The organism is Amycolatopsis sp. WAC 01375, from assembly GCF_003947325.1.
GTDB lineage: Bacteria > Actinomycetota > Actinomycetes > Mycobacteriales > Pseudonocardiaceae > Amycolatopsis.
Window position 1 is genome coordinate 1 of the sequence record NZ_QHHW01000059.1, and the last position, 56,142, is coordinate 56,142.

The 56,142-nt window shown below is 68.6% G+C and carries 57 protein-coding genes, 1 tRNA gene and 2 pseudogenes (1 of these 60 only partly in view); 25 read left to right on the forward strand and 35 right to left on the reverse strand.

Annotation, left to right across the window (positions count from 1 at the left end; all coding sequences use genetic code 11):
• Window positions 1-1,070 (forward strand): HNH endonuclease signature motif containing protein (locus DL991_RS39515; protein ID WP_148106378.1); only part of this gene is annotated, 1,070 nt, incomplete at its 5' end.
• Here the strand turns inward: DL991_RS39515 and DL991_RS39520 are convergent.
• The gene (locus DL991_RS39520) at window positions 1,000-1,374 is read right to left on the reverse strand and encodes a LuxR C-terminal-related transcriptional regulator (protein WP_233599288.1); all 375 of its coding nucleotides are present in this window, start codon (window positions 1,372-1,374) and stop codon (window positions 1,000-1,002) included. The genes DL991_RS39515 and DL991_RS39520 overlap by 71 nt on opposite strands.
• Between DL991_RS39520 and DL991_RS43665 the strand changes: the two genes are divergently transcribed.
• On the forward strand, window positions 1,315-1,485 hold the full coding sequence (locus DL991_RS43665; RefSeq protein ID WP_233599291.1) for a hypothetical protein: 171 nt from the start codon (window positions 1,315-1,317) through the stop codon (window positions 1,483-1,485). The two genes, DL991_RS39520 and DL991_RS43665, sit on opposite strands and share 60 nt — an antisense overlap.
• Window positions 1,486-1,489: 4 nt before the next feature.
• Here DL991_RS43665 and DL991_RS39525 read toward each other — a convergent pair whose 3' ends face one another.
• Window positions 1,490-2,686 carry an LCP family protein gene (locus tag DL991_RS39525; protein ID WP_125789462.1) on the reverse strand — a complete coding sequence of 399 codons (1,197 nt, stop codon included), beginning with the start codon at window positions 2,684-2,686 and terminating at the stop codon, window positions 1,490-1,492.
• Window positions 2,687-2,861: 175 nt separating this feature from the next.
• Window positions 2,862-3,605 carry an SDR family NAD(P)-dependent oxidoreductase gene (locus DL991_RS39530; RefSeq protein ID WP_125789463.1) on the reverse strand — a complete coding sequence of 248 codons (744 nt, stop codon included), beginning with the start codon at window positions 3,603-3,605 and terminating at the stop codon, window positions 2,862-2,864.
• 100 nt (window positions 3,606-3,705) lie between these two features.
• Between DL991_RS39530 and DL991_RS39535 the strand changes: the two genes are divergently transcribed.
• Together DL991_RS39535 and DL991_RS39540 are read left to right on the forward strand one after the other, a co-directional pair.
• Window positions 3,706-4,332: a TetR/AcrR family transcriptional regulator gene (locus DL991_RS39535; protein ID WP_125789464.1), complete on the forward strand. Its 627-nt coding sequence runs from the start codon at window positions 3,706-3,708 to the stop codon at window positions 4,330-4,332.
• 88 nt (window positions 4,333-4,420) lie between these two features.
• Window positions 4,421-5,932: an MDR family MFS transporter gene (locus DL991_RS39540; protein ID WP_125789590.1), complete on the forward strand. Its 1,512-nt coding sequence runs from the start codon at window positions 4,421-4,423 to the stop codon at window positions 5,930-5,932.
• 93 nt (window positions 5,933-6,025) lie between these two features.
• Here the strand turns inward: DL991_RS39540 and DL991_RS39545 are convergent, their stop codons facing one another.
• Window positions 6,026-6,277, reverse strand: a complete 252-nt coding sequence (locus DL991_RS39545; protein WP_125789465.1) for a WhiB family transcriptional regulator — start codon at window positions 6,275-6,277, stop codon at window positions 6,026-6,028.
• A 481-nt stretch (window positions 6,278-6,758) separates the two neighbouring features.
• Between DL991_RS39545 and DL991_RS44140 the strand changes: the two are divergent.
• Window positions 6,759-6,887 (forward strand): annotated as a pseudogene (locus DL991_RS44140) (sigma factor-like helix-turn-helix DNA-binding protein); the annotation flags it as partial.
• 129 nt (window positions 6,888-7,016) lie between these two features.
• Window positions 7,017-7,637, forward strand: coding sequence for a sigma-70 family RNA polymerase sigma factor (locus DL991_RS44145; RefSeq protein WP_370309373.1), 621 nt, complete (start codon window positions 7,017-7,019; stop codon window positions 7,635-7,637).
• 45 nt (window positions 7,638-7,682) lie between these two features.
• On the opposite strand, the gene DL991_RS39555 is transcribed toward DL991_RS44145, so the two are convergent.
• Window positions 7,683-8,264 carry a hypothetical protein gene (locus DL991_RS39555; protein ID WP_125789466.1) on the reverse strand — a complete coding sequence of 194 codons (582 nt, stop codon included), beginning with the start codon at window positions 8,262-8,264 and terminating at the stop codon, window positions 7,683-7,685.
• 221 nt (window positions 8,265-8,485) lie between these two features.
• On the opposite strand from DL991_RS39555, the gene DL991_RS39560 reads away from it, so the two are divergent.
• Window positions 8,486-8,764 (forward strand): DUF3892 domain-containing protein, encoded by a 279-nt coding sequence (locus tag DL991_RS39560; protein ID WP_125789467.1) that lies wholly within the window; start codon window positions 8,486-8,488, stop codon window positions 8,762-8,764.
• Between the two features lie 959 nt (window positions 8,765-9,723).
• On the opposite strand, the pseudogene DL991_RS39565 reads toward DL991_RS39560, so the two are convergent.
• From DL991_RS39565 to DL991_RS39595, 7 genes and pseudogenes are all read right to left on the reverse strand, one after another.
• Window positions 9,724-9,807, reverse strand: a pseudogene (locus DL991_RS39565) (cold shock domain-containing protein); the annotation flags it as partial.
• Window positions 9,808-9,931: 124 nt separating this feature from the next.
• A complete protein-coding gene (locus tag DL991_RS39570; protein WP_125789592.1) occupies window positions 9,932-11,038 on the reverse strand; it encodes a cytochrome P450 in 1,107 nt (368 codons plus the stop codon).
• Window positions 11,020-12,399, reverse strand: a complete 1,380-nt coding sequence (locus DL991_RS39575; protein ID WP_125789468.1) for a cytochrome P450 — start codon at window positions 12,397-12,399, stop codon at window positions 11,020-11,022. Before DL991_RS39575 ends, DL991_RS39570 begins: the two co-directional genes overlap by 19 nt.
• Complete coding sequence (locus DL991_RS39580; protein WP_125789469.1) at window positions 12,396-12,992, reverse strand: ATP/GTP-binding protein; 597 nt, start codon at window positions 12,990-12,992, stop codon at window positions 12,396-12,398. Before DL991_RS39580 ends, DL991_RS39575 begins: the two co-directional genes overlap by 4 nt.
• Window positions 12,970-13,323, reverse strand: coding sequence for a DUF742 domain-containing protein (locus DL991_RS39585; protein WP_125789470.1), 354 nt, complete (start codon window positions 13,321-13,323; stop codon window positions 12,970-12,972). The genes DL991_RS39580 and DL991_RS39585 overlap by 23 nt, the downstream gene beginning before the upstream one ends.
• Window positions 13,320-13,748, reverse strand: a complete 429-nt coding sequence (locus DL991_RS39590; protein WP_005153253.1) for a roadblock/LC7 domain-containing protein — start codon at window positions 13,746-13,748, stop codon at window positions 13,320-13,322. Before DL991_RS39590 ends, DL991_RS39585 begins: the two co-directional genes overlap by 4 nt.
• Entirely contained in the window at window positions 13,745-15,091 is a 1,347-nt protein-coding gene (locus DL991_RS39595) for an ATP-binding protein (RefSeq protein ID WP_125789471.1), read from the reverse strand. The genes DL991_RS39590 and DL991_RS39595 overlap by 4 nt, the downstream gene beginning before the upstream one ends.
• Window positions 15,092-15,777: 686 nt before the next feature.
• Here DL991_RS39595 and DL991_RS39605 point away from each other — a divergent pair.
• A complete protein-coding gene (locus DL991_RS39605; RefSeq protein WP_125789472.1) occupies window positions 15,778-15,999 on the forward strand; it encodes a hypothetical protein in 222 nt (73 codons plus the stop codon).
• A gap of 339 nt (window positions 16,000-16,338) precedes the next feature.
• Here the strand turns inward: DL991_RS39605 and DL991_RS39610 are convergent, their stop codons facing one another.
• From DL991_RS39610 to DL991_RS39640, 6 genes are all read right to left on the reverse strand, one after another.
• Window positions 16,339-16,707: a DUF3817 domain-containing protein gene (locus DL991_RS39610; protein ID WP_233599263.1), complete on the reverse strand. Its 369-nt coding sequence runs from the start codon at window positions 16,705-16,707 to the stop codon at window positions 16,339-16,341.
• A 409-nt stretch (window positions 16,708-17,116) separates the two neighbouring features.
• Entirely contained in the window at window positions 17,117-17,464 is a 348-nt protein-coding gene (locus DL991_RS39615; protein WP_199754263.1) for a hypothetical protein, read from the reverse strand.
• Between the two features lie 1,343 nt (window positions 17,465-18,807).
• Window positions 18,808-19,746: a ribokinase gene (locus DL991_RS39625; RefSeq protein ID WP_233599265.1), complete on the reverse strand. Its 939-nt coding sequence runs from the start codon at window positions 19,744-19,746 to the stop codon at window positions 18,808-18,810.
• Window positions 19,743-20,777, reverse strand: a complete 1,035-nt coding sequence (locus DL991_RS39630) for a phosphotriesterase (RefSeq protein ID WP_125789475.1) — start codon at window positions 20,775-20,777, stop codon at window positions 19,743-19,745. Before DL991_RS39630 ends, DL991_RS39625 begins: the two co-directional genes overlap by 4 nt.
• Complete coding sequence (locus DL991_RS39635) at window positions 20,770-21,765, reverse strand: DMT family transporter (RefSeq protein WP_125789476.1); 996 nt, start codon at window positions 21,763-21,765, stop codon at window positions 20,770-20,772. Before DL991_RS39635 ends, DL991_RS39630 begins: the two co-directional genes overlap by 8 nt.
• 31 nt (window positions 21,766-21,796) lie before the next feature.
• Window positions 21,797-22,549 (reverse strand): glutamine amidotransferase, encoded by a 753-nt coding sequence (locus tag DL991_RS39640; protein ID WP_125789477.1) that lies wholly within the window; start codon window positions 22,547-22,549, stop codon window positions 21,797-21,799.
• A gap of 111 nt (window positions 22,550-22,660) precedes the next feature.
• Here DL991_RS39640 and DL991_RS39645 point away from each other — a divergent pair, with 111 nt between their 5' ends.
• A complete protein-coding gene (locus DL991_RS39645; protein ID WP_125789478.1) occupies window positions 22,661-23,650 on the forward strand; it encodes a LacI family DNA-binding transcriptional regulator in 990 nt (329 codons plus the stop codon).
• The gene (locus DL991_RS39650) at window positions 23,647-24,705 is read left to right on the forward strand and encodes a M20 family metallopeptidase (RefSeq protein ID WP_125789479.1); all 1,059 of its coding nucleotides are present in this window, start codon (window positions 23,647-23,649) and stop codon (window positions 24,703-24,705) included. Before DL991_RS39645 ends, DL991_RS39650 begins: the two co-directional genes overlap by 4 nt.
• A 1,198-nt stretch (window positions 24,706-25,903) precedes the next feature.
• Here the strand turns inward: DL991_RS39650 and DL991_RS39655 are convergent.
• Window positions 25,904-25,980: transfer RNA gene (locus DL991_RS39655), tRNA-Ile, on the reverse strand.
• Between the two features lie 501 nt (window positions 25,981-26,481).
• Here DL991_RS39655 and DL991_RS43145 point away from each other — a divergent pair.
• Window positions 26,482-26,634 (forward strand): hypothetical protein, encoded by a 153-nt coding sequence (locus DL991_RS43145; RefSeq protein WP_199746531.1) that lies wholly within the window; start codon window positions 26,482-26,484, stop codon window positions 26,632-26,634.
• A 25-nt stretch (window positions 26,635-26,659) separates the two neighbouring features.
• On the opposite strand, the gene DL991_RS39660 is transcribed toward DL991_RS43145, so the two are convergent.
• The 7 genes from DL991_RS39660 to DL991_RS39690 form a co-directional block, all read right to left on the reverse strand.
• Window positions 26,660-27,178: a hypothetical protein gene (locus DL991_RS39660; protein WP_125789480.1), complete on the reverse strand. Its 519-nt coding sequence runs from the start codon at window positions 27,176-27,178 to the stop codon at window positions 26,660-26,662.
• A 55-nt stretch (window positions 27,179-27,233) separates the two neighbouring features.
• On the reverse strand, window positions 27,234-27,998 hold the full coding sequence (locus DL991_RS39665; RefSeq protein ID WP_125789481.1) for a polyphosphate polymerase domain-containing protein: 765 nt from the start codon (window positions 27,996-27,998) through the stop codon (window positions 27,234-27,236).
• On the reverse strand, window positions 27,995-28,579 hold the full coding sequence (locus tag DL991_RS39670) for a DUF4956 domain-containing protein (protein ID WP_034321767.1): 585 nt from the start codon (window positions 28,577-28,579) through the stop codon (window positions 27,995-27,997). Before DL991_RS39670 ends, DL991_RS39665 begins: the two co-directional genes overlap by 4 nt.
• 60 nt (window positions 28,580-28,639) lie before the next feature.
• The gene (locus DL991_RS39675) at window positions 28,640-29,302 is read right to left on the reverse strand and encodes a response regulator transcription factor (protein ID WP_125789482.1); all 663 of its coding nucleotides are present in this window, start codon (window positions 29,300-29,302) and stop codon (window positions 28,640-28,642) included.
• Window positions 29,299-30,690: a cell wall metabolism sensor histidine kinase WalK gene (locus DL991_RS39680; protein ID WP_125789483.1), complete on the reverse strand. Its 1,392-nt coding sequence runs from the start codon at window positions 30,688-30,690 to the stop codon at window positions 29,299-29,301. The genes DL991_RS39675 and DL991_RS39680 overlap by 4 nt, the downstream gene beginning before the upstream one ends.
• Window positions 30,691-30,699: 9 nt before the next feature.
• Window positions 30,700-30,975, reverse strand: coding sequence for a hypothetical protein (locus DL991_RS39685; protein WP_125789484.1), 276 nt, complete (start codon window positions 30,973-30,975; stop codon window positions 30,700-30,702).
• A gap of 72 nt (window positions 30,976-31,047) precedes the next feature.
• Complete coding sequence (locus DL991_RS39690) at window positions 31,048-32,196, reverse strand: N(5)-(carboxyethyl)ornithine synthase (RefSeq protein WP_125789485.1); 1,149 nt, start codon at window positions 32,194-32,196, stop codon at window positions 31,048-31,050.
• Between the two features lie 199 nt (window positions 32,197-32,395).
• Here DL991_RS39690 and DL991_RS39695 point away from each other — a divergent pair, with 199 nt between their 5' ends.
• Window positions 32,396-33,331, forward strand: coding sequence for a hypothetical protein (locus DL991_RS39695; RefSeq protein WP_125789486.1), 936 nt, complete (start codon window positions 32,396-32,398; stop codon window positions 33,329-33,331).
• Here DL991_RS39695 and DL991_RS39700 read toward each other — a convergent pair whose 3' ends face one another.
• On the reverse strand, window positions 33,332-34,150 hold the full coding sequence (locus tag DL991_RS39700; RefSeq protein WP_125789487.1) for an NAD(P)H-binding protein: 819 nt from the start codon (window positions 34,148-34,150) through the stop codon (window positions 33,332-33,334). It lies immediately after the preceding gene.
• Between the two features lie 401 nt (window positions 34,151-34,551).
• On the opposite strand from DL991_RS39700, the gene DL991_RS39705 reads away from it, so the two are divergent.
• The 7 genes from DL991_RS39705 (at window position 34,552) to DL991_RS39740 (ending at window position 39,210) form a co-directional block, all read left to right on the forward strand.
• Entirely contained in the window at window positions 34,552-35,697 is a 1,146-nt protein-coding gene (locus DL991_RS39705; protein ID WP_125789488.1) for a CaiB/BaiF CoA-transferase family protein, read from the forward strand.
• A 58-nt stretch (window positions 35,698-35,755) separates the two neighbouring features.
• Entirely contained in the window at window positions 35,756-36,946 is a 1,191-nt protein-coding gene (locus DL991_RS39710; protein WP_125789489.1) for an FAD-dependent monooxygenase, read from the forward strand.
• 102 nt (window positions 36,947-37,048) lie between these two features.
• On the forward strand, window positions 37,049-37,240 hold the full coding sequence (locus tag DL991_RS39720) for a hypothetical protein (RefSeq protein WP_199754264.1): 192 nt from the start codon (window positions 37,049-37,051) through the stop codon (window positions 37,238-37,240).
• 144 nt (window positions 37,241-37,384) lie between these two features.
• Window positions 37,385-37,966, forward strand: a complete 582-nt coding sequence (locus DL991_RS39725; protein WP_125789490.1) for an RNA polymerase sigma factor — start codon at window positions 37,385-37,387, stop codon at window positions 37,964-37,966.
• Window positions 37,957-38,523: an anti-sigma factor gene (locus DL991_RS39730; protein WP_125789491.1), complete on the forward strand. Its 567-nt coding sequence runs from the start codon at window positions 37,957-37,959 to the stop codon at window positions 38,521-38,523. Before DL991_RS39725 ends, DL991_RS39730 begins: the two co-directional genes overlap by 10 nt.
• Window positions 38,513-38,908: an Asp23/Gls24 family envelope stress response protein gene (locus tag DL991_RS39735; RefSeq protein WP_125789492.1), complete on the forward strand. Its 396-nt coding sequence runs from the start codon at window positions 38,513-38,515 to the stop codon at window positions 38,906-38,908. The genes DL991_RS39730 and DL991_RS39735 overlap by 11 nt, the downstream gene beginning before the upstream one ends.
• Window positions 38,905-39,210, forward strand: coding sequence for a hypothetical protein (locus tag DL991_RS39740; RefSeq protein WP_125789493.1), 306 nt, complete (start codon window positions 38,905-38,907; stop codon window positions 39,208-39,210). The genes DL991_RS39735 and DL991_RS39740 overlap by 4 nt, the downstream gene beginning before the upstream one ends.
• Window positions 39,211-39,271: 61 nt before the next feature.
• Here the strand turns inward: DL991_RS39740 and DL991_RS39745 are convergent, their stop codons facing one another.
• Both DL991_RS39745 and DL991_RS39750 read right to left on the reverse strand, forming a co-directional pair.
• Window positions 39,272-39,949, reverse strand: a complete 678-nt coding sequence (locus tag DL991_RS39745; protein WP_125789494.1) for a fasciclin domain-containing protein — start codon at window positions 39,947-39,949, stop codon at window positions 39,272-39,274.
• Window positions 39,950-40,037: 88 nt separating this feature from the next.
• Window positions 40,038-41,600: a molybdopterin-dependent oxidoreductase gene (locus DL991_RS39750; RefSeq protein ID WP_199754265.1), complete on the reverse strand. Its 1,563-nt coding sequence runs from the start codon at window positions 41,598-41,600 to the stop codon at window positions 40,038-40,040.
• A 399-nt stretch (window positions 41,601-41,999) separates the two neighbouring features.
• On the opposite strand from DL991_RS39750, the gene argG reads away from it, so the two are divergent.
• Complete coding sequence (argG, locus tag DL991_RS39755) at window positions 42,000-43,448, forward strand: argininosuccinate synthase (RefSeq protein WP_125789495.1); 1,449 nt, start codon at window positions 42,000-42,002, stop codon at window positions 43,446-43,448.
• Window positions 43,449-43,533: 85 nt separating this feature from the next.
• Here the strand turns inward: argG and DL991_RS39760 are convergent, their stop codons facing one another.
• Window positions 43,534-44,811, reverse strand: a complete 1,278-nt coding sequence (locus DL991_RS39760; RefSeq protein WP_233599267.1) for an SON protein — start codon at window positions 44,809-44,811, stop codon at window positions 43,534-43,536.
• Window positions 44,812-44,932: 121 nt separating this feature from the next.
• Window positions 44,933-46,117: a sorbosone dehydrogenase family protein gene (locus DL991_RS39765; RefSeq protein ID WP_125789497.1), complete on the reverse strand. Its 1,185-nt coding sequence runs from the start codon at window positions 46,115-46,117 to the stop codon at window positions 44,933-44,935.
• A 326-nt stretch (window positions 46,118-46,443) separates the two neighbouring features.
• Between DL991_RS39765 and DL991_RS39770 the strand changes: the two genes are divergently transcribed.
• Complete coding sequence (locus tag DL991_RS39770) at window positions 46,444-47,598, forward strand: thioester domain-containing protein (protein ID WP_125789498.1); 1,155 nt, start codon at window positions 46,444-46,446, stop codon at window positions 47,596-47,598.
• Between the two features lie 209 nt (window positions 47,599-47,807).
• On the opposite strand, the gene DL991_RS39775 is transcribed toward DL991_RS39770, so the two are convergent.
• On the reverse strand, window positions 47,808-48,569 hold the full coding sequence (locus DL991_RS39775; protein ID WP_125789499.1) for a helix-turn-helix transcriptional regulator: 762 nt from the start codon (window positions 48,567-48,569) through the stop codon (window positions 47,808-47,810).
• A gap of 54 nt (window positions 48,570-48,623) precedes the next feature.
• Here DL991_RS39775 and DL991_RS39780 point away from each other — a divergent pair, with 54 nt between their 5' ends.
• The 3 genes from DL991_RS39780 (at window position 48,624) to DL991_RS39790 (ending at window position 51,954) form a co-directional block, all read left to right on the forward strand.
• On the forward strand, window positions 48,624-49,808 hold the full coding sequence (locus tag DL991_RS39780) for an MFS transporter (protein ID WP_125789500.1): 1,185 nt from the start codon (window positions 48,624-48,626) through the stop codon (window positions 49,806-49,808).
• 89 nt (window positions 49,809-49,897) lie between these two features.
• Window positions 49,898-51,208 (forward strand): lipase family protein, encoded by a 1,311-nt coding sequence (locus DL991_RS39785; protein WP_125789501.1) that lies wholly within the window; start codon window positions 49,898-49,900, stop codon window positions 51,206-51,208.
• 101 nt (window positions 51,209-51,309) lie between these two features.
• Window positions 51,310-51,954: a TetR/AcrR family transcriptional regulator gene (locus tag DL991_RS39790; protein WP_233599269.1), complete on the forward strand. Its 645-nt coding sequence runs from the start codon at window positions 51,310-51,312 to the stop codon at window positions 51,952-51,954.
• On the opposite strand, the gene DL991_RS39795 is transcribed toward DL991_RS39790, so the two are convergent.
• Genes DL991_RS39795 through DL991_RS39805 form a run of 3 tightly spaced genes read right to left on the reverse strand, consistent with a single transcriptional unit; the run spans window position 51,951 to window position 55,182 of the window.
• A complete protein-coding gene (locus tag DL991_RS39795) occupies window positions 51,951-52,796 on the reverse strand; it encodes an SDR family oxidoreductase (RefSeq protein ID WP_125789503.1) in 846 nt (281 codons plus the stop codon). The two genes, DL991_RS39790 and DL991_RS39795, sit on opposite strands and share 4 nt — an antisense overlap.
• On the reverse strand, window positions 52,793-53,692 hold the full coding sequence (locus DL991_RS39800) for an alpha/beta fold hydrolase (RefSeq protein WP_125789504.1): 900 nt from the start codon (window positions 53,690-53,692) through the stop codon (window positions 52,793-52,795). Before DL991_RS39800 ends, DL991_RS39795 begins: the two co-directional genes overlap by 4 nt.
• The gene (locus DL991_RS39805) at window positions 53,689-55,182 is read right to left on the reverse strand and encodes an NAD(P)/FAD-dependent oxidoreductase (protein ID WP_125789505.1); all 1,494 of its coding nucleotides are present in this window, start codon (window positions 55,180-55,182) and stop codon (window positions 53,689-53,691) included. The genes DL991_RS39800 and DL991_RS39805 overlap by 4 nt, the downstream gene beginning before the upstream one ends.
• A gap of 89 nt (window positions 55,183-55,271) precedes the next feature.
• On the opposite strand from DL991_RS39805, the gene DL991_RS39810 reads away from it, so the two are divergent.
• Window positions 55,272-56,142 carry the 5' portion of a CdaR family transcriptional regulator gene (locus DL991_RS39810; RefSeq protein ID WP_125789506.1) on the forward strand. The gene runs 374 nt beyond the window's last position, so only the first 871 of its 1,245 coding nucleotides appear in the window; the start codon lies at window positions 55,272-55,274; its stop codon lies beyond the right edge, outside the window.

The following is a 56,142-nucleotide window of genomic DNA, read 5'->3' on the forward strand; positions in this document are numbered from 1 at the left end:
TCGCTGATGTGGCGGGGTTGTCGGTGGGTGAGGCGCGTGCGGTGGTGAATCGCGCGATCGCGTTGAACCCGACCCGCGCTTTGGACGGGACCGAAGTTCCTGCTGTCGCGCCCGCTACCGCCGCGGTCGCCGCCGAGGGGCTGGTCGGGGGCGAGCGGATCGATCAGATCCTGGAGATCTTGAAAAAGCTCCCGGCCGACACCTCGATCGAGGATCGGGCTAGTGCGGAGAAGATCCTCGCCACCCTCGCCCGCGACGCCGGACCCCGCCAACTGATGGACGCCGAAGCGAACCTCCTGGCGTGGCTGGATCCCGACGGCAACGAGCCGAAGGATCCCGAACCCGCTCCGCCGCGCCGGGAAATCACCCTGGAGCGCCGCAAGGACGGTTACTGGAAGCTGACCGGTCTCCTCGATGACGAGACGGGTGCCCGCACCGCTGCGGCTTTGGAGGCGTATGCGCAACCACGGCCGGTCGACGAGTTCGGCCAAGCCGATCTGCGGATGAAATGCGAACGCATGGGTGATGCGTGGGTCGACATCCTGGACTTGGCGATCGCCTGCCCCGACCAGCCCGGGACCAGCGGCTATCGCACTCTGCTGCATGTCACGATCGGACTCGACGAGTTGAAGTCCGGTCTCGGGACCGCCTGCTTGGACTTCGTCGGGGCGATGACCGCTCGCGAGGCACGCCTCGCGGCCTGCGACTGCCTGATGCTGCCGGTTGTCATGAGTGCGGCCGGGGAACCCCTCGATGTGGGACGGCTGCGACGGTTCGTCACCCCCGGCCAGCGGCGTGCGTTGAACATCCGGGATGGCGGTTGTGCGTTCCCCGGGTGTCATCGGCGGCCCAAGAACTGCCATGCCCACCATATTCATCACTGGGCAGACGGAGGCCCGACGGATCTCCGGAATCTTGTGCTGCTGTGCGGATTCCATCACCGGCTGATCCACCACGGCGACTGGCAAGCCCGGATGGCGGGCGACGGGATACCGGAGTTCATCCCACCCCAATACCTGGACCCGTTACGAAGATCCCGGCGCAACACCCTCCACCACGCCCACGTCTGACCCGAGGAGCCCGCCAGCCACACCGGCGACGGGCCCCTCGCCATGCCCGCAGCTCGGACAAGCTCTCGACGGCGACCTGTCGTCGCGCCCAGGCGGTCCCTGACGGCAGGGGCGGTCCACCTAAATCACGAAGCCCATCGAACCGACTTACCGGACACGGGCTAGTCGAGCTGGGCTGCCCGGTGGGCGAGTACAGCGACCTGAACGCATTGGTACACCCGAGTTTGGCGAGGACACGGCCGACGTGGGTCTTCACCGTGGCTTCGCCGAGGTGGAACTCGGCGGCGATGTCCAGGTCGGACAGGCCACGGGCGACCGCGACGACGTGCTGCCGCACCATGAACGAGACCGCACCGATGCGATCTACCCCTACGTCTCGCGGGCCCGAGGCGACAAGATCGTGCTCGACGTCTGACCGCTCAGTTCACACAGCCGGCCATCTCGGGCGGCGCGGAAGACTTCGACGAAGACGGAGCGGCGACCGAAGACGTGGCCGCCACCGGCTTGATCCCGATCCCGCCGGTCGGCTCCCCCACCGCGGCGGCGCTCGTCGACGTCAGCGCGGTTTTCACGAACGCCTTCACCTCGGCCGGGTCGACCTTGACCGCGTCGCCGTCGGACGGCGTCGGCAGGGAAAGGCTCTGGACCGGGATGGTCTGGAACTTCAGCGCCCCCGAGCTCATCCCCCGCAGCTGTTGCGCGAAGCCGACCACATCCCAGCCGCGGTCGAGCACGACCGAACCCTGGATCGCGCCGACCAGTGCGCTCAGCCTGGTGGGATCGGTGAACGTCCCGGCGTCGAGGACGGTCTTGGCCATACTCGAAAGGAACGCCTGCTGCCGCGCGATACGGTCCAGGTCGCTGGGCAGCCCGTGCCGCTGCCGGACGAAAGCGAGCGCCTGCGGTCCGGAAAGCAACTGTTTGCCCGCCGGGAACGAAGCCCCGGAGAATTTGTCCTGCACCGGTGCGTTGAGACAGACCTCGACACCGCCGACGGCTTCGCTCAGCGCGGAGAAACCGGCCAGGTTGACCGCCGCGTAGTGGTTGATCGAAAGCCCGGTGAACTGCTCGATCGTCTGGATCGTGAGTTTGGCGCCCGCTTCGTTGGCCTTGACCTCGAGCTGCGGACCGCTCAAACCCTGAGCGCGCAGTGTGTTCATCGCGGCGTTCTTGCCGCGGCTGTACGCCGAGTTGATCTTGTGCTTGCCGAATCCGCCCTCGATGTCCACATAGGAATCGCGCGGGATGGAGATGGCTGTCGCGCCCGCTCCGCCCGCCGGGATGTGGACCACGATCATCGTGTCGGTGGTGTCGCCGCCGTCGTCGTCGCTTCCGGCGTGCAACGCGTCGAGGACGTTCTGCGGCAACGGATTCCCGTTGGAGTCGGTCCGCGAGTCGATTCCGACGAGCAGGATGTTCTGCGCCACCTTCAGCGGCTCGCCCGCCGGGCCGTCGGGCACCTGCGCGGAGGGCGCGATCACGTCGGCCGTGACGATCGCGTCGTCCAAACGGCTCAACTGCGTCCACGCGAAACCCGTGACCCCCAGAACGGCCGTCGACACCAGGCCCAGTGCGACACGGCCGCCGATCCGCCGTCCTCGCGACGTGAGCAGCACGACCTTCTCCCCGCTTCCGTGAATGATCCCCCGCGATCGAGGATCACCGCGTTAGCTGGGAATTACCTGAGAAACGTGTCATAAGCAGGTCTTAAAGCCCGTTCGGACCAGCCGAAGTGATCAAGCAGACAACCGGTCGCGACACCGAGTGCCGGACCGACCGCGCAGCGCTTCCCTAGCGGGGCATCCGGCGCCAGATCGCGCGCGGCACCACGCGCATCACCGCGAACACCAGCCTCAGCAGTCCCGGCACCCACACCGTATCCCGGCGCTTCCGGAGCGCGGCGACCGTCGCGTCGGCGACCTGATCGGGGGTGCTCGAGAACGGCGCGGGAGACATGCCCTCGGTCATCCGGCCGATGACGAACCCGGGCCGCACGAGGAGAAGGTGCACGCCGGTGCCGTGCAGGGCGTCGGCCAGCCCGCTCGCGAAACCGTCGAGGCCCGCTTTCGCCGATCCGTAGACGTAGTTCGCCCGCCGGACCCGCACCCCGGCGACCGACGAGAACACCACGAGGCTTCCGTTTCCTTGCTCACGAAGCACATTGGCCACATGAGTCAGCACACTCACGTGAGCCACATAGTCGGTGTGCACGATCGCGACGGCGTGGCCGGCGTCGGCTTCGGCGAGCGCCTGGTCGCCGAGGATCCCGAAGGCGGTGACGACGACATCGAGCGGTCCGTGCTCGGCGACGACCTTCTTGACGAACGGGCCGTGGCCGTCGAGGTCGTCGGCGTCGAACTCGGCGACGTCGACGGTCTCCGCTCCCGCGGCCAGCAGCCGCTCGGACTCCGCACCGAGGTCCCCGCTCCGGCGCGCGGCCAGCACGATCCGGCGCGCCCCGCCCTTGGCGAGCCGCTCCGCGACCGCGAGGCCGATCTCGCTGCGTCCGCCCAGTACCAGCACCGTTCCGCTCACGCGCCGTAGTCTGCCAGGCTGCCCGTCGCCTCCCGGCAGTGGCACGGTTCACGGACTGCAATTTTGCAGTCTCTGCATCTTTAGGCGTATCGTGGTGCCCATGCCCGAACCCGTCAAAGGTCTCCGCGAGCGCAAGCGGCTGGAAACCCACCGCGCGCTGGCGACCACCGCCGTCCGGCTCGTCGCCGAACGTGGTCTGGACCAGGTGACGGTGGAGGACATCAGCGCGGCGGCGGGGGTCTCGCCGCGTACGTTCTTCAACTACTTCGCGTCCAAAGAGGACGCTGTGGTGATCGCCTACGCCGACCACGTCGAACGGTCACAACGCACCATCGAGCGATTCCTCGCCGCACCGAAGGAAGTCCGCACTCCACGCGCCTTCATCGACGCGATCAAAGAGGACTTCACCCTCGTGGAGGAGGACCGCGAAGAATGGCTCGGCCGGATGCGGGCGATCCACGAGAATCCCACGCTGCATTCCCGCGTGGTGGCGATGAACCACCAGACGATCGCGCCGACGATCGAAGCGATCGCGCGCCGCACCGGCACCGATCCCGAGGCCGACCTCTATCCGACACTGCTGCTGACCACGCTCGGCGCCGCGGTCAACGCGACACTGATGCTTTGGTACCAGCGCGACGGGAAGGTCTCCGCGCTCGATCTGCTGGACGAAGCCGTCGAAACACTTCTCGCCGGGCTCCCGGAGCCCGGCGGCCGCGCGCGCTGACGCGCCCGGCACCACAGGAACACGAAGGGGGACCACCATGTCCGTATCCATGACCGAACCGCGAGAACCGGACGCGCCGCCGGGCTCGATGGGCCGAAAACAGGTCCTCGAAGCCATGTCGGGGCTGATGATGGGCATGTTCGTCGCCATCCTCGCCTCGACGGTGGTCGCGAACGCGTTGCCGCGAATCGTTTCCGAGCTCGGCGGCTCGCAGTCCTCCTACACCTGGGTGGTCACCACCGAGCTGCTCGCGATGACCGCGACGGTTCCGCTCTGGGGCAAACTTTCCGACCTGTACAACAAGAAACTGCTGATCCAGCTCTCACTCGGGCTGTTCGTGGTCGGTTCGCTCGTCGCCGGTTTCGCGGGCAACATCGAGCTCCTGATCGGCAGCCGGGTCGCGCAGGGCATCGGCGCGGGCGGGCTCACCGCGCTCGCGCAGGTGATCATGGCGGCCATCGTTTCGCCGCGTGAACTCGGGAAGTACTCGGGGATCTTCGGTGCCGTGTTCGCCGTCGGGACCATCGCGGGCCCGCTGATCGGCGGCCTCATGGTGGACACGTCGTGGCTCGGCTGGCGCTGGTGCTTCTTCCTCGGGGTCCCGTTCGCGATCGCCGCGATCCTGCTCCTGCAGCGCACCTTGAACCTGCCGACGATCAAACGCGACGTGAAGGTCGACTACCTCGGCGCGTTCCTGATCATGGCCGGTGTCTCGACGTTGCTGGTGTGGTCCTCGCTGGCCGGGCACCAGTTCGCGTGGGGCTCGTGGTGGACGGTCGGCCTGGTGACCGCCGGTGTGGTCATCCTCGCCCTCGCCGTCTACGTCGAGTCGAAGGTGGCGGAGCCGATCTTGCCGCTGAGCCTGTTCCGCAACCACACGGTCACCCTGACCACCCTCGCGAGCTTCCTCGTCGGTGTCGCGATGTTCGGCGGGACGGTCTTCCTGTCGCAGTACTTCCAGCTGTCGCTCGGCAAGTCGCCGACGGTGGCCGGACTGCTGAGCCTGCCGATGATCTTCGGCCTCCTCGTCTCCTCGACGGTCTCGGGCCAGCTGATCAGCCGGACGGGCAAGTGGAAGAGCCACCTGCTGCTCGGCTCGGTGCTGATGACCGCGGGCCTTGCCCTGCTGGGGACGCTCGACGCCCACACGAACCTCGTCGTGCTCAGCGCGTTCATGGTGGTACTCGGGGTCGGCGTCGGCATGCTGATGCAGAACCTGGTCCTGGTGGCGCAGAACGACGTCGACGCGCACGACCTCGGCACGGCGACCTCCACGCTGTCGTTCTTCCGCAGCCTCGGCGGCTCCATCGGGGTGAGCGCGCTGGGCGCGGTGCTCGCGAACCGGGTCGTCGCGCTGATGAGCGAGAAGCTCGGACCGCTGCCCGGTGGCGGCGAGGGTGGCGCGGTGCCGAACATCGCCACACTGCCCGAGCCGGTCGCGAACGTCGTCCGCGAGGCCTACGGGGACGCGACCAGCGAGTTGTTCCTGATCAGCGCGCCGATCGCGCTGCTGGTCGTCGTCGCTGTCGCTTTCCTCAAGCACAAGCCGCTCAAGACCCAGTCGGGTAACGAGCGCTTGGCCGAGGAGACCGCCGCCTGACCACCACGAGAGAGGGGCCCGGTTCGCCGAACCGGGCCCCTTTTTTCGCGCGCGAAAACCACGGTGGAAATTCGGTAACGCGATCAAGTGGTTTCAAGCGGCACTGCCGACGCGAATCAGGCGGCGCCGTTCGCTGCCGGTCAGCCCGCCGAAAACGCCGTGGGTCAACCCGTTGTCGACGGCGTAGGCCAGACAGGCGGAAGCGACCGGGCATCGCGCGCAAACGGCCTTCGCCCTTGCCGCCTGCCGTGCGCCGGGGCCGGTTTCGGTGACCGGGAAGAACAGTTCGGGATCCTCACCGCGGCAAGCGGCCTCACCGAGGTCGCCCACCATTCTCGTTTCCATTTTCCTATCACCTCCTCTTTTCCCAATTTTCCCTTCCCCGTCAAACGACTTCTCCCTCGATGCCGGGTATCCGGCCGGGTACACCGCGCAAACCTCACCTTGACCGAATCGTTACACTCAGCGGCCCGCTCACTGCACCTGTCCTGTGAGGGCATTCGCGTCAGGCGGCTGAGAGCGGTGAGTGCGGGTGATGGGCCACGACGGGTTCGACGAGTTCTTCCACGCCGAATTTCCGCTGCTCACCGGCTTTCTCTGCAAAACGGGCCACGCACTCGACCCGGCCCGGGACGCGGCGGCCGAAGCGATGCTCAACGCCTACGAGGACTGGCAGAGCATCACCCAGCCTGAATCGTGGGTCCGCCGCGTCGGGCAGCGGCGTGCGAAGGAGCGGACCGCGGTCCGGGCCGACTGGGCTTTCGCCGACGCCGGCCGGGAGGACAAGCTCACCGTTCTCGCCGATGAGGCGTCGTCCATCCTGACCATGCTGGGGCGGCTGCCGAAACGCCAGCAGCTCGGCATGGCCTGGTCACTGGACGGCTACACGTCGCGGGAGATCGCCGGGGTGCTCGGAATCGCGGAGGAGGCCGTCAGCGCGACACTGCGTCACGCGCGCGGCCGGCTGGCGGAACACGACCCCGAGTTCGTCGACCACCTGGACAGCGCGAACGCCGCCTTCATCGACGCGCTGCGGATGGGGCTCGACGCCGACGACACCCTGTCCCGGATCAAGAACCGCGCGATGATCAGGGAACTCGCACTGGCGGAGCCGGGTAAGGCGGAACCGGAACAGGTGACGGCGTCACGCTGGTACACCCTGGACGAACCCGTCGCCGCCGCCGGACGAGGTGACCGGCGGGCGCTGAACCACCTGCTGGCCACCATCCGCCCGCTCGTGATCCGGTACTGCCGGGCGCGGATCGGCAGACAGGAACGGACGTACGCCTCCGCGGACGACGTCGCGCAGGAGGTCTGCGTGGCGATCCTCCGCGCGCTGCCCACCTACCGCGAACGCGGACGGCCGTTCCTCGCCTTCGTCTACGGCATCGCCCAGCACAAGGTCGCCGACGCCCGCCGCGCCGCCGCCCGCAACCGCACCGAACCCGTCGCCGAAGTCCCCGACGGCGTCTCCGATTCCGCCGGCCCGGAACAACACGCGCTGCACAACGAATTGAGCGACCGGATGGGCGAACTGCTCCGGATCCTGCCGGACAAGCAGCGGGAGATCGTCGTGTTGCGGATCGTCGTCGGCCTGTCCGCGGAGGAGACCGCCGGCGTGGTCGGCTCGACCGCCGGTGCCGTGCGGGTGGCGCAGCACCGGGCTTTGACGCGGCTGCGCAAGATCCTCACGGAAGACTGGTGAGAGCCGCGGATAGAGCCAACCGTGACCTGGCGGCCGACACACAGCTCACGGGCGGCAGCGTTCCGCGGTCGCCGCGGCCGTCTTCAGTTCGGGTGCCCCGAGGATGGCCGCGACCGGATCGAGCGCGCCGTGCGTGTCCTTCTGGGCGGAGATGAGTCCTTCGACCGCACGGGCTTGCGCCGCCGTGTCGTTCCTCCCCGCCGCGTCCAGATCGGCCTTCGCTTTCACGATCTTGTCGCGTGCCGAGGTGTACTTACCCAGAAAGTCCTTCTTCGCCGTCTCTCCGGCCGGGACCGGCGCGGCGGGCAGTGCGCCGAGACCGTCGACGGTCTTGTTCAGAACGGTCGCGTAGTGCCCGAGCTGGTCGCTCGTGCTCTTCTTGATGGCCTCGACGGTTTCGCCGGTCGCCGAGGTCATCTTGTTGTTGCCTTCGATGAAATCCTTGACCGCGCCGCAGAATCCGTTCATCCAGGCCACCGCCACGACCGATTCCGTGAGGGACGGCGAAGGCGACGCCTGTGCCGCCGCCGGTGCCGGGTCCGGAGCGCAACCGGCCAGTACCGTCGCGGCCAGCGCGATTCCCGCCGCGCCCAGGATCCCGGCCGTCGTCTTGTGGGCTGCGCACATGTTCGTTTCCCCTCTCTCCGGCAGGTTTTCCGGCCGGCGCGAGGACTTTGACATGGCGGAACACGCGGAGTCTGCGTCATCTGACTCAGAACGGAAGCTCCGCGCTCGAGCTCGTAACGTTCGAGGCACGGCGACCGGATGGCGTAACGAGGTGCGGACAGGAGGCGAGTACCGCATTACCCCTGTTCGCTTCGAGGGCAACCAGCCGAAGAGGTAGCACCATGGCCATCAAGATCATCGCAGCGCGGCTCGAAGGTGGGAAGTTCCACGAAAGCATCACGAAACTGCGTTGGATCAATCCCGGCAGCGGCGAAACCGGCGAGAGTTTCGTTTCGGCGATCGTGGCGTGGATCGAGGACGACGACGGCAAGGCCTACGTGGACGAGGGAATCCACCGGGTCGCCGTGGAGATCCTCAAGCCGACCTTCGGCCCGAAATTCCTGCGCACGCGAGCGGACGGGATCTGGAAGAACAACCTGCTGGAACTGCCCCGTTTCTGAAGCGGGAGCGTCCACAAAGGACCGCATTGTGCCGGGAGTGGGCCGGGTCGGGGCTCGAACCGACGGCCAAGGGATTATGAGACCGCAGCTCCGGCATGTCAGCCAGTGTCGTCGGATGCTAAATTCTGCCGTTTTTCGCAGGTCAACGCCAGTTTGAGCCCGGGCCAGATGCCGCTGCGTGTCGGCCTGTATCGGGCTCTACGTGGGCGACGGAGCCCAATCGGAGACAGCGTAGGGCACGAAAATCCGCACCTTGGCCGGCTTTCAGGGCGGCAGTGACCTGCCCGGTTACCGCTGGGCGATCACTCCGAAGAATACGACGGCAAGGCCCTTCCGGGGCACGCTCCGCGCCGCTCACCCGACGCCGACTGTTGTCGGCGGAACACTCGTCTCAGCGAGTGCCCCGGCAAGGCTTGTGACAGAGCGACTCTCCATGTCACACTGCTGCTGGGTCCGGACCTATTGTTCGGACACTGGGCACAACTTGACACGGGGGCTTCGATGAAATTTCGGACCACGAAGATCATGCTCGCCGCGACACTGACGAGTGTCGGACTGTCCATTGCCGTAGCGTCGCCGGCGTCTGCGGCCACTCCCCGCTATTGCACTGCATCGCAGTACGGAAACGGGGCGACAGCCTACTGTTATGCGTCTGCCGCGGGCACGCAGTTCCGGGCAGTGGCCCGCTGCAAGTACCAGACTCCTACCGGCAGCTACGACTATTCGAACTTTTACAGCGCCTGGAAAAGGCAGGGAGATCCCGGCAACGCCACCGTCGCGTGCGGCCTGGGGTGGAGCTTCCTCGAGCCCGGCGCCGAAGTACGCTGATACTCGATCACTGATGCCGCGACCATGCGATGAGCATTGAGCGGGCCGATCCGCGCTCGTCGTTGTTTCGGCGTTGCCGGGCAAGGGAATGTCGGCTGGAAGCGTCCCGCGAGACCCCGATCCGGCGAGGGCCCTTCATCCAGGGACTTGAAACCGTTGCCCTGAATCTCCGAGTAGTGCACGAACACGTCCGGCCCACCACCGTCCTGCTCCATCGTGCGTCAGAGCGCTGACCATGCCCTGATCTCGAGAGGCTCGCACAACAACTGACGGTCACGTGGAATGGCTCGGTGAGTGTGGTTTCACCGCGGATCCGCGGTGAAACCACACTCACCGCGTTCACTTGAGGCGTACCGGAAGACTCGTGTGCCCGTTCGAAATGAACGACGGCATCTTCTCCAGTTCGGAAGCCTCCGCCGCCAGGGCCAGATCGGGGAACCGTTCGAACAGCGCCGGTAGTGCGAGTTCCGCCTCCAGTCGCGCCAAGGGCGCACCGAGGCAGTAGTGCACCCCGTGCCCGAACGATAAGTGCTGACTCTTCGACTCCCGCGAAAGCCGGAACTCGTCCGCGTCGGAACCGTGCGCCTCGGGCGAGCGGCCCGCTGCCGCGTACGAAGCCAGGATCGCCTCGCCCGCCTTGATGTGCACCCCGTCGATCTCGATGTCCTCCACCGCGTACCGCAGCGGAAGGTTCGCGATCGGCGCCTGCCACCGCATGGTCTCGTCGATCACCTCGGCCCAGGTGTGCTCCCCGGAGCGCACCTTCGCCAGCTCCTCCGGATGCGTCAGCAGCGCCAGGATCGCGTGGTGCAGCAGGTTCACCGTGGTCTCGTGCCCGGCCGAGATCATCAGGATCAGCGTGTCGATCAGCTCGGCCTCCTCCAGTACCGAACCGTCCTCGTCCCGCGCGGCGATCAGGCCGCTGGCGAGGTCATCACCGGGGTTCACCCGCCCGTTCGCCACCAGCTGACCGAGAATCCCGTACATCAGCACGCCGTTCGCCTGCGCCTCCTCGGCGCTGAGTGAGGTGTTGAACACCCCGTCCACCGCGCGCCGCAGCTCCGGCCGGTGCTCCTCGGGCACGCCGAACAGCTGGCAGATCACCTCGATCGGCAGCGGGTAGGCGAAGTTCTCCCTGAGGTCCACCGAATCCGGCCCGGCGGCGAGCCGGTCCAGCAGGCCGGTGGTCAGCTCCTCGACCCACGGCCGCAGTGCTTCCACCCGGCGCGGGGTGAACGCCTTCGACACCAGCGAACGGAGCCGCCGGTGGTCGCCGCCGTAGGCGGTGAACATGTTCTGCACCGAGACCCAGATCCGCAGCGGCCAGTCCTCAGGGATCTCACCGTCGCGGTAGGCCGCCCAGTGCAGGTTCGGGTTCTTCGACACCCGCGGGTCGGACAGCAGTTTCCGCAGCAGCTCCGGCTGGGTTACTGACCACGCCACCACTTCGCCAGGGAGTTCCACCAGCGTCGCGGCTCCCCGGGCGCGGAGTTCGGCGCCTTCGGTGTGGATGTCACGGCCGTTGGGATCGAGGACGAACGGGCGGGCTGGTGCCATGGGTGCTCTCCTGTCGGGTCGGGAACGGGACTGACCGGTGCGACGACGGGGGTGAACAGGACCGGGAGACCGGCCAGCGCGCGGTGGAACGGGCCCGGCCGCCAGCGCAATTCGGCGTCCGGCACAGCCAGGCGCAGATCCGGCAGCGCGTCGAGCAGGGTCTCGATGGCGGTGGTGGCGATCAGCCGCGCCGGCCCCTGCGCCGGGCAGGAGTGCACCCCGGCGCTCCAGGCGATGTGCGCCCGGTTACCGGCCCGCTGGGCCTCGCCCAGCTCGGGATCGGTGTTGGCGGCGGCGAAACTGATCACCACGGGCTCGTCGGCAGGCAGACGCGCGCCCATCAGGTCGGCCGCCGGATAGGGGTAACCAGCGGAGTAGTTGGCCATGGGCGGGTCGCTCCAGAGGATCTCCTCCAGCGCGTCCTCCACGTGCAGGCTGCCGCCGGCCAGGTCCCCGGCGAAGCGCTGATCCACCAGCAGCAGCCGCAGCCCGTTGGCGATCAGATTCTGCTGCGGTTCGGTGCCCGCGCCCATCAGCAGCACCAGCTGGTGCAGCATCTCCTCGTCGGTCAGCCCTGAGGCGTGCGCCATCATCCATGAGGGCACGTCCTGGCTCGGCTGCCGCCGCTTGAGCGCCAGCAGGTCCAGCATGGCCGCGGTCAGCTCGGCGTTGGCGCGCTCCGGATCCACCATGTCGAAGATCCCGCGCATCCCCGCGGTGAGCCGCTCGCCCAGTTCCGGCGGGCAGCCGAAGAGGTGGTTGAACACCTGCAGGGAAAGGATTCCAGCGTACTCGGTGAGCAGGTCCGCCCGGCCGTTCCGGGAGAACTTCGCGATCAGCTCCCGCGCGGCCTTCTCCACGTAGTCCAGAAGGGCGTGCGGGTTCACCCGCGAGATGCTGTCGGTGACCGCGCTGCGGTAGCGCGCGTGCACCGCGCCGTCGGTGAACAGGCAGTTCGGCCGGTAGCCCATCATCGGCATCACCGGGTTGTCCGGCGGCTGATTCGCCTGCCAGCGGCGCGGGTCCCGCGGATAGGTCTGCGGGGAGCGCAGCACGTCCAGCGCCGCCTCGTAGCTCAGCACCAGGCTCGCGTTCACCCCCGGCGCCAGCTCGACCGGCGCGACGTGGCCGTGTTCCTTGCGCATCCGCGCGTAGACCCCCGCCGGGTTCGCGGCGAATTCCTCGTCGTAGAGCGGGGTGCGCGTGGCGTGAGCGGGACAACCGGGGGGCGGGATGGCGGGAACGGTCACGAATGCTCCTGGCGGACGGGAGTGAACAGGTAGTCGACCAGGCTGATCAGCGCCGAGGCAGCGGACGCGCGATCGCGGGCGTCACAGGTGACCAACCGGGTCTGGGGTAGCAGATCGAGCGCCTCGCGCAGCTCGGCATCGGGAAAACGCGGCGCGCCGTCGAACTGGTTGACCGCCACCGCGTAGGGCAGGTCCAGTTCCTCCAGCAGGCCCATCACGTCGAAGGAGTCCTGCAGGCGGGTGGGATCGACCAGCACCAGCGCCCCGAGCGCGCCGTGGGCCAGGTCCTTCCACATCTGTGTGAACCGCTGCTGGCCCGGGGCGCCGAAGAGGTAGAGCACCACCTCGTCGCTCAGTGTCAGGCGTCCGAAGTCCATGGCCACCGTGGTGGTGTCCTTGCCGCGCACGCCGGACAGGTCGTCGACCAGTGCGCCCGCCTGGGTCATCCGCTCCTCGGTGCGCAGCGGGCGGATCTCCGAGAGTGTGCCGACAAAGGTGGTCTTCCCTACCGCGAACGGGCCGACGATGAGGATCTTCACCGAGGTCCGGACCGTGGCGGGAACGTATCGGTCAGGTGAGAGCACGGAGGCCATCGAGTACCTTCTGCAGGAGTTGCTGGTCGGGGACTTCGGTCTCGCGCACCGCGGCCCGTGATTCGATGTGCCCGCTGTCGAGCAGGTCCGACAACAGCACCTTGGTGACGCTGGTGGGCAGATTGAGATGCGCCGCCACCTCCGCGACGGCCAGCGCGCCACCCCGGCACAGCTCCATCACCCGCCGTTTTTCCGGGGTCAGCCCGGTCACCGGCGCCCAGGTGGCCAGCACCACGGTGGCCACGTCCAAGGTGTTGCGGGTCGGATGGGCCCGGCCCTCGGTGACCACGTGCGGCCGGACCAGCGCCCGTTCCCGCCGCTGCCCGCTCATGCCGGGTTGCCAGGTCCCTCGGCCGGAAAGCGCGGTGGCGCGGTGAGTTCCTGGCCGAGCCTTTGCACCAGCTCTTGCAATCGCGAGGAAACACCCTCGATGTCCACCCGGCCGGTGGTGGACACCGCGACGTAGGCGCCCTGTCCGGCGGAGGTCAGGAAGACGAACCCGCCGTCGAATTCGATCAGCGTCTGCCGCCACTGCTCCGGCGGCTGACGGCAGAACTCGCCGGTGGCGCGGGCGAGCGACTGGAGCCCGGAGACCGCGGCGGCGGTGCGCTCGGCGTCCTCCACGGTGATTCCCTGCGAATGGGCCATCAGCAGGCCGTCGGCCGAGAGCAGCACCGCGGAGATGGTCTCCGGCATCTGCAGGGCCTGATCGAGCATCCAGCCCAACCGGTTGTTGGTGGTGACGGAGCTGCTCACTGGAAATCCCTTTCGTCATCGGTGGAAGAAGCGCGGCCCTGGCGGGTGCCGCGCTGCCAGGCCGTGGCCGTGGCGACCGGGCTGTGGTTCACCGGGGACTCGGTCACTTCCGGCGCGGTGGTCGGCGGCACCGGAACCGACAGCGTGGTGGCGGTGGTGGTGGCCGACCCGGTCACCGGAGCGCGTCGGCGACGGCGAGGCAGGCCGTGCGCGGTGGTGCCCAGTTCCTCGGCCGGTTCGGCCGGCTGTGGTTCCGGCGCGGGAACGCGCTGCGGGGTCGGGCTGGGAGTGATCGCGGCCGGACTGGCAGGCGCGGCCAGCGGCGGGGCTTCCTGCGGTGCCGGCGCCGGGACGGCGGCGCGGGTGAGCAGCTCGCTCGGCAGGAACAGCACCGCGCGCACCCCGCCGAAGGGCGAGCGCATGTCCACAGATACGCGGAAGCCGTAGCGGCGGGAAAGCACGCCGATGACGGCAAAACCGATCCTCGGCGGCACACCGAGCGCGGCGATGTCCTGACCGCCGTGGCCTTCCAGTAACCAGCCCGCGCGCTGCACCGCTTCCACCGTCATGCCGACCCCGGCGTCGTCGATGACGATCGCCAGCCCGTTGTGTGCCTGCTGGAAGGTGACCTGCACGGGTGAGCCGGGCTGCGAGTGGCGGGCGCCGTTGTCCAGCAGCTCGGCCACCGCGAGCACCACCGGTTCCACGGCCTGGCTGACCACCGCGGTGTCCGAAGGCGCCGGGATCTGCACGCGCGCGTAGTCGCGGATGCGGCCGGTGGCCCCGCGCACCACGTCGGTCAGGGTCGCGGCGGAGCGCTGCAGGCCCGGCCACGAACCGCAGAGCACGGCGGTCGCCTGGGCGCGGCGGCCCAGCTGCGAGTTCGCGTGGTCCAGGCCGAGCAGACCGTCGAGCACGTCGGGATTGTCGTGGTGCTCCTCCATCGCCGAGATCAGCACCTGCTGCTCCCCCGCGAGGTTCTGCACCGTGCGCATCATCGCGCGCAGGGTGGCGGCGGCGGATTCGGCGGCGTTGCGGCGGGTCTGGCCGGTCAGCTCGCTGATCACCACGAGCAGTTCGCGGTGGGGGTCCTCGCCGTTGAAGGCACGCAAGGGGCCGGGCACGGTCACGGCCTGGTTGGCCTGCGACTCGACGATGGCAGGCAACCGCCTGTGCAGCAGGTGCCGGTCCTCCTCCTCCCGCGCGCGGAGTTCGGCCAGCAGCTGCTCACCACGACGGCCGGTGTTGGCGGTGACCCGGCGCTGGCGCACCAGCAACAGCGCGAAGGCCGCGGCGAGCAGCGAGACGCAGACCAGCGCTGCCGTCAGCAGGGGGTACTCCATGAAATCCTCACGATCGACAGGGCAAGGACGCCTGGGCCGAGCCGGGAGATCATGCGGCAGCTCCACGGCAGCGGGGATCGAAGGACGTCATCAGCAGCGAGTACCGTAGCGCAAACACGCCGTGAGCGGCAGCCGCTTCCCGCGAGAAAAGTGGTTCTGTGCAGGGTAAGCCGAGCGAGAAAGTTCCGCGCCGTGCCCGCGAGGCCACCGGCGGCGCGGTCAGGTAGCCCCGTCGACGGGTCGGCTGCGCGTTCGGACACGAGTCGTGTTCGTTCGTCCATCTTTTCCCGTGAAGCCCACGAAGCACTGTGCCCCAACGGCATCGTCGTCAAGTGAACGCGATCACCGGATTCGACGTCGCCACGGACGATCTCACCGCGCACGTGAGTCATCTCGACGCGTTGACCGATCGGCTGGGCACCGCTTAAGCGGACGCCGCCCGCCAACGCCATCAGCGTCGACGTCACCAGCGGCGAGCACCGGCACGACCGCGAACAAGCCAGCCGCCACCATTCGCGTGTCAGCGAACATTGCGAGGCCATCGAGCTCGTCAGGCCCAGCCAGGGGAACGGGTGCTCCGGCTCCCGGATCACCTCGTCAGGATCAGAGACCACGCCGACCGTGCTCACGCTGCCACCGTCACCCGCCACGCCGCGTTGCGGGCTCTCACTGACCAAGCCAACTCAGTGCCGCGTGAAGTCGTTTCCGCCGTGGTCGGGATCTGTCACTTCGCGCGGGCCTGGGGCGTCGCACCCGACGGCATGCTCCGTGGGAACGGCCTGATCGGCGACGAGGACGCGGCGCGCCTCGAGGAATGGATCTGGACCATCTCCTACGCACTGTCGATGATCTTGGACGGCGACGCGGCGGAGGCCTTCTCCGCGTACGACGACGAACGTCTCCGATAGAAACGGCTACGTGACAGGGGGCGAAGTCGTAGTGAAGGCGCGGGAAGACGACGGCCGCGCCGCTTCGTGTGTCGCCGCGCAGGCCCGGTTGGCCGAGGAGCAGGAGGTCGCGTGGGCGGTGAGCCTGTGGCCGGCGGCGCACGACGTCCGCTGGAAGGTACTACGCGGCGCTCCCCCGGGTTCGCATGACGTTGCCCGCGCGCAGGTGACTGAACGCCTGAGAGGAGGTCAGGAGGCCTTGACGACGACCGAGTGCGCCTTGCCGCTCGATCGCAGACTCGGTGAGGCCCGGCAGGGAGATCAGAGCAGTCCGCGCCAGTCACCTCCTAGCGGGGCTGCTTAACGAGGTAGAGCCTCGCTATCGATGCCGGGTGTCGCCGGGGCGAGGCGGCCCGTGCGACGGAGCCAGATCTCCAAGGGAAGGGTTACCAGTGGAGGGATCGCTGCCAGGACAGCCATGATCGTGACCCTCCGGCTCCAACGCAAGGTGACCGCGGCGGCGATGGTCACGATCACATAGGCGATGAAGGCGATGCCGTGCATCATCCCGAAGATCCGCACGCCTAGCTCGGTGGTTTCGGTGACGTACTTCAGGAACATCCCGGCCAGCAGGCCTGCCCATGTCGCTGCTTCGACGAAGGCGACCGCGGCGAAAGCCTTTCCGATGCGGGCGATTGGGCGAGTGTCGACATCGATGTCGAGGGTCACGTTCCACATCCGTTCGTTGGGCAGTGCGTCCAGCGATTATCCCGGACAGCCGTGCGGTTCTGTCGGCAGCCCGCGGCGGGCATGCCCGCCGGGGGGAGGCGGCGTGGGCGGACTTCCTCGAGCGCGGCCGTACCTACCTGGCCCGCCACGCCCCGGCCAGGTCACTCGGCTCCCCCGGCTCCGAAGCCGGACTGGCTCGCCTGTGCCGGCTGCTGACCGTGTGCGAGGACGTTTCCCCAGTGAAGCCATACACCGGGGCGATGTCCTCAAATACGCCCGCCCGTCGTCCGATACACAGCAGTGCCCAAGCGCGCGGCTGGACCGCGATCCGTGCTCTTGGCACGGCCATTCCTGTCACGATCACGACTGCCGGCCAAGACCGGGAGCCGCGAATGCTCTCCTACCATCTCTACCGGTCGACTTCGTCGAGGACTTCGCGGAGGATGAATGCGAGATCGGCGAGCCAAGCGGCCGCGTCGGCGTCGGATGTATCGTCAGTCAACACCCAGTTCGCGTACCAGGCGACCAGCACCGACAGCGTGCCTGGGGGATGGGATTCGGCCAGCAACGTCTCGATCGCAACTGCGTCCCGACGTACGGGCTCCCGATTTACCCTGGCCGTACGGGCCGCGTCCGCGCGTACTTCGTCGAGGCTCAGGGCATCAGCAACCGTCGTGAGCAGGAACAAGCGGACATGCTCGATCGCCGGAGGCCGAGGTTCCTCCATCCGAGCACGAAGCACGTCCGGGATTTCCACAGGGGCAGGGTATCGCAAGCTCATGACGCGCAGGTCTTGTAGCGACAGCTCGACTAGCATCGTCCGAACCAGGCGAAGTCCCACTCGCCCCTTCTGCTCGCCCGGGACGGTCGCCCGGAATTTTTATGCTTCCAACAACCGTGTTCGGGTGTTGACGTGTCTCGGACGGAACAATTGTCCTATGTGGAACGGGCCATATGGGCGGACCGGACGATCGCCAGCGCTTCTTCGCCCAGGGTATGGCGAGGGAGAACGTCTCCTGCCACCCTCCGGGCAGTTCCTCGCGACTCAAGTACGGGGGGACGCGATCGGCGCCGGTGCCCATGATCTGGTCGAGCGCTGATTTCTCGATTCGCCGAGCGTCCACTCCGGAGCGGTGCATCATCGGGGTGATGGAACAGGAACCTGCGGGCACTGTCCACGGTGCACGAATTGCTGTAGAGCGCAGTGGCAGTGACACCTGGCTGTCGAACGTCGCGCCCCAGGGCGGCGAGCTCCTGCGGCACGGCAGACGGCTGGTACATGGCCAGCGAGTGGCGGCGGGTCGGCGGGATATGGATGGCCATCGCATTCTCGATCCCGTCCCCCGCCCTGTCCGCATCATCTCCTCATATGGAACGACCTCCGCGCGAACTGGATTCGTGAAGAGACCGATCCACTCGCGGTTCAGATACCCATCGATCAGCGCTTGGGTCTGCAGTGCGTCGAGTTGACGCGCCCGCCCCAGTTTCGGCCGGTTGACGGGCGACGGACCGGGCGTGGACGGATCGGGGAGCTTCCAGAGCAGCGTCTCCAGGGCTTCTAACCGGGGTTTTGTGTTGTAGTAAGTTCCCCCGAGGTCCAGAGTGACGAAACACCGCCCACCTGGCACATTTGCTGAGGCAGGGCGGTTTTTTCGTTTCGGCTCACTTTGAGAATTGGCAGCTGATTTCAGCTACCGTTCAGCAGCTGGAGCAGTTCAGGAGCGCACCTGCCAATTAGGGTCACAACCGCTGCCGAGCGGCCTCGCACATGTCGACGAGCTGCGAACTCCTGATCGAAAGTCCGCTCGGCCGTTAAGCTGTCCAAAGCAGGATCAGTCAGTCATTCAGGTCAGCACAGATCGCGGCATGGCCAGGTGCCGTGCCGCGTCGATCTTCTACGTCCTGCCACGGGGCCTATCGGACGCGACGTGATCCCCTGGCGCTCCATTCCTCAAACGCTAGAGTCGGCCGCCGAGGTGCTCCGCCAGCTCGCCATACCCGGGAATATTGCCGCTGATCGGACTACCGGCAAGCGTCAAGTGCCCGATCCGGACCTCTCCCCGGCCCTGCTTCACCGTCACGACAAGCGTGTCGAGATCCTCACTCCGACACCACATCGCCGTCGACTACCTCGGCCGAGGTCGGCAGAGAGGGGTGCGCTCCGTACCGCGTCACGACGATCGCGGCCACTTTCGTCGCGAAACCGCAAGCGGCCACTACATCCGCGGTCGTCGGCTCACCGGGGATTTCCGCGAGCCGGGCGGCGAACGCTCCGACGAACGAATCCCCCGCGGCGGTGGTGTCCACCGCCCGTACCGTGACGGCCGGGACGTGCGTGGACGACGACGCGTCGAGGACGGCACATCCCGCGGCGCCCAGCGTCACGATCACCCATCGGCATCCCGTGGCGGACAGTTCGGCTCCGCCGCGCCGCAAACCGTTGCCGTCGAACGGATCCTGGCCGGTGAGCTGCCGGAACTCGATTTCGTTCGACACCACCACATCGCTGAGCGGCAGCAGTTTCCCGGCCACTTCGCCGGCGGGCGCGGTGTTGAGCACGGTCAGCACGCCACGTGCGCGAGCGGCCGCGAAAGCGCGTTCCGTCGCTTCGGCCGCCGCCTCCAACTGGCCCGCGACGACGCGAAGCCTCGGCAGTTCGCTGATCGCCGCTTCGGCCGCGGCCGCCGGGATGTCGGCGTTCGCCCCGGACACGACGACGATCGAGTTGACGCCCTCCGCGTCGACGGTGATCGCCGCCCGGCCGGTGGGCAGCGCGGACCGGCGCACATGGGTCACGTCGGCTCCCTCGGCGAGCAGGGCTTCCAGGTACTCGTCGCCGTCCTCGTCCTGGCCGACGCAGCCGATCACGGCCACTTCCGCACCGAGCCGGGCGGCGGCGACCGCTTGGTTGCCGCCTTTCCCGCCCAGCTCCCGGCTCGTCGAAAACCCCATCAGAGTCTCCCCCGGCTCCGGGATGCGCGGCACGTGGACGATGTGATCGACGTTCAGTGACGCCACCACCGCGATCGCGCGGCTCATGCGGTCAACCACCGGGCCGGGACGTCTCGCATCAGCCGGGCCACGGCTTCGGCAGGCACGCCTTCGGCTTCGAGCAGATCGGCGAAGACCGTCGGCACGAACACGAGCCCGTTCCCACCGTTGTGCGTCCACATCTGCTTCAGGAACAGGTCGTGCGACAGCATGATCTGGTCACCGAAGCCCTCGTGCACCCACCGCGCCACGGCGCGAGCGGTCTGGGAAACCGTCGGGGCGACACCCTCGCCGGGGAACGAGATGTCGAGGCCGATCATGTCGAACTCCAGCAGCACGCCGCGTTCGAGAAGCCCGCGTTGGTATCCCGGGTCGTCACCGGACGGATCGCTGTGCGCCAGCGCGACTTTGCCCGGGAGCGCACCGCACTCCTCCAGCACGAGGTCGAGCACTTCGTGCCCGCGGCGCTGCCAGCCCGGCATGTGGATGTTCAGCCCCACGGACGGCCGCGCTGCCTGCGCGAGCGCCGCGGCCCGCAAGGAGGCCCGCTCCCCGTCGGTGAAGAACGGCGAGACACCGACCTCGCCGATGACTCCGGCCCGGATCCCCGTCTCGCCGACGCCCTCGTCCAGTTCGGCGAGGATGTGCTCGGTCTGCGCGTCGACGGTGACCGCGGTGATGCGTTCCCCCTCGAACTTCTCCAGGTACGCACCGGTGCCCATGACGATGGTGACCCCGGTGGCCTCGGCCACCGCCGCCAGGGCGAGCGGATCCCGGCCGATCGCCGCGCTGCCGGTCGCGTCGACCAGCGTGCCGCCGCCCGCCGCGGCGAACGCGGTCACCTCGCGCACGACGCTCGCCCGGTCTTTCGCCGCCACGTTGTCGGCGCAGCAGTAGGGATCCTGACGGAGCAGGAACTGCAGGCCCGGCCCGACTTCCGCCTCGGCGAGCCGCCGGGTGGAGGCATAGGCGGGTTCGGCGACCTCGGAGGACAGATCGTTGAAGAGGTGCTCGTGCGGCAGCACCAGCCCGAGGTCCGCCGCGTCGACCGCGCCGAGAACGCCGCGCACCTCAGCCACGACGCACCTCGGCGGGCTGGGCGAGGACCGCCGGTTCGGCCGTGTGCCGGGACGGGATCATCGCGATCGCCGCGGCCGCCAAGGCCACGCCCGCGCCGATGACGGTGACCAGATGCAGGCTGGAACCCGCGGCGGGAGCGACGAGTTCCAGCAGCAGCGACCCGATGAGCTGACCGGCCGTGGAGGCCAGCCCCAGCAGCAGGAGCCCCAGCCCACGCACCAGCAAGGCCATCAACGCGATCGACAGGAGGCCGAGCGGCCCGCCGAAGTACATCCACCAGGTGCCCGGCAACGCGAAGTGCGCGCCCGAGACCGCCATCCGCACCACGTACACGAGGCCGAGCGCCACGAAGCCGATGAGGAAGTTCCAGGTGATGGAAACGAACATCGAGCCGGACAGCAGGCCGACCTCGGAGTTGCCGGCGGGCTGCCAGCCGGCGAGCAGGCCACCGACGAACGGCATGATCGCCAGCGCGATCATGTGCGGAGCCGACCAGTTCGGGGACACCACCAGCACGGTGGCGCAGATGGCCAGGATCGCCCCGGCCACGCGCGGCGCGCTCATCGCCTGCTTGAACGGCACGCCGATGCCGAGGCGGTCGCACACCACGCCGGAGATGACCATGCCGGAGATCAGCGAGGTCTGGAAGATCGCCACCCCGAGGAAGCCCACCGTGACGCCCTCGGAGAGCACGATCACCGCGCCGCACAGACCGGCGAAGAAGTTCCACCGCGGGATCTCACCGCGCACCAGCTGACCGGGCAGCAGGAAGAACGCGTCGCGCGTCCGGGTGCGTGCCAGCACGATGATCAGCATCAGCACCAGGCCGGTGCCGAAGGACACCAGCGCGGCGGCGTGCCCGTCGGCGAGCGCGGTGCCGAGATGTCCATTGACGAGCGACTGCAACGGGCCGAGCATTCCGGCGAAGACGGTCGCGATCGTCAAGACGACGACCGACGCCGCGCGGCCGGTGGGTGACGTACTCATCGAATCCTCCTTGATCCCGAGTGCGCGCGGCTCAGACTTCGCGTCCGGCGAGCCAGGACATCGCCTGCGCGAAGAGCCTGCCGTAGCCGTCCCAGTCCATGAATTCCTCCGGAGCCCAGTGCGGGGAGATGTCCGAGGTGAACGCGAGGGTGCGGCCGCGGCCGACCCGGCGCGCGGCCAGCATGACGTCGCCCTCGACGGTGGCGAGCAGCTCCGCGTCCGGCTTCAGCGTGGTGTGCTGGTAGCCCAGCAGGATCGGCCACTCCTGGTCGAGGCCGGTGACCACCGGATGCCCGGGCTGTACGACGTGGGCGCGGACGCCCTCCGGCGTCTCGACGCGGTCGTCGTACGGGTCGATGTCGACCGGGAGGATCTCCTCGATCGGCGTCCGGTGGTAGTTGGCCTTGCCCTCGAAGCCCTGGAAGCTCAGGTAGCCGCCGGCCATCATCAGGCCGCCGCCGTTCGTGACCCACTCTCGCAGCAGCTTGAGCCGGTTGGGCGTCGGACGGCCGCGGGTGAACGTGTCCGGGTGCAGCAGCAGGGTGTTGGAGCCGATGTCGGAGAGCAGGACGACGTCGTAGGCGTCGAGTTCCTCCAGCGTCTGCGGGAATTTCTCGGCCACGTCGTGCGAACGCAGGTGAGTCACCTCGACCCCTTCCGCCGCCAGCGCCGCCAGCAGCCGCTCGCACCCGATCTCCACCTGCGTGTGCGCGAACGGGTCGTATCCCTTGTGGTCGATCGTCGCACTGACCCACGACTCCCCGGCTAGCAGGACCTTGACCATCGACGCCTCCTTCGAGCGAAAAGCCTTAGCGTAATTTGCGCAACGTAGCGCAACACCGTCAATATAAGATGCGGTCGCAGTCGCCGTCAACGCTCAACGGGGAGGAGCCGGATGTCGCTGGCGAAGGTGGCCCGAGAGGCCGGAGTGGCCGTGTCGACGGTGTCGAGGTACGTCAAGGGGGAGCTCAACGTCGCCTCCGAGACGGCCCGGCGCATCGACGCCGCACTGTCGGCCGAAGGGCATCCGCCCGTGCGGAAACAAGTAACCGGCCTCAGCCTCGGCCTGGTGGTCCCGTCGCTGGACAACCCGTACTTCTCCACGCTGGCGGACGCGGTGGTCGACGCCGCCGCGACGGACGGCGTCGACGTGCTCACCACGCTCACCGGGTCTTCGCCGTCACGGGAGCGCGCCGCGGTCGAGCGCCTGATGCGGGTGCCGGACGTGGGCGGACTGATCTACCTGGGGATGAACACCACCAACGAAGCCTTCACGAGCCGCCTGGCGGGCGATTTCCCGGTGGTCTTCCTCGACGAGTACGTCGAAGCCGCCGGGCCGCGGATCGCGCGGGTCACCGCGAACAGCTTCGGTGGCGCCTTCCAGGCGACCACCCACCTGATCTCCCAGGGCCACCGGCGGATCGCCCATGTCGGCGGACCGGCCGGGCTGCGCACGGCCGACCAGCGCGAAGCCGGCTACCGGGCCGCTCTTAAGACGCACGGGATCGAGGCGGACGAAGCGCTGATCGTGCGAGGCGCGTTCAGCTCGGCGTTCGGTATGAACTTCTTCGCGCACATGGCGCGGACCGGCGCGGAGCCGACGGCCGTGTTCACCGCCAGCGACATCGCCGCGGTCGGCCTGCTCGAAGCGGCCCGCCGCGCCGGGGTCTCGGTGCCGGAAGACCTTTCGGTGATCGGCTGCGACGGGATCACCCTCGGCGAATGGACGTCGCCGCGGCTGACCACCGTGGCGCAGCCGACGGAGCAGATGGCCCGCAAGGCGGTCGACGAGATCACCCGCCTCGCGGCCGGCCGAGACGCGGGCGACCACGTGCTGTCCATGCAACTCGTCGTCCGCGAATCGACCCAGGAGTACCCCGCATGACCGACGAAGCCCTCGCGTTGCTGCGCGATCTGGTGCGCCACGACACCACCTCCGGCGACAGCGCCGCGCAGGCCGCCGCGCAGGAGCTGGCCGTTTCCTACGCCACCGCCACTCCAGGCGTACGCGTGCTGCGACGCTCCACCGCCGGGCGGCCGTGGGTGCTGGTCGGCACCGATTCCGGCGACGGTCCCTTGTTCGTGTGTCATATCGACACCGTTCCCGTCGGCTCCCCCGCATTGTGGGAACGGGCCCCGTTCTCCGCGGACGCCGACGAGGAGTTCCTGCACGGCCGCGGCAGCGTCGACATGAAGGGCGGGCTCGTCGCCGCACTGGCGGCGTTGCGCAACGCCGCGGAAGCCGGTGCCCGCGCACAGGTCCTCATCACCAGCGACGAAGAGATCGGCTGCCTGGGCGCGGCCGAGGCTTCGGCCTCGCTGGAGTTGACACCGCGGATCGTCGTGGTGCCGGAGGCGACCCGCAACCGCGTCTCACTCGGACACCGCGGCGCCACCTGGCTGCGGCTCGCCGCACAAGGGAAAGCGGCCCACGGCTCCACGCCCCAGCTCGGCCGCAACGCGATCCGGCTGCTCGCCGACCGGGCCCTCGGCGCCCTCGAATCCCTCCCGCTGGCCGCCGACGACTACCTGGGCGAGGAAACCGTCAACGTCGGCACCTTCGAGGGCGGGACCGCGACGAACATCGTTCCCGCGTCGGCGGTTCTGACGCTGGATGTGCGCACTGTGGACGGTGGAGCGCCGGCGATCGCTTGGGCTTCCTCGCTCGATCCGGCCATCACCGCGGAGGTGGCTCTCGATCTGCCCGCCGTCCGGACCGCGCGCCTGCCCGAACTGCTCTCCGGCCAGGCCACCGCACCCGCCGCCACCTATTTCACCGACGCCTCGGCTTTGGCCGCGTCCGTGGGCGGCGCGCCGATCGTGATCTGGGGCCCGGGCGATCCCCGGGAGATGCACGCGGCGAACGAAAAGCTGGAACTGGAATCCTGGCGGCAGGCTTCGCGCGACTACCTCGATCTGGTCCTGGCCGCCGCGCGCTGACCTGCATGGCGCGCGACTCAGAGGCTTCTCCCTCGATCACCTCGAGCTCATCCTCCCGACCGGAGCATCTTTTCATTGAATAATGCAGACTTCCGCCGATTCCTTCGCCTGACCTTTCGTGATCACCCTTGAGTACATGGCAGATGACCATCGCGGAATACTCCAATCAAGTAGTCCGGAAACGCTAGGCCAGCGGCTCCGGTGGAACCCAAGGCCGGACGAGAGGACGGCTGATGCTCACCCGCGGACGACCTGCTGACCTTCGAGGTCGACCTGTCCGGTGTGCGGCCTGTCGCCATCTTCCTCGTGGGAGAGCTGTGCGAGTTCGACGCGGAGGCGAACGTCCTGCTGGACGACGACTATCCGGGGGTGGACCCCATCAGGTCCGTACTCAGCGACCGACGAACTGGCTTGTCACGAAAGATTGAACTTGGGTACAGAACCGATGGCACCCCAGACCGCCAGGAGCCATCTGCTGATAGCAGTTAAATTTGTGTTCTGAACACCGCCCATGCACGATGTGCCCCTTCTGGGACCGCCGACTATCCTCAGTAATTGACGGTCGGCTGAAGTGCCACGACGATGCCCTGTCACCTCACCTCGACGCTCTCAAGCCACGACGTGTCGCGGTAATCACCCACGGCTATCCAGATCCCTCACGCTATTTTTCCTGGAGCAGCTCTGGAGCAAGGCGTCGGTCACAAGTGCACCCAACGACGTTGAATCCCATTGATCAGAGCACAACAGCTCCAGCCGACCAGCGGAGTCTCTATACATCTCCAGAACCTGACTGGCAGTGAGGGGGTCAGGATTGCTGTTCTCGCAGATCAGAAAGCTGTCATTTAAAGTGACTCAGAGATTCGCGCAAGACGACAACGCACCGCCGAAGCCGACTACCCACAGTCGCAGGCGAAGGCGTCAGACGAGTCTCCGGCAATGACGTCAATCCAGAGCTGACCACTTCGTGAGCAGGTATCGACAAGCAACGCACGCGTCCACTACCGCAGGTCCCCACCGCAGCGGTTGTGACGAGGAAGCAGAAAGGCTGCTACGCCAACAACCTGCCCCGCAGAGCACTTCTCCTACTATCGGCACACCGGAGCAAACGGAGACGAAACGGAGCCCAATCGCGATTAACGCCAAGGCGAAATTGCCACCGAAGGACCAACATCCCCGCAGATCGGCAGCGATGTTGATGTGGTGGGCCGGGTCGGGCTCGAACCGACGGCCAAGGGATTATGAGTCCCCTGCTCTAACCAACTGAGCTACCGGCCCCAAGGGTGCCCTGACACCTCCGCGAGAGCCGCCCCAGCCCGAACAGCGGGTTTGCGAACGCACAGAAGTCCCAGTTCGCTCCAAGTTATCACAGCGCTCACCTGCCACGATCGCCTAGGCCGCGTCCTGTGAGTCTGCTCGAAGGGCTTCGTGATTCAGGTGGTTCCTGGCGGTGCGGGCGGTTCTGCCTCGTACCGGGTTGTACTCGGTAAGTATCGCCTGGCGTGCTGACCTGTGGAAAGGGAGCGGGGGACCTTTGGTGTCGCGGGCGGGGTGTGTGGATATAGGGACGTTGAGTGTCCCTATATCCACACGGTCACCGGAGGAGGACCGCGAAGATGACTTGCAGGACAAGGCCTAGGCCGAACAGCTGGTTTCCGGCACAGGACGGGCTCCGCTCGTCTAGGTTGCAGGGACCAACGCCGTGCGGCTCGCCGCACGGGACACGCTGACCATCGGGATGGGCCTGGGGTATCACGCCCATCGAACAGGGAGGCGCTCGTGGCGCATCCGGTCGCCATCGGGCTCGGTGTCGTGGTCGTCATCGGCGTCGTGTTGTCACTGAGGGCGAGCATCCGCGCACTGCGGCGAGCCGGTCTCCGTATCGACGCGATCTTCTCCGACGAACTGGACGACCGGCCGCCGCCGCGGTAGTCGGTTCAAGGTCCTGTTTGGACGGTCAGCCGCCCACGCCCGAGCCGCCGCCTGGCGCGCCACTCGTCTCAGCAGACGTCGTGGTCGGCAAGGGTGTCGTAGTCGGCGTCGTGGTCGGCTTCGGCGTGGTTGTCTTCGGTGGCGTCGGAGTGGTCGGCGGTGTCGGCGTGGTCGTCACCGGTGCCCCGCCATAGGCCGCGAAGCTGAACCAGATCGCCCCGCCGGCCTTCGGCGTGGTCTGGTTGAACATCGCCCGCACCTGGAACGTCGCCGCCGTGTACGAACCCTGCACCGTGTTCAGCATGTACGCGTTGAACTGTCCCGGCGTGTTCGCCGAGACGACCACCGCCGCCGGCACCGTCCCCAGCGCGTGCTGCACGGTGCACATCCCGGCGCCATCGGTCACGCACGACGCCTCCGCGGCCTGCACGCTCGGCGCCGGCGACGGGCCGACGGCGCCGGACGTACCGGCGAGCACGGTGCCCCCGGCGGCGGCGACAGCCAGCCCGGCGACGGCGAGCGCGGCTTTCTCCCTGGTCCTCATGTTCGTCCTCCCTCTGATCCCCCAACAGCAGGGGTCGGACGCCGCGTCACGATCGTTACGCCACGCCGAGCCGACGCAGTGCCGGCCGCCACCGGTTCCCGCCGGTGGCCAGCCCCAGCGCCACCAGGCCCGCGCAGTACTTGCTCACGGACTGCTCGCGGATCCGCAGTTTCGCCAGCGCCTCGGTGACGCTGTTGCGTTCGGAGGCCGACTTCACCTCCAGCAGCACCAGGTCGCCGCCGGCGGCCAGGCTGCGCGACCCGGACCGCCAGACGAGTGACGTGTCGCAGGTGACGCGCGCGTCGGCGGTGACGAGGGTGGTGCGTCGGTAGTCGGTGATCAGCGCGGGAGTCAGCGGCCGGGGCGCGGGGCGGCCGTAGGCGGCGGTGAGGGCGTCGTCGAGGAACGTCAGCGCGGGCGCGGTCAGGCCGTGCGCCGCCTCTGCCGGATGCGGGCGGCGGACCTTGACCGTTTCGTCGCGCCGCCCACTCACCTTGAGCTCGCAGTAGGTGTCGGCAGAGTCGGTGTAGGTCCGGGTGCGGATCTTGAACCGGCGCCGCCGGTCCTGCCGGTGCGCCCGGAAGATCGCGAGATCCGGGGTGTCGAAGTACGTCGACGAGTAGCCGAACACGCGTTGCCCGTCGATCTCCAGACAGCGCAGCGACAGTGCCTCGGTGACGGCCAGGAAGTCGTTGAGCTTCAAGACGTACTTGCGGTCCGTCCGGCTCATCAGCCCGCTCGTGGCGACGACTTCCGCGAGCGACAGCGAAGGGAGTCCCTTGGCCACCGCGGCGACGGTGGCCGTTCCGCGCCCGCTCACCGGTGCCCCGCCGGGGCACCGTGGACGACCGCGGCGGCGTCCGGCCGGAAGCGGACGTCGACGACGGTGACCTCGCGGACATAGTCCACTTCGGACACACTGTGCCGCACGACCGTTCCGCCGAGACGGGCTCGCAGTTCCATCAGCATCGTCTGTTCGTCGGGATACACGGTGTCGAGCACGACCGTCCGCCGCTGCGGACCGCGGGTGCGCGACGGGTGGTCGGCGACGTACATGACGGCGAGCAGCAGGACGTTGAAGACGGCGACGATCCGCCAGTCCGCGGACGGCAGCCCGTTCACCAGCCCCAGGACCAGCGCGACGAAGTAGTACGCGACCTCCTGCTGGCTGATCGAATCGGACCGCAGCCGGATGATCGACAGCACCCCGAACAGGCCGAGCCCGAGCGCGCTCGCGGTCGACACGGAAAGCAGCACGGCGACCGAAACGCAGACGCCGACGTTCAACGCGAGATACGCGCAGGCGAGGTCACCGCGGTGGTGACGACGGGCGTAGATGCCGTAGGCGAGGATCACGGCGGCGACGAGGTCGACGGCGAGATGAAGCAGTGTCGTGGTCATGGAAACCACTGTGCCGCCGGAAGGAGAGACCGTCGTGAGAGCATGATGAGAACCGTCTCATCAGGACTCACCGAGCCGGTAACCCATCCCCCGCACGGTTTCGATCCGCTCGGCGCCGATCTTCGCGCGCAGGTAACGGATGTAGACGTCCACCACGTTCGATCCGGGGTCGAAGTCGAAACCCCAGACCCCGCCGAGCAACTGTTCGCGGGAGAGCACCTGGCCGCGGTTGCGCAGCAAGGTTTCCAGCAGTGCGAACTCGCGGGCGGTGAGGTCCTTCTCCTCCCCCGCGACCGAAACCTTCCGCGTGCGCAGGTCGAGCGAGAGCTTCCCGGCGCGCAGCACCGCCGGTTCGGCTTCGGGATTTCCCCGTAGCCGCAACCGGATCCGCGCCAGCAGTTCCTCGAACGCGAAGGGTTTGGCCAGATAGTCGTCGGCGCCGCCGGACAGCCCGGCGACCCGGTCGACTACGCTGTCCCGCGCGGTCAGGATGATCACCGGTACCGTCCGGCCCGCCGCGCGCAGGGCCCGCAGCAGATCCGAACCGTCGAGGTCCGGCAGCCCGAGGTCGAGGACGACCAGATCGTGCGCGCCGGTCAACGCCTCGGTCAGTCCTTCGGAGCCGGTCTTGACCCAGCGGGTCGCGAAACCCTGCGCCCGCAGCCCTTTCTCGACGAACGCGCCGATCCGGGCGGAGTCCTCCACCACCAGCACACTGGTCACCGGTCCACACCTTCCGCGACGGGGATCTCGATGGTGAACCGCGCGCCTTCGCCGGGCGCGGTGTCGAGCAGGACGCGGCCGCCGTGTGCCTCGGCGATCGCGGCGACGATCGCCAGACCGAGCCCGGCTCCGTCGTCTCCGCTCGAGTTGCTGCCGCGTTTGAAGCGTTCGAAGATCCGGCTCCTCGAATCGGGCGGGACGCCCTCGCCGGTGTCGCGGACCCAGAGCCGCGCCGTCGTCGCGGTCACTTCCGAGCCGAGGGCGATCTCCTGGCCCGGCGAAGTGTGCCGGACGGCGTTGGAGACCAGTTGCAGCAAGGCCTGCGCGAGGCGCTGACCGTCCGCGCGGACGGTCATCTCGGCGACCGCGTCCAGCCGCCAGGCGCGGTCGGCCAGCGGACGGGTTTTGGCGAGGGTCTCGACGGTGAGGTCGGCGAGGTCGGTGTCGCCGGGCGCGAGGAAGTCGGGGCTGCCGGATTTCGCGAGGATCAGCAGATCGTCGACGATCCGTTGCATACGCCCGAGTTCGTCGAGGACCAGATGCCGGGTGGCCGCGTTCTCCCCGGGATCGTCACCCATCAGCTCGAGATGGCCACGGACGATCGTGATCGGCGTGCGCAGTTCGTGCCCGGCGTCGTCGATGAAGTCGCGCTGTCCGGCGAAGGCGCTTTCGAGCCTGTCCAGCATCGTGTTGAAGGTGCGGCCGAGCGCGGCGACGTCGTCGGAGCCCCGGACCTCGATACGGCGGGAAAGGTCGGTCTCGCCGATCTGTTCGGCGGCCAGCCGGACCTCCCGCACCGGCGCGAGGATGCGGCCGGCGACCAGCCAGCCGATCAGCCCGGCCAGCACCAGCGCGGCCCCCGACATCGCGGCCATCACGCCGGCGACGTCGTTGATCTCGCCCGCGGCGTGGTCGACGAACTCGACGATCACCAGCGCGCCGCGGCCCGGCGAGCCCTCGATGGTCACCGGGACGACGCCGTAGCGCGCCGACCCGACAGCGGTGGTGACCGTGCCGTAGGCCGGGCTCGTGGCCCTGGACAGTTCGGCGACGAACTTCGGGTCGGTGTCGAGCCGGACCGGGGGCTCGATGGCGCTCCGCCTCGACGCCACACCGTCGCTGATCGAGAAGAACGTCTCGTACTTCTCGGGCAGATTCCGTTCCAGATGACGGCCGAGGACCGCCTCGGCGGTGGCGGGCTGCCCGGCCGGGCGGGCGTCCGGCGACGCCAGGAAGGCGCGGAGCTTGCCGGTCTCGTGCGCGATCTCGTTGTCGAGCCGCTGGTCCAGCTGGTTGTGCAGGACGGTGCGGGTCGCCAGCAGCGACCCGGCGAGCGCCAGCAGCACGACCAGCAGGACCCACGCGAGGATCCGGGCGCGGGCGCTCATCGGCCCCGCTCAGTCGTCGAGGTCGAAGTCGAAATGGTCGTCACCGTCATGGTCATGGTCACTGTCATCATCGAGGTCGTCGTCGTGCCCGGCCAGCCGGGGCGGGACGACGGCGGGCGGGGCACCCGACTCCCCCGGCCCGGTGACGGCCCGCCCCGCGGGGGCGACGACCGCCGGGCCGAGGTCGGGCGGCGAGGCCGCGGTGGCCGCGATGACGGCGAACGTGCCGGTGGCCGCCACCACGACGGCGGCGACCCCGGCCAGGACGATGATTCGGACTCGCATGACACCAGGCTGCCCTGGGCCGGTGAGTCACCGATGAGGACTCGATGAGAACTTTCTCATCGAGCCCGCGCCTCACTCGTGCGCGTGCGGATACTCCGGCGAGCGGTGCTGGAAGGACAGGATGTCGGGATTGCGGATCGTGCCCTCGCTGATCTCGATCGCCCGGTCGAGGATCGGATCGGCGGCCCACGCGGACGGGCCGGCCAGCACCTGCTTCAGATGCGGCAGCAGGGCGCCGCTGATCTCCCAGGTCGCCGAATCCCAGAGGTAGGACGGGCTGTGGTCGACGGCGTAGTAGGTGAGGCCGCCGACCTCGAAGGTCGGCTCCATGAACGTCGTCGGCTTGGCCCAGCCGAAACCCATCGCCTCGTCGCAGGAAACGTCGATGACGAGGCTGCCGCGCCGGAACTCGGCGAGGTCTTCCTCGACGAGGAACGTCAACGGCGCCTTCGGGTCCTGCAGCACACAGTTGACGACGATGTCGTGCCCGGCGAGGAACTCCGCCAGCGGCACGCGGCCGTCCTCGGTGATCGCGTGGCTGCGGCGGAGGTCGGCCGGACCCTTCAGGTCGTGGTCGAGATGCACGATGTTCGCCGAATGGATCGGCGATCCGACCGCGGTGACGCCACGGTGGGTGAGCACGTGCACGTCGTGGATTCCGTGTGCGTTCAGCGCCGTCACCGAACCTCGCGCCGTGGCGCCGAAGCCGATCACGACGGCGCGGAGACGGCGGCCGTAGTCGCCGGTCGAGCCGGTCAGCTGCAGCGCGTGCAGCACCGAGCAATAGCCTGCCAATTCGTTGTTCTTGTGGAAGACGTGCAGGCCGAAAGAACCGTCACTACGCCAGTGGTTCATCGCTTCGAAGGCGATGAGCGTCAGTTTCCGGTCGATGGCCAGCTGGGTGAGCTTGTCGTCCTGAACGCAGTGCGGCCAGCCCCAAAGGGTCTGTCCCGGCCGGAGTTCGGCCAGGTCTTCCGCGAGCGGTTTGGCGAGGAGAATGACGTCGCTGTCCGCGATCAGTTGTTCACGGGAACGCAGGCCCCCGACCAGGGGCGCGAGGTCCTCGTCCGGAATGCCGAAGCGTTCGCCGTAGCCGTTTTCGAGAAAAATTGACGTACGGAGACCGGGGTCGATCCGCTCGAGATGTCGCGGGTGGATCGGAAGCCGCCGCTCGTTTTCTTTTCGCGAGTGGGAAATGACGCCGAGAGTGAGTTGGTCCACTTGGGGCCCCTTAAATAGACCTCCAGTCTAAACGCAAGGCCCGGCGTGGACTCAGGGTGTCCGAGAGCATCTCGCCGCCGAACCGCCGTCCCTGCTCGCCGCGAGGGGAGAGGGACCGTTCCCCCTGCACCTCATGGCGTAAAGTTCCCTTGAATCCAAGGGGGAATCCGTGCGTCTTCGGTCCGTGTTGTGTGCTGCCTTGATCTTGTTCGTCGCCGGCTGCGGGAGTACGCAGAAAACCGGCCAGGTCGCCGTGCCGAGCACCGCGGCGTCGAGTCCGGCGACGACACCGGCCGCCACCGGGACCGAGCAGGCCATCCCGCGCACCCGGATCTCGCTGCCGGTTCCGGACGGCATGCGGGTGGAGCCGAGCCTGCCCGGCATCGGCCGGTCGAACTCCCGGACCTCCATCGTGGTCGTGGAGCAGCCCGCGAACGGCAAACCGGCCCGCGAAGCGATGGCCGAGATAGCGGCGGGCTTCACCAGCGAACAGGCCCGGCAGAAGGGGCTCGACCTGGAAAAGCCGGTCGAGACCACGATCGCCGGGTTCCCGGCCTTCCTGACCAGCGGCGTCCAGCGGGCATCGGTGGGCACCTTCGCCAAGGTCAACGCGATCCTCGCCGCCGAGGACGTGCTGGTGATCATCACCGGCACCCTCGAACCGGGCGACCCGCTGACCGTCGACGACGTCAAGAAGACCATCACCGGCGCCCGCTGGAGCACCGAGGCCGCGCCGGGCGACATCGGTTTCGATTTGACCCCGGCGGAGGGCTACCAGCGGAAGGAATCCACCTCGAGCCTCAGCTTCACCCGTGGCGCGCAAGGCGGCCCCAAACTCGTCGCCGCACCGTCGATGGGCGAGCCGCGGCTGCCCGAGGACAAGCGCGCCTACGCGGTCGACAGGTTCGGGAAGCTGCCGGCGAAGCCGTCCGCCGACACGGTGACCGAGGTGACGATCGCGGGGATGCCCGGTTTCGAGATCGTCGGCCACGACAGCAAGGGCAAGACCGCGTACGCCGTCATGACATTCACCGAAACCGGGTACATCCTCGTCGGCGGCGACTTCGACCCGGCCAAGGACGGCGACCAGCTTCCCGCTTTCAAGCAGATGGCGCGGTCGCTGGTGCTCAAGTAGTCACTTGAACGCCGCCGCGTTCCGCGCCGCCCAGTCGGCGAAGGTCCGCCCCGGTCGTCCGAGCACCTTCTCGACGTCGGGGCTGACCCGCTGCTCTTCCTCCGTCGGCCTGCCGAGGATCGCGAGCGTGGCCTCCACGACCACCGGCGGCATGAACACCGACATCGCCGCACGGGCCTCGTCTTCGCTCAATTCGGCGAAGCGCAGCGGCTCGCCCAGCGCGGCGCCGAGGTCCGCCGCCTGCCGCCGCGGCGAGATCGGCTCGGGTCCGGTCAGCACGTAGGACCGGCCGTGGTGGCCGGATTCCCGCAGCACGGCCGCCGCGACGTCGGCGATGTCGGCGGGGTCGATGACGGGCAGCGCGACGTCTCCGAACGGCGCCGCGACGACCCGATCGGACCGAATGGCCGGCGCCCATTGGAAAGCGTTCGACGCGAAGCCTCCCGGCCGCAGCACTGTCCACTCCGGACTCGACGCCTTGACCGCTTCCTCGTACGCGGCCGCGTGCCGCCCGGTCCCGACACCCTGGGAGGACAGGAGCACGATCCGGGCTCCGCCGGCCGCCGCGACGACCTCGGCGACGTCACCGCCCGCCGCCAGGAATTCTCCCGACGTCAGAAGGAAAACCCGGCCCGCGCCGTCGAAGACCTCCTTGAGCCCGTCGGCCCGGGCGAGGTCGGCCCGCACGGTCCGCACGCCGTCGGGCACGTCCGACGGCGAGATCCGGCGCGACACCGCCGTCACTTCTTCTCCTGCGGTGGCAAGGGTTTCCACCAGCAGCCGCCCTACATTCCCGGTCGCTCCGGTCACCACGATCATGGTCGCTCCTCGGTTCGCGTTTCGTTGACGCGGCCGAAGCTACCGTCCCGGGGATAGTAGGTACCTAGAGGAAAGTAATGGGAAACCCGGCCTTTCGTGAGCGTGATCACAGCTCGCGAAGAAGAACTGTGCCCGATTAGCCCGATTTGCACGGTTTTCCGAGGAGGCCTTCGCTGAACCCATGGTCGATGCGCCACACGGCCGCGAGCGAATCCCCGCCACCCGCGACACCTTTGCCTTACCCCTCAACAGAACCGCCTTTGCCACGCACGAAACCGCATATACAGGCATCAAGGGGACATTCAGCGGCCAAGGCGCGTCCTTTGTGGACACTGGGGCGTGGCCGACACCCGCCGGGACCTCCGGAGGACTTCCGATGGCGACCACTTAGTCTCGGACCCATGCCCGAAACCGCACTCGGCCCGCTGCGCGTCCTCGACTTCTCGCGGGTGCTCGCCGGCCCGTTCGCCACCATGCTGCTGGCCGATCTCGGCGCGACGGTGATCAAGGTGGAGCGGCCGGGCACCGGCGACGACACCCGCAGCTGGGGGCCGCCCTACGACGCGACCGGTCAGGCGACGTACTTCCAGTCGGTCAACCGGAACAAGACGAGTGTGGCGCTGGACCTCGGTGACCAGGAAGACCGCGCCCATGCCCGCGCGCTGGCGCTGGAGGCCGACGTCGTGGTCGAGAACTTCCGGCCCGGTGTGATGGACCGGCTCGGTCTCGGCCCGGAGGTCCTGCTGGCGGCGAATCCCGGCCTCGTCTTCTGCTCCGTCACCGGTTTCGGTTCCGGCGGCGGCGCCGCGCTGCCCGGCTACGACCTGCTCATCCAGGCGGTCGGCGGGCTGATGAGCATCACCGGCGACCCGGCGGGCGAGCCGCAGAAGGTCGGCGTCGCGCTCGTCGACGTCTTGGCCGGGCTGTTCGCGAGCGTCGGCATCCTCGCCGCCTTGCGCCACCGCGACCGCACCGGGCAGGGGCAGCGGGTCGAGATCGACCTGCTGTCCAGTCTGCTCGCCGCACTGGTGAACCAGGGCAGCGCGTACACCTCCGGCGGGACGGTCCCGGCGCGGATGGGCAACCGGCACCCCAGCATCGCGCCCTACGAACTTCTCCCCTGCGCCGATCACGAACTCGCGCTCGCCGTCGGCAACGACCGGCAGTTCGCGGCGTTGTGCGAGGTCATCAACCTGCCGGAGGTCGCGGGCGACGTCCGGTTCGCCACCAATCCGGCGCGGGTCGAGCACCGGGCCGAACTCCGCGCGCTGCTCGAAGACCATCTGGGCAGGCGCCCGGCGGCAGAGTGGGCGGCGGAGTTGAGCGCGGCCGGGGTGCCCGCAGGGGAGGTCAACGACGTCGCGGGCGCGTTCGCCCTCGCGGAACGGCTCGGCCTGAACCCGACGGTCGATCTCCCCCGGCCCGACGGCACTTCCGTGCGGCTGACCCGCAACCCGATCGGCCTGTCGGCGACGCCGCCGCGGTACGAGACCGCGCCGCCGGACGATCCCGGACAGCTCACCCTTCCCTTGCCCGGCTGGAGCTGACGAAGGGCCGTCAGCGGACTGTCAGCGCTTCGTCAACGCCGGCCGCGAAGCTCCTGCCATGACCAACAGGACAGTCCTCATCTCCGGCGCGAGCATCGCCGGTCCCGCCCTCGCCTTCTGGCTCTCCCGCCAGGGCTACGCGGTCACCGTCGTCGAACGGACGGCGGAACTCCGCACCGGCGGCCAGGCGGTCGACTTCAAGGGCGCGACCCACCGCACCGTGCTGGACCGGATGGGGATCCTCGACGAGGTGTACCGGCGCCAGACCGGCGGGCACGACCAGACCATCATCGACGCCACGGAGCGGCCGCTGGCCGTCATGCCCGGCGAATTCACCGGCGGCGACGTCGAGATCCGGCGCGGCGATCTGGCCGCGATCCTCTACGAACGGACCGCTCAGGACTGCGAGTACGTCTTCGGCGATTCCATCGCCTCGCTGACCGAAACGGCCGACGGCGTCGACGTCACCTTCGAGCGCGGTGCGCCGAGGCGGTTCGACCTCGTCTTCGGCGCGGACGGCATCCACTCCACCGTGCGACGGCTGGCGTTCGGCCCGGAAACCGACTACGTCGAACATCTCGGCCACTACTACGCCCTGGTCGAGACCGGGGAGGGCGACGACTTCCGCGGGCCCGGCGGCACCTCGGTCATGTACAACGAGCCCGGCAGGCTCGCCGCCACCGGCGGACCCAAGGCGGCCGCGTTCTTCGTGTTCGCCTCCCCCGAAATCGCCTACGACCGCTACGACACCGGGCAGCAGAAGGAGATCCTGACCGCCGCGTTCGCCGACGGCGGCTGGCGGCTGCCAGAACTGATGGAGGCGGTGAACCGCTCGGACGACGTCTACCTGGACTCGATCAGCCGGGTCACGATGGACGGCTACTCCACCGGCCGCGTCGCTCTCCTCGGCGACGCCGCGTACGGCAACACCTTGGCCGGCTTCGGCACCGGGCTCGCCATCGTGGCCGCGTACGTCATCGCGGGCGAACTCGCCGCGGCGAACGGCGACCACGAGGTGGCCTTCCGGCGGTACGACGAGAAGTTCCGCGGCTACGCCAAGGTGGCCCGCGGCGCCAACGCCGGCCCGTTCCTCGCGCCGCCGACGAAGCTGCGGATCAAGCTGCGCGACCAGCTGTTCCGGCGGGCGTTCATGCTGCGCTGGATGCTGTGGGTGACCGACAAGTTCGCCACCGACATCACCCTCGAGGAGTACCCGGCGCTCGCCCGTGGTGTTGATTCACAGCGGTGATTCACAGAGCCGGCGCGGCACCCTGGCCGCGCTCGTCTCCGGCCCCGTGCTCGGCGACCTGGAGCAGGAGGCCCACGCCAGCCGGCGGTTGCCGTCCCGCACATGCGCGCGCAAGGCCTCGCGGCCCTCGCCGGTGATCGCGATCCGCTGAGCCCGCCGGTCGTGCTCGTCGGGGCGCTGACCCCGCAGGTCGCCCACCTGCCCGCCTGGCTCGGCGCGCTCGGGCCTGCCGTCGTGCTGGCCGTGTTCACCCCCGTGAGCCTCTTGGCGTTCCGACGGCGGGCGATCACCTGACTTTCGGCGTGCGCGATCCCCCGTGCCGTGGTCGGCTGGGTTTCCCGCGTGACGTTTCCGGGGAAGCCGTGTCTAAAGGGTTGTCACCGGACGTTGGTGATGTGAAGGGAGCTTCGGCATGACGGCGCTGCACAGGTGCGCTCGATGACGACGTCGGCGAGAAGTCACGCGCCCGCGGCCGGCGAAACGGTGCTGGACGACGCCACGCTGGTGGCACGCGCCCGCGACGGCGAGATCCGCGCGTACGAGCAGCTCGTCCTGCGGTTCCAGGGGCCGATGTACCGGCTGGCGCTACGGATGCTGGGGAACAAAGGGGACGCCGAGGACGTCGTCCAGGAGGTGTTCCTCGTCGCCTGGCGGCGGCTCGACCAGTTGCAGGAGGACGCGGCGTTCGTCGGCTGGCTCTACCGGACGACGACCAACCGGTGCCTGAACGTGATCCGCGCCAGGAAGCCGGTGGCCGACGTCGAGCTGGACCAGCAGGAATCCACCGGTTCGGCGGGGCGGCCGGAGCGTGCGGCCGAGACGAGCGCGCAGCTGGCGGCGCTGACCGGGGCGCTGGACCGGCTGACCGCCGAGCAACGGGCCTGCTGGCTGCTGCGGGAGGTCCACGGCCGCTCCTACGAGGAGATCGCGAAGGCGATCGGGGCGACCACCACTGCGGTGCGCGGACGCATCGCACGAGCACGAGCGGAGTTGGCGGAGGTGATGGCTCCATGGCGATGAACCACGCGACTCAGGACTACTTGCTCCCGTGCGGCCGGGACGTCGAACTGGTTTGGGAACGGCTCGACGAGGTCGACGCCGGCCACGCGGACGCGCACGAACTCGAGTGCCCGCACTGCCGGGCGACCCACGAGAGCCTCCGGGTGCTGCGCGGGCTGACCAGGGAGCTGGCCGACGACGACACCGAGCCGTCGCCGGATCTCACCAGCCGCATCATGTCCGCGGTCCGCGCCGAGGTCCGGCGTCGCGATCTGGTGCCGCTGGACAGCGCGGAACCGGGCGAGGTGCAGGTGAGCGATCAGGCGGTCGCGGCGGTACTGCGGTTCGCCGCGGATTCCGTGGACGGCGTCCGCGCGCGACGCTGCCGGGTCCTGCCCGCGCCGGACATCACCGACATGACGGCCGTGAACGTGGAACTGAGCTTGGCGATCGCCCATGATTTCGACGGTGACTCGCTGGACGTGGTCCGTGAGCGGGTCACGGCGGCGGCGGGAGCCAGGGTCGGCCTTCGCCTGGCCCGGCTCGATCTGGTGGTGGAGGACATCTATGACGCCTGAACAGGCCCCTGCCAGACAGCTGACCGAAACGGTGATCTCCCCGCCGGTGATCGCGGCGGTCGCCGCGCACGCCGCGGCGAAGGTCCCCGGCGTGGTACGCCTGGAACCCGGTTTACGCGGGCTGGCCGGCTCGCTGACCCGGATCGCGCGGCAGCGGATCAAGGGCCTCGAACCGGCGCCGACCGAAGGAGTCCGCGCGGTCGTCGACCAGGACGACGTGCGGGTGGAGATCGACCTTTCGCTCTCCGGGCTGGACCAGGCCGCCGCGACCGCGCAAGCGGTGCAGCGTGCCGTCAGCCGGGCGGTCACCGAGGCGACCGGGCTCACCCCGTCGGCCGTCTCGGTGTCCATTTTGGACATCGAAATCCGTGGAGGACTGTTGTGACCGCACGTTCCGAACTGACCGCTTCGCTGCTGAGCACGCTCCGCGATGTACCGGGGCTGCGCGCGGCGACGCCGTCCACCACGGCCGCCGCCTCGGCGGTGCCGTGGGATCTCGACGTGATGGCCGTCGACATCACCGAGAACGTCGTCGAGATCCGCGTCGTGGCGCTGGAGGTGCCGATCCCGCCGCTCACGGAGGCCGCCGGGGCCGCCTTGCGCGCGGTGCTGACCGGAACCCCTTGGGAGAACGCGAGTCTGCGTCTCGTGGTGACCGACGTGGATGCCGCCGCGCTCGTTCCCTGACATACGAAGATCGCGGTGGCCGCGTCCGAGGGCGTGGCCACCGCGATCAAAGGGCGGGGACCTAGTTCTTGTTGGTGCCCGGGGTCAGGACCTTGTCGATGACGAAGACGGTGGCGTTCTTGGTGGGGATGTTGCCGCACAGCACCTTGGCGCCGTTGACGGTCATGTTCTCGCCGGAGCCCTCGATCTTGACCGGGCCACCAGCGGTGTTCAGGCTCTCCAAGGACTTGGCGGACTCCAGGCCCTTGGCGTCGTAACGCTTCCCGACGACGTGGTACTGCAGGATCGGGGCGAGCTGGTCCGGCTTGCCCGCCAGTTCGGCGAACTTGGCGTCACCGAGTGCGGCGAAGGCCGGGTCCGCGGGGGCGAAGACGGTGATGGCCTGCTGGCTGTTGAGGGTGTCGACCAGGTTGGTGGCCTTGACCGCGGCGACCAGCTTGGTCAGCAGCGGGTTGGTCGACGCGGCGCTGGCGACGGGCTGCGGGCCCATCGAGTCCAGCGAACCCGGCGCGCTGCCCTGCGGCAACTGCGAACACGCCGGGCCGAACACGTCGGCGTTGGTGGTCACACCGTCACCCGAGGCGGCACTGGACATCGGGGCCGACATCGACGAGGACGGGGCGGGCGCGGGGGCACTGCTGGAGCTGCCGGACGAAGCGCTGTCATTGCTGCTGCAGGCGGACAGGGCCAGCGCGGCGACCGCGGTGAAACCGATTCCTGCGACGCGAAGCTTGTTCACGGAAAATCACTCCATTTGTTTTTCGGACTCTTACCGGGTATTCGGAACCACCACGGAATCGGATTGCCACTCTTTCGAGTGACCCCGATCACCGTGCGGTGAAACTGATGACATGCCAGCCCGTCGCACCGTCCGGAACGGTTCCGGCGCGGGCGTCGGTCTGGGTGTAGCCGGATTTGTCGACCGCGCGCACGGTGACCTGATGGCTGCCGGCCGGGACGTCGAATTCGGTCCACCACATCCGCCAGGTGTTGAGGCCGACCTCGCGGGAAAGCATTGCGGGCTGCCAGTTCCCGCCCGCGCCGAGCCGGACTTCGACCCGCTCGACACCGGTGCGCTGCGCCCACGCGACGCCCGAGATCCGGACCTTGCCCGCGGGCACCGTTTCGAATCCTTTCGGACTGTCGATCCTGGACTGCGTTTTGATCGGGGCCTGTTCGCCCCAGCCGCGGTCGAGCCAATACGCGCGGCGCGCTTTCCAGGTGGTGATCTCCAGATCCTTGACCCATTTCGTCGCCGAAACGTAGCCATAGAGGCCGGGGATGACCATTCGAGCGGGAAAACCGTGTTCGACCGGCAGCGGTTCCCCGTTCATCCCGATCGCCAGCATCGCGCCCCGCTCCGGATCGAGCGCGGCGACGACCGGACTGCCCGCCGTCCAGCCGTCGACGCTGGTGGAGAAGATCTGCTCGGCACCGGGCAGGACTTCGGCCTCCCGCAACAGCTCCCCGAGGTCCACGCCGATGAAGTTCGCCGTGGACACGTAGGTGCCGCCGACCTCGTTGGACACGCAGGTCATGGTGATCGTGCGCTCGATCAGCGGCCGGTTGCGGATGTCGTCGTAGCTGTACCGCTTTTCGTTGCGCACCATGCCGTGCAGGCGGAGGCTCCAGTCCTCGGCCCGGACCTGCGGCACCGACAGGGCGGTGTCGACGCGATAGAAGTCGCGGTTCGAGGTGAGGAACGTCGGCGTGCCCAGTTTGGCGAAATCCGCGTCGGCCGGGATCGGCGGCGCCGGCTCGGCGGGAACGAGCCGGCCGATCGCCGCGCGGGAGGACTCCGCGTCTCGCGTGCCGGCGAGAAGCTGCCCTCCGGCTCCCGCCGCCCCCGCGGCCACGACGGCACCCGCCCCGGCCAGTAGCACCGACCGGCGCGACGGAGCGGCGCCTGAAGCCTCCTCGACGCTTCGAGACCTCGCGATGGCGAGGCGATGCAGCCAGAAGAAGACGCCGACTCCGGAGATCAGGCTGGCGAGCGGCGCGAGCAGGGCGACCGAGTCGAGGTCGGGACGCTGCGACACGGCGAACCCGCCCAGCAGACCGAAGGCGGCGATCAGCACGACCCCCGGAACGGGCGACCGGCGCGAGGCGACCCCCGCCGCGGCCGCGGCGAGCACCATCACCACGGCCATCCCGCCGAGCAGCACGAGCTTGTCGTAGACACCGAACGTGCGGACCGCGAAATCCTTCAGCTCGATCGGGGTCAGATCGATCGCCCCGTTGCCGACCGCCAGGTACGGCGAAGCGTTGGCACTGATGAACCCGGCCACCAGATGACCGGCCGCCAGTGCCGCGGCGAGGGCCACGACACCGATCAGCGCCGCTCCGAAGAAGGGGAGGCGTGGTTGCCGATCGGCCCGCGAAGTCTTCATGCCAGGTATTCGCAGCCGTCGGGGTTACGGACTGGTTTCCTTTTGCCGCAAGGGAAATCGACGCTTTTCGCAGAGGGTGTCACCAAGTATTCGTGGCGGAGGGCTTCGCGGACGGGTCACGAAACGGACACGTCCGCGAGCGTCGCGTCGGCCGGGGTGGTCGTGAGTGGCGATTCGGGTTCTAACCCGAATCGCCACTCACGACCCCAACACAAGGCCGGCCGTGCCGTGACCAGCTGGACGACACGCGTGAGCCAACGGACGACACGCGTGACTGGATGGACGACACGCGCACGGCCGGCCCACGCGGCGAGTCGTCCCCCCGGCCCGCCACCCGCCCGAGTTGCCCTGCTCACCCCGGCTTGCATGGTCATACACACCTATGCATATACTTCCATCATGTCCAAGGTACTCACCTCTCTGCCTGTCGGCGAACGCGTCGGGATCGCCTTCTCCGGCGGCCTCGACACCTCGGTAGCGGTCGCGTGGATGCGCGAGAAGGGTGCTGTGCCGTGCACCTATACCGCTGACATCGGCCAGTACGACGAACCCGACATCGCGTCGGTCCCCGGCCGGGCGAAGGCCTACGGCGCCGAGATCGCACGCGCTGTCGACTGCAAGGCCGCGCTGGTCGAGGAAGGGCTCGCGGCGCTGGCCTGCGGCGCCTTCCACATCCGCAACGGCGGTCGCACCTACTTCAACACGACCCCGCTCGGCCGCGCGGTCACCGGCACGCTGCTGGTGCGCGCGATGCTCGAGGACGACGTCCAGATCTGGGGCGACGGCTCCACCTTCAAGGGCAACGACATCGAGCGGTTCTACCGTTACGGCCTGCTCGCGAACCCGTCCCTGCGGATCTACAAGCCGTGGCTGGACGCCGCGTTCGTAAGCGAGCTCGGCGGCCGCAAGGAGATGTCCGAGTGGCTGCAGGCCCACGGCCTGCCCTACCGGGACAGCACCGAGAAGGCCTACTCCACGGACGCGAACATCTGGGGCGCGACGCACGAGGCCAAGTCGCTCGAACACCTCGACACCGGCATCGAGATCGTCAACCCGATCATGGGCGTCCGGTTCTGGGACGCCGAGGTCGAGATCGCGCCCGAGGACGTCACGATCGGCTTCGAGCAGGGCCGTCCGGTGACGATCAACGGCAAGGAGTTCGCCACCGCGGTCGACCTGGTCCTGGAGGCCAACGCGATCGGCGGGCGGCACGGGCTCGGCATGTCCGACCAGATCGAGAACCGGATCATCGAGGCCAAAAGTCGCGGCATCTACGAGGCGCCGGGGATGGCGCTGCTGCACGCCGCTTACGAGCGGCTCGTCAACGCGATCCACAACGAGGACACCCTCGCCAGCTACCACAACGAAGGCCGCCGCCTCGGCAGGCTGATGTACGAAGGCCGCTGGCTGGACCCGCAGGCGATGATGCTGCGCGAGTCGCTGCAGCGGTGGGTCGGCGCGGCCGTCACCGGCGAGGTCACCCTGCGACTGCGGCGCGGCGAGGACTACTCGATCCTCGACACCACCGGCCCGTTCTTCAGCTACCACCCGGACAAACTGTCGATGGAGCGCACCGAGGACTCGGCGTTCGGCCCGGTGGACCGGATCGGCCAGCTCACCATGCGGAACCTCGACATCGCGGACTCGCGTGCCAAGCTCGAGCAGTACGCCGGGCTCGGCATGGTCGGCGGCGGGCATCCGACGCTGATCGGCGCCGCGCAGGCCGCGTCGACCGGGCTGATCGGGGCGATGGACGCGGGCGGCGCGCAGGCGATCGCCTCACGCGGCAAGGCCTCGGCCGAGGACGAACTGCTCGACCACGCCGCGATCGAATCCGGCACGGACTGACCCGAATATCCGGGACGCGAAAGCGCCGGGCGCGCGGCATCGAAGCCGTTCGCCCGGCGCTGTTCTCGTTCGGCCGGTGGCCGGTTCACTTGCCGCTGAGCGCGGACCGCCGGTGCCCCAGTTCGCCGATCAACCGCTTGATCTCGACCTGGCCGATCGCTTCGGCCAGGACGGAAACCGCCGCGATGCTCTCGATCCGGTACTGGACCGGCACCCCGCCCGAGGCCCGAGACTGCGCTTCGGCCTCCGCCTTCTTCTCCGCTTCGACGGCGCTGAAGACACTGCCGGCCCCGCCGTTGACACAGCTGATCGAGCCCGAGCCGTTCAGCGGCAGGGTAGCCGTTTCCCGGCAGCTGCCCGCCGAGCGGCCGCCGATGGTCACGTTCGCGGTCATCGTGGCGTTGACCTGACCGGTGACCTTCCCGCCGCTGTTCGCCGAGGCGGAGTTGGACACATTGGCGGTCACCGTGCAGCCCGAACCGCTACACGCCACCGTGGCCGCGCCGTCCATGTCGAACCGCACACCGGTGTCGACGGCGTCGGACAGCTTCTGGGTGTTCACCATCAGCTTTTCGTAGACTTCGACGGTTTCCGACGGCGACAAAGCGTCCACATCGGAGTCACCGAGGCCGGCCCCGGGCGGCATCTGCGGCAGCGACCCCGCGTCGGGCATCGTCGGGACCTTGGGCATCGACGGCATCTTCACGGAATAGCGGAGGAGCCGGTGCGGCGCCTCCTTCGAGACGTACAGGTCCCCGGCGGGCGTACTCGCCTTGAGCGCCGGGACGTCCCGGACGGTCTCGTTCTGGTCGCCGGGGATGTCCTCCGCCCGCTCCAGCGCCTCGCGCAGGCGGGCGGCGAGCTTCTCCGGGGACTCGAACTGTTGCAGGACCGGGCCGAACAACGCTTCCTCGCCGGTGATCCACCGGTCCTTGAGGTCTTCGGTGCCCGCCGAGTCCGCGCCCAAGCCGGGCAGCAGGCCGTCGGGCGCCTTGAAGAAGACCTTGCCGCCGACGACCAGGAGCTCGATCTTCTTGCCCTGGAAGGACATCGTGCCGGACGTCTCGCCGTACGCGGTGGTCTTCACGTCCGTCTCGATCATCCCGCCGACCGCGGACGTGCTGTTGCGGACGGCCGGCGCCGAGGAAAGGCCTGCCAACGCCTGCTCGAAGGGTTCACGGCCGGCTTTCGACGGCCACAGCAGCCAGGTCGTCAGACCGGCGAGGAGCACCAGCACCAGCCCGGCGATACCGCCGAACAGCAGCCACCGGGGTTTCCGGGCAGGCGGCGCCGGTGCCGGTTGCGGGACCCAGCCCTGCGGCGGCGGCCACTGCGCGCCTCCGGGTGGGAATGTTTGCTCCACGTCGCCCTCCATCACTGAATTCACCGGACGGCATGACGCTATGGAGCGATGATGAAAACTTGATGAAACGCGTGGGGCCGGATCCCGGCCGCGCCGGGCGGACGCGGCCGGGAAGCGGGTGTCAGCCCTTGCGGGCGAACGAGATCCGGTGCAGCCCGCCGGGCGTTTCGTCGGCAAGGTACAGCTCGCCGTTCAGGTCGGTGCCGAACGTGGTGGCGTCGAGCGGGAACTCGCCGATCCGGGCGCTTTCGTAGGTGTCGTCGGCCTTCTTGCGGACGGCCCAGGCGGTTCCCTGGCAGAAGTCGGTGGCGAGGTAGGTCCCGCCCGCCAGCGAGGCGTACTTCCTGCCGCGGTAGACGTGCCCGCCGATCACCGCGCAGCCCTCCGTGCCGGAGACGTAGTGGAAGACCGGGTCGGTGTAGGTCACGCCGTCCTCGCAGCGCGTCTCGTCGAAGACGACCGGGCCTTCTTTGCAGGACCAGCCGAAGTTCGCGCCGCCCTTGCCCTTCGCGAGGTGGTCGACCTCCTCGAACCGGCCTTGGCCGACGTCGCCGATCCACAGCGAGCCATCGGCCCGATCGAAGGAGAACCGCCAAGGATTGCGGAGCCCGTACGCCCAGATCTCCGGCCGCGCGCCCGCGACACCCACGAACGGGTTGCCCGGCGGGACGCAGTAGCGCAGCGGACGGCAAGCGCGGTTGACGTCGACGCGCAGGATCTTGCCGAGCAGCGTGTCCAGCCGCTGCCCGCTGGCCAGCGGATCGCCGCCTCCGCCGCCGTCACCGATCCCCCAGTACAGGTACCCGTCCGGGCCGAAGGCCAGCTGGCCACCGTTGTGGTTGGGGAATTCGGCGTGCGGCTGGGTCAGCAGTTCGGTGAGCTCCCCGGTGTCCAGCCGGACCCGTGCCAGCGTCACCGCACTGTCGGACTTGCGGGTGTAGGCGACGTACGCGCGCCTGTCCTTGGCGATCGCGAGCCCGAGCAACCCGCGTTCGACGTCCGCGCCGTTCACCTTGTCGCTGATGTCCAGAACCGGCTCGGCGGCGAGCCCGGTCCTGGGATGGTAGGCCCGGACGACGCCTCTCTTCTCCACGATGAGGATCCGGCCGCTCCCGTCGTCGAGCGCCGTGATCGCGGTCGGGTTCACCAGCCCGGACGCGACCTTGGTCGCCGTGGCGGTCAGCTCGCCGAGCGGAACACCCCGCGCTTCCACGGTTTCCGCGCTGCTCGCGGCCGGGAGCAGCGCTCCGGCCATGGCGAGCCCGGCCACCAGGGACAACCCCCGGCGGAGGTGCCGTCGCGTCATGTGGACTCCAATCGCCGTTGAATGGTCTGGTCCAATTCAAGCGCGGCCGGAGCAGCGACGGTACCTCCATCCGCGAGCTTTTCGTCGGTTTCTTTCCGTCCGGGCCCCGTTGCCTACTCGCCCAAGATCGTTTTCTCGCCGTTCACTCTTCTTTCGGGGCAATTCGGACATGAGCCATACCCCTGAGTAGCCACATGTATGACCTCTGTATGCTCCGCTCTCGCTCGATGGGATTAGTCATCCCCCATGTGGGCGAGCCGTTGCGGTCGGGGCCTGTGGTCGCATTCGGCACTGGCATTCGTGGTCCGTATTCGGATGGGAGACACATGCACGGCAGGTCAGTTCTGGTTCGCGGCGGGATCGCGGTGGCCACCGCGGCCGTCGCGCTGACGATGGCGGCTCCGGCCGCCCTCGCGGACGACGGCGCGGCTCGCGGCCGGGTCGTCGAAGGCAGCGGCACCGACGGTTTCAGCGTCAACTTCGAGGGCGGGCAGAATTACGTCACGAAGCTGTTCGGGCTGAAGCTCTCCGATGGCAGCAAGCTCAAGATGTACTGCGTGCAGGTCGAGGTCGGCATGCGCACCGACCAGGACATGATCGAACGCCCCTGGAACAAGTACCCGGACGCCGCTTCGCCGTTCAACAAGAACAACGCGAAGATCAACTGGGTGCTGCACCACGGCTACCCGGCGGTCGCCGTGAAGAAGATCGAGGGCGCGCTCGGCAAGGACGTCAAGCTGAACGGCGGCCTGTCCGTCGAGGAGGCCGTCACCGCGACGCAGGCCGCCGTCTGGCACTTCAGTGACGGCAAGAACCTCGACCGCAAGAAGCCGCTGCCCCACGAGGGCGCCGAAGAGTCCGCCGACGTGCTGGCCGTCTACGACTACCTCGTCGGCAAGGACAACGTCGGCATCGGCCAGCAGCCGAAGCCGACCCTCGACATCGGCCCGGCCAAGGCCTCCGGCGCGACCGGCTCCAGGATCGGCCCGTTCAGCGTGGCCACCACCGGTGACATCACCGAGCTGACCAGCAAGCTGCCCGAAGGCGTCAAGGTCACCGACGCCGACGGCAAGGAGATCAAGGCGGCCGCCATCAAGGACGGCACCAAGGTCTACGTCGACGTCCCCAAGGACGCCAAGGACGGCAACGGCTCCTTCACGCTGAAGGTCAGCGGCCACCTCGACACCGGTCGCCTGTTCGTGGGCGAGAACTACGCCAAGGTGCCCGCCCAGTCCCTGATCGTGGCGGAGTCCGAGAAGACCTCGGTCGTCGCGAACGCGACCGCGAGCTGGAAGCAGGGTGGCGCGCCCGTCACCGAAACCCCGGCTCCCACCACCCCCGGTGGCGCCGAGTCGGGTGGCGGCGACGACCTGGCCAACACCGGTGCTTCCGCGACCATGCCGCTGGTGATCGGCGGCGCGCTCCTCGGCGCGGGTGTGCTGATGGTGCTGCTGGTGCGCCGTCGCCGTAGCGAGGCGTAAGAACCGAACGAAGAGCGGGGCCGGTCCACTGTGGACCGGCCCCGCTTTTCGTTGGGCTGGCCGGAACGTGGCAGGTTGCGAAAGCCACTTTCGCAACGTTGAAGGTTGCGAAAGTGGCTTTCGCAACGTCGGGAGCCCCACGGCCGCGAGCGAATCCGCGCCACCCGCGACACCTTCGCGCTACCCCTCGATAGGACCCGGATCGCCACTCACGACCCGCCGGACCGGCGCGCCGCGTAGTGCGTGCCAGGCGTGTGCCCGAAGGCGCGGCGGAAGACGTCGATGAACGCACTGGTCGACGACCACCCGCAGGCGTGCGCCACCGCGGTCACCGGGGCGTTCTCGGCCAAGAGGACCAAAGCGCGGTAGAGCCGCAGCTGTGTGCGCCATTGCGGGAACGTCATGCCGAGGTCGGCTTTGAAGAGCCGGGCCAGGGTGCGGTCGCTCGCCCCGACGCGGGTGCCGAGGGCGGCCAGCGTCCGGTTGTCGGCCGGATCGGCGCTGAGGATCTCGCACAGGGCACGCAGCCGGGGATCGTCCGGCGTCGGCAAGTGCAGGGGTTGCTGCGGCGAAACGCGAAGCCGATCGAGCAGGACCGCGCGCAGCCGGCGGCGTTCCGGGGTGTCGTCGTGCGGCGGGTCGGTGTACGCGCGGATCAGTTCGCGCAGCAGCGGGCCGACGGCGAGCACGCTCGGTTCGGCCAGCCCCAACGGGTTCACCGTGGCGGGCAGGCCGACCAGCCGGAGCTCGAGGTCGCCGTGCGCCTGATGGGCGTGCACGGTCCCGGCGGGCACCCAGATGGCCCTGGTGGCGGGCGCGACCCAGGAACCCCTGTCGGTGGTGATGGCCAGTACGCCACGGGCGGCGTAGACGACTTGGTGATCGTCGTGCCGGTGCGCGTCGATCGTCGTGCCGGAGGCCAGTGACCGGACCTGGGTCGGCGCCGCGGGCATGTGGCGGATTTCCGTCATCATCTGTCATTTTATCGGAAGCGCGACAGCCGTGGCCGCGACGACCATGGCGGGGTGCCGAAGAACAAAGCGATCGTCCTGCTCTCGGCCGGGCACGCGTGCGTGGACGTGTATCAGGGTTCGGTCGCCGCGCTGGTGCCGTTCTTCGCCGCCGAGCGCGCCTACGGATACGCGGCGGTGTCGGGCATCGTGCTCGCCGCGTCGCTGCTGTCGTCGGTGGCGCAGCCGGTGTTCGGCGCGCTGACCGACCGATGGGCGATGCCGTGGCTATTGCCGTCGGCCACCCTCCTCGGCGGGCTCGGCATCGGACTCGGCGGGTTGTTCGGCTCGTACGCGCTGACGCTCGCTTTCGTCGCGGTGTCGGGAATCGGCGTGGCCGCCTACCACCCCGAGGCGGCGCGGGTCGCGAGAATCGCCGGCGGCGGCGGGCATACGGCCATGGGCTGGTTCTCCCTCGGCGGGAACATCGGGTTCGCCGCCGCGCCCGTACTCGTCGCCGCGGTCATGTCACTCGGCGGACTCCGGATGTCGCCGCTGCTGGTCGTGCCCGCGCTGGCGGGCGCCGTGCTCTGCCTGCCCGTCCTGCGCGCGCTCGCCGGAACCGCCCGCTTCGGCGGCTCGTCGGCGGACACCGTAGGCGTCGACGACTGGAGGTCGTTCACGAGGTTGTCGGTGGCGGTGGTCTTCCGTTCGATCGTGTTCGTCGGATTGAGCACGTTCGTCTCGCTCTACGCCCAGCAACGGGTCGGCGGGGGCACGACGACCGGCAGTGCCGCGCTGTTCCTGCTCTACCTCGGCGGCGCCGCGGGCACGCTCTTGGGCAGCAGGCTGGCCGGACGCCGGGACCGCGTCACCGTGGTGCGCCGGTCATATCTGGCCACCATCGGCGCGGTCGCGGGCGTCGTGCTCGTGCCGGGCCCGGCGTTCTTCCCGTTCGTCCTGCTGGCCGCGGTGTGCCTGTACATCCCGTTCTCCCTGCAGATCACGCTCGCCCAGGACTACCTCCCCGGTCGCGTCGGCACCGCCAGCGGCGTCACTCTCGGCCTGACGGTCAGCATCGGCGGTCTCGCGAGCCCCGTCATCGGCACCGTCGCGGACCACACCTCCCTCCGAACGGCACTGCTGCCCCTGATCGCGCTACCGCTTTTGTGCTGGATCACAACGCGCACCCTGTCGGAGCCGTGCTCCGTCCAAACCGGAACGGCCGCGGAAGAAGAAATGTCAAGAACGCGTCGATAAATGATGTACGAGCCTGTACACCATCGGTTACCGGCTGGTAGGTTCCGAGCATCCTGAACGAGATCCACTTCATGATTCAAAGGGGAGTCATGACCCGAAAGCCCGCTCGTCTGCTGGCCGTCGCGATCGCCCTCATCGTCACTTTCGCCGCCGCGCCCGCCGCCTCCGCCGCCACCGCGACCGATCCGTTCTACAGCTACGACGGCAGCGAACCGCTGTCCTCGTACAGTCCCGGAACAGTCCTGAAGACGCGGACGCTCAATTACCACGTCCTCGGTATTTCCACGCCGCTCAAGGTGACCCAGCTGCTCTACCGGACCACCGACGCGCAGGGAAAGCCGTCCGCCAACGTCACTTCGGTGCTGCGCAGCCTCACCGGCGACAGCACGAAAGCCGTTTCGTACCAATCGTTCTACGATTCACTCAATCCCGAGCACGGCCCGTCGAGGGCGATCGCGGGTGATGTCTCGTTCGGCAGCCTGATCGCCAACGCGGAGTCGCTCTTCATCGCACCGGCGTTGCTGCTCGGCTACAACGTCGTCATTCCCGACACCGAAGGCCAGAAGGCGAACTTCGCCGCCGGGCCGGAATACGGGACGAACACCCTGGATTCGGTCCGCGCGGCGACGCGGGCACCGGAAACGGGAATGAACGACAAGACCCGGTTCGGCCTCATCGGTTATTCGGGTGGCGCCATCGCGACCGGCTGGGCCGCCGCTCTCGCGCCGGATTACGCCCCCGACGTCAACAAGAATCTCGTCGGTTTCACCGAAGGCGGCGTGCTCGTCAAACCGTCGCACAACCTCAAGTACGTCAACGGAAGCATCGCGTGGACCGGCGTCATTCCGATGGCACTCATCGGCGTCTCGCGATCCTTCGATATCGATCTCAAGCCGTACGCGAATTCCTACGGCCTTCAGGTGCTCAAGGACATGGAAAAGGCGTCGATCGCCGACGCGCTCGGCCGCTATCCCGGGCTGACCTGGGAGAAGTTCGTCAAACCCGAGTACGTCAACCCGAACAAGGTGCTGCCGTACATCGAGGCCGTGAACAAGATCAACCTCGGCTCCGCGCCGACGCCCACCGTGCCCGGCTACATCGCGCAGGGCAACAACGGCGTCGTGGAAGGCACTTTCGGCAACCCGCCGGGGATCGGGACCGGCGACGGGGTGATGGTCGCCGGTGACGTGCGGTCGCTCGCACGCCAGTACTGCGACACCGGCAACAAGTCGATCAAGTACGACCAGTACAACACCTTGAGCCACGTCGGGGCGGCCGTCGCCTGGGCGCCGCAGGCCATCGGCTGGCTCAACGACCGGTTCGCGGGCAAGCCCGCGCCGTCCACCTGCGGGAAGATCGCACCCGGCAACTCCCTCGCTCCGGAGGTGCCGGTCGGCTGACCGCGGAAGTCCGTGAAGGCCTCCTTGAGGGACTCTGGTTCCCTCAAGGAGGCCTTCACGGACCACTGGTCCACACCACCGGGACCGGTACCGTGCGGCACGTGACCGAGCACCGCAAGCTGCCGAAGGGGCCGCACAATCTCAGCCGTGACGAGGTCGCCGGAACCCAGCGGGCCCGGCTGATCGACGCGGTACTCGAGAACACCGGTGAACGCGGCTACGTCGCCACCACCGTCGGCCACATCACCGCCACCGCGCGCGTGTCACGGACCTCGTTCTACGAACAGTTCGACGGCAAACAGGACGCGTTCCTCGCCGCTTATCGCGCGCTCACCGGCGAGTTCATCACCCAAGGCGTCGCCGCGGGCGCACAGTCCGCGACTCCCCTGGACGCCGTCACCGCCTGCTGCGACTTCCTCGTCGACTACGTGCACCGGCGGCCCACCGCCGTCCGCGCCGTCCTGCTGGAGATCTACGCGCTCGGCGACGCGGGACTCGAAGTACGGGAGAACACTTTGCGCGCCGGGGAAGCCGTCTTCGACCGGACGGCGAAATGGCTGCGCGCCACCGATCCCACGCTGCCGACGCCGCCGCCGTTCACCGCGCGGACGGTGGTCGCCGCCACCATCGAACTGATCACGCAGGCCATCTGGATCGGCACCGAAGAAGCTTACGGCCAGGCACGCGAAGCCGTCCGCTACACCTGGCTGCTCGGCTTGCTGGGGCACCGGAGCGTCGACGCTTAGCGGACGAGTCGCCGTTCGAATTCGACGATCAGCTTCGGGTACCGGCGCGGGAGCAGCCGGACGAGCCGGTCGACCAGTTTCGCGTCGTTTCCGACGAGTACGCGCGGTTTCCCGGCCTCGACCCCGTCGACGATGATGCGGGCGGCCTGGTCGGCCGGCATCTTCAGCAGCTTTTCGTTGTACAGGCGGACACGTTCTCGCTGTTCGGCGGTGGGTTCGATGCCGCGGGCCTGGGCTTCCTTCAACGCCGCCGAGGCGATGCCGGTCTTGACCCCGCCAGGATGGACGACCGTCACCCGCACCGGATGCCTGCCCGCGATCATCTCGGTGCGCAGTGCCTCGGTGAAACCGCGGACGCCGAACTTACTGGCGCAATAGGCACTCAACGTCGGCTGGGCCATGAAACCGTTGAGGCTGGAGACGTTGACGACCTGGCCGTCACCGGAGTCGATCAGATGCGGCAGGAACGCCTTGGTGCCGTTGATGACGCCGAAGAGGTTGACCGCGAGCGTGCGGTCGTACAGTTCCCATTCGGCGTCGAGGACCGTCTGCCCGCCGCCCGCGATGCCCGCGTTGTTGTAGATCTGGTGCACCACACCGAACTGCCCGGCGACGGTGGCCGCGTACTCCTGGACGGCCGCCCGGTCGCTGACGTCCAGCGCGGCGCCCTGCACCTCCGCGCCAAGGGCCTTGACCTCGGCGACGGTCTCGGCCAGCCCGGTTTCGTCCACATCGGACAGTGCGAGCCGGGCACCGCGCCGCGCGAGTTCGATGGCCAGCTGACGGCCGATGCCGGAACCGGCACCGGTGACGACGGCGACCTTGCCGCGAACGCTGCTCATCGGGTTTCTCCTGCCGGGTCGAGGGCCAGTTCGGCGGTGAGCTCGACGAGCCTCTCGACGAGGTCCGGGGCGATGTGGTGGCCCATGCCGGGGATTTCGACGTAGCGGGCACCGGCGATGGCCTTGGCCGTCGCCCGTCCGCCGCTGCGGTGGACCATGCGGTCGGTGTCCCCGTGGACCACGACCGTCGGGCAGGTGATGCGGGCGAGTTCGGCGGTGCGGTCACCACTGGCCTGGATCGCGCCGATCTGGCGGGCGATGCCGCTGCGGGCGCGCCGTCCGCCCGCCCGTTCCCAGAGAGCGGTGGCCCAAGCCGTTTCCACGTCCTTGTCCAGCGGGAACGTGGCCGAACCGAGGTGGCCCATCATCGCCAAATGGCCGGTCACCGACTCCTCGGCCGTCCGCGCGGGCCGCCTCGCCATGCGCAGCAACGTCGACCGCGCCGGCTGCCCGACGCGGCGGTGCCCGGTGGTGGAGAAGATCGACGTCAGCGACAGGACCCGGCAGGGGTTCCGGGCGGCGACGGTCTGGGCGATCATGCCGCCCATCGACATGCCGACCAGATGCGCCTGCTCGACGCCCAGGTGGTCCAGCAGGCCGATGGTGTCCGCCGCCATGTCCCCCAGGTCGTACGCGCCCGGCAGCGGCCGGGCCAGCAGTTGCCGGAGCTTGCCGGGATTCGGCGCCTTGATGCGATCCGAGCAGCCCGCGTCGCGGTTGTCGAACCGGATGACGCGGAAACCGCGGCCGGTGAACCCCTCGATCATCGGCCGCGGCCACGACGTGAGATCGAGACCGAGACCGGCGATCAGCACCAGCGGCACACCGTCGGCCGGGCCGTCTTCGCGGTAACAGATCTTCGGGCCGCCGGGCAGGCCGGCGAAGCTGTCGGTCACGAGCTCACCGCTTCCCGGACGTTGGCGTGGGAGAAGTGCAGCTCGGGATCGGTGATGTCGTCCGCGCGCAGCAGCTTGATGTCCGAGTGGTAGCTCATCGAGGTCAGCCACGGCATGCGGTCGCCTTGGCGCGGAAGCTGGTCGAGCGCGCGCTGGACGTATCCGGCGGCGAAGTCCAGGAACGGCTTCGTCGGCATGTCCGGGTCGGCGACGACAGGACGACACACGTTATAGCCGTGGGCGTCCATATGCGCCAGCAGACGGCAGAAGTGCTCGCACAGCAGGCCGATCTTGAGCGTCCACGACGAGTTCGTGTAGCCGATCGCGAACGCGGCGTTCGGCACGTCCGAGAGCATCATTCCCTTGTACGCGACGGTTTCCGGCAGGATCACCGGTTCGCCGTCGACGCTGAGCTTCGCCCCGCCGAACACCTGGAGGTTCAGGCCGGTGGCGGTGACGATGATGTCCGCTTCCAGCTCACGCCCGGATTCGAGCAGGATGCCCTTTTCGGTGAAGGTCGCGATCTTGTCGGTGACGACGTCGGCCTGGCTCTTGCGGATGGCGGCGAACAGGTCGCCGCCGGGGACGGCGCACAGCCGCTGATCCCACGGGTCGTACGGCGGGTTGAAGTGTTCGTCGACCGGATAGTCCTTGGGAAGCTGCTTCTTGTTGACGTACCGGATGAGCCCGCGGGCGGTCTTCGGGAACTTCTGGCAGAACTGCCAGACCGCGAGGCCCTTGCGGATGTTCTTGCGGCGGGTGAGCGCGTACGCCCGCTCGTCGCCGAGGATCTTGCGCAGGCCGTTGGCGATCTTGTCCTCGCGCGGCACCGGCATGACGTAGGTCGGGGTGCGCTGCAGCATCGTCACGTGCGCCGCGGTCCCCGCCATCGCCGGGATCAGGGTGACCGCGGTGGCGCCGCTGCCGATCACGACGACGCGTTTGCCCGCGTAGTCGAGGTCCTCCGGCCAGTGCTGCGGGTGCACGATCGTGCCGGTGAACCGGTCCCTGCCCTCGAAACGCGGGGTGAAGCCCTCGTCGTAGCGGTAGTAGCCGCCCGCGTTGAACATCCAGCCCGCGCTGAGCCGGGTGCGCTCGCCGGTGTCGGTGCGCTCGATCTCGAGCAGCCAGCGCGCTTCGTCGCTCGACCAGGCCGCCGAGAGCAGCTTGTGGTGGTAGCGGATGCTCGGCTCGAGCCCGTTCTCGGAGACCGTCTCACGCAGGTAAGACAGGATCCGGGGCGCGTCGGCGATGGACTGCTTGTCCCGCCACGGCTTGAACTCGTAGCCGAAGGTGTGCAGGTCGGAGTCCGACCGGATGCCGGGGTAGCGGAAGAGGTCCCAGGTGCCGCCGGACGTGCCGCGGGCCTCCAGGATGGCGAACGTCTTGCCCGGGTTCTCGGTCTTCAGGTAGCGCGCGGCCCCGATCCCGGAAATCCCGGCACCGATGATGACCACGTCGAGGTGCTCGACGGGTGTGCTCGTCGTCATGCGGTACTCCAGCCTCGTCTCGGTTGCCTCCACGATGCGGGTCCACCGGGGAATTGCGCTAGCACTATCTGCACCATCATGATGTATGGATGGTGCAAAGTGCCGCATCGCCGTGGCCGACCCTGTCCCCCGAGGCACGCGATCTCTTCCGGCGTGGCGCGGAGATCGTGCTGCATCCGCGCGCCGAGTGGATCGAGGAACTGCACGAGGCCTCGCTCGGCGGGGGCAGTATGCGCGCGGTCGCTGAGGACCCCGTCCTCACCGAGGGCACCAAACGCGCGAATCTGGCGAATCTGCTGCACTGGGCGGCCGCGAACGTGCAGCGCCCCGGGATGCGGGTGTCCGCCAACCTGAACCAGGAAGTGCTCGACGGCGCCCGCGACATGGTGCGCCGCGGCTTCGACTCCGGCGGCCTCGACGCCTACCGGCGGGCGCAGGGGGTGGCCTGGCGCCGGTGGATCGAGATCTGCTTCGACCTCACATCCGACCCGGTGCTGCTCCGCGAACTGCTGGACGTCTCGTCGCTGTCGATCACCACATTCATCGAGGACACCGTCGCCGCGGTGTCCGACCGGATGGCCGCCGAACGCTCGGAACTGACCCGCGGCGCCCACGCCGAACGGCGGGCCACGGTCACCCTGCTGCTCGAAGGCGCGCCCATCAGCCGCACGCGGGCCGAATCCCAGCTCGGCTATCCGCTCGCCGGCCCGCATACGGCCGCGATCGTCTGGAGCGGCTCGGCGACGCCGTCGTCCCAGCAGCTCGAAAGCGCCGCCGAAACCCTCATGCGGGCCAGCGGCGCTTCACACCGGCTGACCGTCGTCGCCAGCGCCGCCGCCCTGTGGGTCTGGCTGCCCGGCCGGACCCCGCCGCGCGCGGACCGGCTCGCCGAAGACCTCGCGCCGCATCCCGACGTCCGGGTGGCGCTGGGGCGGCCCGGCAGCGGGATCGACGGCTTCC

Bases quoted from the DNA above. Each gene is read 5' to 3' on its own strand.
- DL991_RS39720 (WP_199754264.1), top strand. From the start codon at position 37,049: ATGCGCGCGCAAGGCCTCGCGGCCCTCGCCGGTGATCGCGATCCGCTG.
- DL991_RS44145 (WP_370309373.1), top strand. From the start codon at position 7,017: ATGATCAGGGAACTCGCACTGGCGGAGCCGGGTAAGGCGGAACCGGAA.
- DL991_RS39700 (WP_125789487.1), bottom strand. From the start codon at position 34,150: ATGATCGTGGTGACCGGAGCGACCGGGAATGTAGGGCGGCTGCTGGTG.
- DL991_RS39645 (WP_125789478.1), top strand. From the start codon at position 22,661: ATGTCGCTGGCGAAGGTGGCCCGAGAGGCCGGAGTGGCCGTGTCGACG.
- DL991_RS39650 (WP_125789479.1), top strand. From the start codon at position 23,647: ATGACCGACGAAGCCCTCGCGTTGCTGCGCGATCTGGTGCGCCACGAC.
- DL991_RS39625 (WP_233599265.1), bottom strand. From the start codon at position 19,746: ATGAGCCGCGCGATCGCGGTGGTGGCGTCACTGAACGTCGATCACATC.
- DL991_RS39685 (WP_125789484.1), bottom strand. From the start codon at position 30,975: ATGCGAGTCCGAATCATCGTCCTGGCCGGGGTCGCCGCCGTCGTGGTG.
- DL991_RS39540 (WP_125789590.1), top strand. From the start codon at position 4,421: ATGGGCCGAAAACAGGTCCTCGAAGCCATGTCGGGGCTGATGATGGGC.
- DL991_RS39670 (WP_034321767.1), bottom strand. From the start codon at position 28,579: ATGACCACGACACTGCTTCATCTCGCCGTCGACCTCGTCGCCGCCGTG.
- DL991_RS39710 (WP_125789489.1), top strand. From the start codon at position 35,756: ATGACCAACAGGACAGTCCTCATCTCCGGCGCGAGCATCGCCGGTCCC.
- DL991_RS39765 (WP_125789497.1), bottom strand. From the start codon at position 46,117: ATGACGCGACGGCACCTCCGCCGGGGGTTGTCCCTGGTGGCCGGGCTC.
- DL991_RS39595 (WP_125789471.1), bottom strand. From the start codon at position 15,091: ATGGAGTACCCCCTGCTGACGGCAGCGCTGGTCTGCGTCTCGCTGCTC.
- DL991_RS39750 (WP_199754265.1), bottom strand. From the start codon at position 41,600: ATGAAGACTTCGCGGGCCGATCGGCAACCACGCCTCCCCTTCTTCGGA.
- DL991_RS39585 (WP_125789470.1), bottom strand. From the start codon at position 13,323: ATGAGCGGGCAGCGGCGGGAACGGGCGCTGGTCCGGCCGCACGTGGTC.
- DL991_RS39640 (WP_125789477.1), bottom strand. From the start codon at position 22,549: ATGGTCAAGGTCCTGCTAGCCGGGGAGTCGTGGGTCAGTGCGACGATC.
- DL991_RS39555 (WP_125789466.1), bottom strand. From the start codon at position 8,264: ATGTGCGCAGCCCACAAGACGACGGCCGGGATCCTGGGCGCGGCGGGA.
- DL991_RS39535 (WP_125789464.1), top strand. From the start codon at position 3,706: ATGCCCGAACCCGTCAAAGGTCTCCGCGAGCGCAAGCGGCTGGAAACC.
- DL991_RS39735 (WP_125789492.1), top strand. From the start codon at position 38,513: ATGACGCCTGAACAGGCCCCTGCCAGACAGCTGACCGAAACGGTGATC.
- DL991_RS39660 (WP_125789480.1), bottom strand. From the start codon at position 27,178: ATGAGGACCAGGGAGAAAGCCGCGCTCGCCGTCGCCGGGCTGGCTGTC.
- DL991_RS39730 (WP_125789491.1), top strand. From the start codon at position 37,957: ATGGCGATGAACCACGCGACTCAGGACTACTTGCTCCCGTGCGGCCGG.
- DL991_RS39805 (WP_125789505.1), bottom strand. From the start codon at position 55,182: ATGACGACGAGCACACCCGTCGAGCACCTCGACGTGGTCATCATCGGT.
- DL991_RS39770 (WP_125789498.1), top strand. From the start codon at position 46,444: ATGCACGGCAGGTCAGTTCTGGTTCGCGGCGGGATCGCGGTGGCCACC.
- DL991_RS39725 (WP_125789490.1), top strand. From the start codon at position 37,385: ATGACGACGTCGGCGAGAAGTCACGCGCCCGCGGCCGGCGAAACGGTG.
- DL991_RS39785 (WP_125789501.1), top strand. From the start codon at position 49,898: ATGACCCGAAAGCCCGCTCGTCTGCTGGCCGTCGCGATCGCCCTCATC.
- DL991_RS39635 (WP_125789476.1), bottom strand. From the start codon at position 21,765: ATGAGTACGTCACCCACCGGCCGCGCGGCGTCGGTCGTCGTCTTGACG.
- DL991_RS39680 (WP_125789483.1), bottom strand. From the start codon at position 30,690: ATGAGCGCCCGCGCCCGGATCCTCGCGTGGGTCCTGCTGGTCGTGCTG.
- DL991_RS39560 (WP_125789467.1), top strand. From the start codon at position 8,486: ATGGCCATCAAGATCATCGCAGCGCGGCTCGAAGGTGGGAAGTTCCAC.
- DL991_RS39795 (WP_125789503.1), bottom strand. From the start codon at position 52,796: ATGAGCAGCGTTCGCGGCAAGGTCGCCGTCGTCACCGGTGCCGGTTCC.
- argG (WP_125789495.1), top strand. From the start codon at position 42,000: ATGTCCAAGGTACTCACCTCTCTGCCTGTCGGCGAACGCGTCGGGATC.
- DL991_RS39580 (WP_125789469.1), bottom strand. From the start codon at position 12,992: ATGGCCTCCGTGCTCTCACCTGACCGATACGTTCCCGCCACGGTCCGG.
- DL991_RS39705 (WP_125789488.1), top strand. From the start codon at position 34,552: ATGCCCGAAACCGCACTCGGCCCGCTGCGCGTCCTCGACTTCTCGCGG.
- DL991_RS39545 (WP_125789465.1), bottom strand. From the start codon at position 6,277: ATGGAAACGAGAATGGTGGGCGACCTCGGTGAGGCCGCTTGCCGCGGT.
- DL991_RS39775 (WP_125789499.1), bottom strand. From the start codon at position 48,569: ATGACGGAAATCCGCCACATGCCCGCGGCGCCGACCCAGGTCCGGTCA.